Annotated in this window: 59 protein-coding genes (2 of these 59 running past the window's edge); 39 read left to right on the top strand and 20 right to left on the bottom strand. The window is 59.6% G+C overall.

Annotated elements, in window-relative coordinates:
* Positions 1–483 carry the 5' end (the start) of an acyl-CoA dehydrogenase family protein gene (locus tag HF931_RS03370; protein ID WP_420537728.1) on the bottom strand. The gene continues 1,218 nt to the left of window position 1, outside the view, so the window shows 483 of its 1,701 coding nt (coding positions 1–483); it begins with the start codon at positions 481–483; its stop codon lies off the left edge, out of view.
* A gap of 214 nt (positions 484–697) precedes the next feature.
* On the opposite strand from HF931_RS03370, the gene HF931_RS03365 reads away from it, so the two are divergent.
* Positions 698–1,537: a hypothetical protein gene (locus HF931_RS03365; protein WP_273241867.1), complete on the top strand. Its 840-nt coding sequence runs from the start codon at positions 698–700 to the stop codon at positions 1,535–1,537.
* Here the strand turns inward: HF931_RS03365 and HF931_RS03360 are convergent.
* Both HF931_RS03360 and HF931_RS03355 read right to left on the bottom strand, forming a co-directional pair.
* Positions 1,534–2,343: an SDR family NAD(P)-dependent oxidoreductase gene (locus HF931_RS03360; RefSeq protein ID WP_273241866.1), complete on the bottom strand. Its 810-nt coding sequence runs from the start codon at positions 2,341–2,343 to the stop codon at positions 1,534–1,536. The genes HF931_RS03365 and HF931_RS03360 overlap by 4 nt on opposite strands.
* A 67-nt stretch (positions 2,344–2,410) precedes the next feature.
* Positions 2,411–3,358 (bottom strand): glutathione S-transferase family protein, encoded by a 948-nt coding sequence (locus HF931_RS03355; protein ID WP_273241865.1) that lies wholly within the window; start codon positions 3,356–3,358, stop codon positions 2,411–2,413.
* 128 nt (positions 3,359–3,486) lie between these two features.
* Here HF931_RS03355 and HF931_RS03350 point away from each other — a divergent pair, with 128 nt between their 5' ends.
* From HF931_RS03350 to HF931_RS03340, 3 genes are read left to right on the top strand one after another with little or no spacing between them, the layout of a single operon-like run.
* Positions 3,487–4,371, top strand: a complete 885-nt coding sequence (locus HF931_RS03350; protein ID WP_035549036.1) for a methylated-DNA--[protein]-cysteine S-methyltransferase — start codon at positions 3,487–3,489, stop codon at positions 4,369–4,371.
* 53 nt (positions 4,372–4,424) lie between these two features.
* Positions 4,425–4,883, top strand: a complete 459-nt coding sequence (locus tag HF931_RS03345; RefSeq protein ID WP_035548818.1) for a hypothetical protein — start codon at positions 4,425–4,427, stop codon at positions 4,881–4,883.
* A 2-nt stretch (positions 4,884–4,885) separates the two neighbouring features.
* A complete protein-coding gene (locus HF931_RS03340) occupies positions 4,886–5,353 on the top strand; it encodes a lactoylglutathione lyase (RefSeq protein ID WP_420537727.1) in 468 nt (155 codons plus the stop codon).
* A gap of 73 nt (positions 5,354–5,426) precedes the next feature.
* Here HF931_RS03340 and HF931_RS03335 read toward each other — a convergent pair whose 3' ends face one another.
* On the bottom strand, positions 5,427–7,151 hold the full coding sequence (locus tag HF931_RS03335; RefSeq protein WP_273241862.1) for an alanine/glycine:cation symporter family protein: 1,725 nt from the start codon (positions 7,149–7,151) through the stop codon (positions 5,427–5,429).
* Between the two features lie 156 nt (positions 7,152–7,307).
* Here HF931_RS03335 and miaB point away from each other — a divergent pair, with 156 nt between their 5' ends.
* From miaB to HF931_RS03235, 20 genes are all read left to right on the top strand, one after another.
* Positions 7,308–8,684: a tRNA (N6-isopentenyl adenosine(37)-C2)-methylthiotransferase MiaB gene (gene miaB / locus HF931_RS03330; protein WP_273241861.1), complete on the top strand. Its 1,377-nt coding sequence runs from the start codon at positions 7,308–7,310 to the stop codon at positions 8,682–8,684.
* 2 nt (positions 8,685–8,686) lie between these two features.
* Positions 8,687–9,664: a PhoH family protein gene (locus tag HF931_RS03325; RefSeq protein ID WP_272981682.1), complete on the top strand. Its 978-nt coding sequence runs from the start codon at positions 8,687–8,689 to the stop codon at positions 9,662–9,664.
* A gap of 11 nt (positions 9,665–9,675) precedes the next feature.
* On the top strand, positions 9,676–10,125 hold the full coding sequence (gene ybeY, locus HF931_RS03320) for an rRNA maturation RNase YbeY (protein WP_273241860.1): 450 nt from the start codon (positions 9,676–9,678) through the stop codon (positions 10,123–10,125).
* 13 nt (positions 10,126–10,138) lie between these two features.
* Positions 10,139–11,002 carry a transporter associated domain-containing protein gene (locus tag HF931_RS03315; RefSeq protein ID WP_272981681.1) on the top strand — a complete coding sequence of 288 codons (864 nt, stop codon included), beginning with the start codon at positions 10,139–10,141 and terminating at the stop codon, positions 11,000–11,002.
* 3 nt (positions 11,003–11,005) lie between these two features.
* Entirely contained in the window at positions 11,006–12,649 is a 1,644-nt protein-coding gene (gene lnt, locus HF931_RS03310; RefSeq protein WP_272981680.1) for an apolipoprotein N-acyltransferase, read from the top strand.
* Positions 12,650–12,688: 39 nt separating this feature from the next.
* Positions 12,689–13,114: a helix-turn-helix domain-containing protein gene (locus HF931_RS03305; RefSeq protein WP_273241859.1), complete on the top strand. Its 426-nt coding sequence runs from the start codon at positions 12,689–12,691 to the stop codon at positions 13,112–13,114.
* Between the two features lie 33 nt (positions 13,115–13,147).
* On the top strand, positions 13,148–13,846 hold the full coding sequence (gene trmB / locus HF931_RS03300) for a tRNA (guanosine(46)-N7)-methyltransferase TrmB (protein WP_273241858.1): 699 nt from the start codon (positions 13,148–13,150) through the stop codon (positions 13,844–13,846).
* 188 nt (positions 13,847–14,034) lie between these two features.
* Complete coding sequence (locus tag HF931_RS03295; RefSeq protein ID WP_035548793.1) at positions 14,035–14,244, top strand: cold-shock protein; 210 nt, start codon at positions 14,035–14,037, stop codon at positions 14,242–14,244.
* Between the two features lie 186 nt (positions 14,245–14,430).
* Positions 14,431–15,030, top strand: a complete 600-nt coding sequence (gene rimP / locus HF931_RS03290) for a ribosome maturation factor RimP (RefSeq protein ID WP_035548791.1) — start codon at positions 14,431–14,433, stop codon at positions 15,028–15,030.
* Positions 15,027–16,793, top strand: a complete 1,767-nt coding sequence (gene nusA, locus HF931_RS03285) for a transcription termination factor NusA (protein ID WP_035548788.1) — start codon at positions 15,027–15,029, stop codon at positions 16,791–16,793. The genes rimP and nusA overlap by 4 nt, the downstream gene beginning before the upstream one ends.
* Positions 16,768–17,442, top strand: coding sequence for an RNA-binding protein (locus HF931_RS03280; RefSeq protein ID WP_273010853.1), 675 nt, complete (start codon positions 16,768–16,770; stop codon positions 17,440–17,442). The genes nusA and HF931_RS03280 overlap by 26 nt, the downstream gene beginning before the upstream one ends.
* Positions 17,443–17,502: 60 nt before the next feature.
* Complete coding sequence (infB, locus tag HF931_RS03275) at positions 17,503–20,058, top strand: translation initiation factor IF-2 (RefSeq protein WP_035548782.1); 2,556 nt, start codon at positions 17,503–17,505, stop codon at positions 20,056–20,058.
* Positions 20,059–20,075: 17 nt separating this feature from the next.
* Positions 20,076–20,597: a YcxB family protein gene (locus HF931_RS03270; RefSeq protein WP_273010865.1), complete on the top strand. Its 522-nt coding sequence runs from the start codon at positions 20,076–20,078 to the stop codon at positions 20,595–20,597.
* Positions 20,597–21,001 carry a 30S ribosome-binding factor RbfA gene (gene rbfA / locus HF931_RS03265; RefSeq protein WP_035548778.1) on the top strand — a complete coding sequence of 135 codons (405 nt, stop codon included), beginning with the start codon at positions 20,597–20,599 and terminating at the stop codon, positions 20,999–21,001. Before HF931_RS03270 ends, rbfA begins: the two co-directional genes overlap by 1 nt.
* A gap of 90 nt (positions 21,002–21,091) precedes the next feature.
* Entirely contained in the window at positions 21,092–21,739 is a 648-nt protein-coding gene (locus HF931_RS03260) for a DUF308 domain-containing protein (protein WP_273241856.1), read from the top strand.
* Positions 21,740–21,872: 133 nt separating this feature from the next.
* Complete coding sequence (gene truB / locus HF931_RS03255; protein ID WP_273241855.1) at positions 21,873–22,814, top strand: tRNA pseudouridine(55) synthase TruB; 942 nt, start codon at positions 21,873–21,875, stop codon at positions 22,812–22,814.
* Between the two features lie 223 nt (positions 22,815–23,037).
* Positions 23,038–23,175: a hypothetical protein gene (locus HF931_RS03250; protein WP_155841693.1), complete on the top strand. Its 138-nt coding sequence runs from the start codon at positions 23,038–23,040 to the stop codon at positions 23,173–23,175.
* 82 nt (positions 23,176–23,257) lie between these two features.
* Positions 23,258–24,256, top strand: a complete 999-nt coding sequence (locus HF931_RS03245) for an aKG-HExxH-type peptide beta-hydroxylase (protein ID WP_273241854.1) — start codon at positions 23,258–23,260, stop codon at positions 24,254–24,256.
* A gap of 1 nt (position 24,257) precedes the next feature.
* Positions 24,258–25,736 (top strand): oligosaccharide flippase family protein, encoded by a 1,479-nt coding sequence (locus tag HF931_RS03240; protein WP_273241853.1) that lies wholly within the window; start codon positions 24,258–24,260, stop codon positions 25,734–25,736.
* 22 nt (positions 25,737–25,758) lie between these two features.
* Positions 25,759–26,721, top strand: coding sequence for an ATP-grasp domain-containing protein (locus HF931_RS03235; protein ID WP_273241852.1), 963 nt, complete (start codon positions 25,759–25,761; stop codon positions 26,719–26,721).
* On the opposite strand, the gene HF931_RS03230 is transcribed toward HF931_RS03235, so the two are convergent.
* Together HF931_RS03230 and HF931_RS03225 are read right to left on the bottom strand one after the other, a co-directional pair.
* The gene (locus HF931_RS03230) at positions 26,722–27,912 is read right to left on the bottom strand and encodes a BaiN/RdsA family NAD(P)/FAD-dependent oxidoreductase (protein WP_273241851.1); all 1,191 of its coding nucleotides are present in this window, start codon (positions 27,910–27,912) and stop codon (positions 26,722–26,724) included.
* A gap of 803 nt (positions 27,913–28,715) precedes the next feature.
* Positions 28,716–29,210 carry a GNAT family N-acetyltransferase gene (locus HF931_RS03225; protein ID WP_273241850.1) on the bottom strand — a complete coding sequence of 165 codons (495 nt, stop codon included), beginning with the start codon at positions 29,208–29,210 and terminating at the stop codon, positions 28,716–28,718.
* A gap of 164 nt (positions 29,211–29,374) precedes the next feature.
* Between HF931_RS03225 and HF931_RS03220 the strand changes: the two genes are divergently transcribed.
* On the top strand, positions 29,375–29,740 hold the full coding sequence (locus HF931_RS03220; protein WP_273241849.1) for a GIY-YIG nuclease family protein: 366 nt from the start codon (positions 29,375–29,377) through the stop codon (positions 29,738–29,740).
* A 207-nt stretch (positions 29,741–29,947) separates the two neighbouring features.
* Here the strand turns inward: HF931_RS03220 and HF931_RS03215 are convergent, their stop codons facing one another.
* Positions 29,948–31,183, bottom strand: coding sequence for an argininosuccinate synthase (locus tag HF931_RS03215; protein WP_035549325.1), 1,236 nt, complete (start codon positions 31,181–31,183; stop codon positions 29,948–29,950).
* Between the two features lie 188 nt (positions 31,184–31,371).
* Between HF931_RS03215 and HF931_RS03210 the strand changes: the two genes are divergently transcribed.
* Positions 31,372–33,201 carry a coiled-coil domain-containing protein gene (locus HF931_RS03210; protein WP_273241848.1) on the top strand — a complete coding sequence of 610 codons (1,830 nt, stop codon included), beginning with the start codon at positions 31,372–31,374 and terminating at the stop codon, positions 33,199–33,201.
* Here HF931_RS03210 and HF931_RS03205 read toward each other — a convergent pair.
* Positions 33,198–33,623 carry a DUF4112 domain-containing protein gene (locus tag HF931_RS03205; protein ID WP_273241847.1) on the bottom strand — a complete coding sequence of 142 codons (426 nt, stop codon included), beginning with the start codon at positions 33,621–33,623 and terminating at the stop codon, positions 33,198–33,200. The two genes, HF931_RS03210 and HF931_RS03205, sit on opposite strands and share 4 nt — an antisense overlap.
* 74 nt (positions 33,624–33,697) lie before the next feature.
* Between HF931_RS03205 and HF931_RS03200 the strand changes: the two genes are divergently transcribed.
* On the top strand, positions 33,698–34,054 hold the full coding sequence (locus HF931_RS03200; protein ID WP_273241846.1) for a DUF952 domain-containing protein: 357 nt from the start codon (positions 33,698–33,700) through the stop codon (positions 34,052–34,054).
* A complete protein-coding gene (locus HF931_RS03195; protein ID WP_273241845.1) occupies positions 34,041–35,093 on the top strand; it encodes a quinone-dependent dihydroorotate dehydrogenase in 1,053 nt (350 codons plus the stop codon). The genes HF931_RS03200 and HF931_RS03195 overlap by 14 nt, the downstream gene beginning before the upstream one ends.
* Here HF931_RS03195 and HF931_RS03190 read toward each other — a convergent pair.
* The 4 genes from HF931_RS03190 to HF931_RS03175 form a co-directional block, all read right to left on the bottom strand.
* Positions 35,056–36,360 carry an MATE family efflux transporter gene (locus HF931_RS03190; RefSeq protein WP_273241844.1) on the bottom strand — a complete coding sequence of 435 codons (1,305 nt, stop codon included), beginning with the start codon at positions 36,358–36,360 and terminating at the stop codon, positions 35,056–35,058. The two genes, HF931_RS03195 and HF931_RS03190, sit on opposite strands and share 38 nt — an antisense overlap.
* A 38-nt stretch (positions 36,361–36,398) precedes the next feature.
* On the bottom strand, positions 36,399–37,133 hold the full coding sequence (locus HF931_RS03185; protein WP_273241843.1) for a phosphatase PAP2 family protein: 735 nt from the start codon (positions 37,131–37,133) through the stop codon (positions 36,399–36,401).
* Positions 37,134–37,170: 37 nt separating this feature from the next.
* Complete coding sequence (locus tag HF931_RS03180; protein WP_273241841.1) at positions 37,171–37,812, bottom strand: DUF937 domain-containing protein; 642 nt, start codon at positions 37,810–37,812, stop codon at positions 37,171–37,173.
* Positions 37,813–37,914: 102 nt separating this feature from the next.
* On the bottom strand, positions 37,915–39,228 hold the full coding sequence (locus tag HF931_RS03175) for a dicarboxylate/amino acid:cation symporter (protein ID WP_273241840.1): 1,314 nt from the start codon (positions 39,226–39,228) through the stop codon (positions 37,915–37,917).
* A 121-nt stretch (positions 39,229–39,349) separates the two neighbouring features.
* Between HF931_RS03175 and hrpB the strand changes: the two genes are divergently transcribed.
* Together hrpB and HF931_RS03165 are read left to right on the top strand one after the other, a co-directional pair.
* Entirely contained in the window at positions 39,350–41,791 is a 2,442-nt protein-coding gene (gene hrpB / locus HF931_RS03170) for an ATP-dependent helicase HrpB (protein ID WP_273241839.1), read from the top strand.
* 56 nt (positions 41,792–41,847) lie between these two features.
* Positions 41,848–42,318, top strand: coding sequence for an OmpA family protein (locus HF931_RS03165; protein WP_273241838.1), 471 nt, complete (start codon positions 41,848–41,850; stop codon positions 42,316–42,318).
* A gap of 5 nt (positions 42,319–42,323) precedes the next feature.
* Here HF931_RS03165 and HF931_RS03160 read toward each other — a convergent pair whose 3' ends face one another.
* The gene (locus HF931_RS03160) at positions 42,324–42,752 is read right to left on the bottom strand and encodes a hypothetical protein (RefSeq protein ID WP_035549387.1); all 429 of its coding nucleotides are present in this window, start codon (positions 42,750–42,752) and stop codon (positions 42,324–42,326) included.
* A gap of 49 nt (positions 42,753–42,801) precedes the next feature.
* Entirely contained in the window at positions 42,802–43,461 is a 660-nt protein-coding gene (locus tag HF931_RS03155) for a pseudouridine synthase (RefSeq protein ID WP_273241837.1), read from the bottom strand.
* Positions 43,462–43,554: 93 nt separating this feature from the next.
* Here HF931_RS03155 and HF931_RS03150 point away from each other — a divergent pair, with 93 nt between their 5' ends.
* The gene (locus tag HF931_RS03150; RefSeq protein ID WP_164473910.1) at positions 43,555–43,695 is read left to right on the top strand and encodes a hypothetical protein; all 141 of its coding nucleotides are present in this window, start codon (positions 43,555–43,557) and stop codon (positions 43,693–43,695) included.
* Positions 43,696–43,772: 77 nt separating this feature from the next.
* Here the strand turns inward: HF931_RS03150 and HF931_RS03145 are convergent, their stop codons facing one another.
* The 6 genes from HF931_RS03145 to HF931_RS03120 form a co-directional block, all read right to left on the bottom strand.
* The gene (locus HF931_RS03145; protein WP_273241836.1) at positions 43,773–44,258 is read right to left on the bottom strand and encodes a hypothetical protein; all 486 of its coding nucleotides are present in this window, start codon (positions 44,256–44,258) and stop codon (positions 43,773–43,775) included.
* Between the two features lie 62 nt (positions 44,259–44,320).
* Positions 44,321–45,754, bottom strand: coding sequence for a sensor histidine kinase (locus tag HF931_RS03140; RefSeq protein WP_273241834.1), 1,434 nt, complete (start codon positions 45,752–45,754; stop codon positions 44,321–44,323).
* 15 nt (positions 45,755–45,769) lie between these two features.
* Complete coding sequence (locus tag HF931_RS03135; RefSeq protein ID WP_273241833.1) at positions 45,770–47,302, bottom strand: dihydrolipoyl dehydrogenase family protein; 1,533 nt, start codon at positions 47,300–47,302, stop codon at positions 45,770–45,772.
* Positions 47,302–48,045: a TVP38/TMEM64 family protein gene (locus HF931_RS03130; RefSeq protein ID WP_273241832.1), complete on the bottom strand. Its 744-nt coding sequence runs from the start codon at positions 48,043–48,045 to the stop codon at positions 47,302–47,304. The genes HF931_RS03135 and HF931_RS03130 overlap by 1 nt, the downstream gene beginning before the upstream one ends.
* Positions 48,042–48,821, bottom strand: coding sequence for a DUF547 domain-containing protein (locus HF931_RS03125; protein WP_273241831.1), 780 nt, complete (start codon positions 48,819–48,821; stop codon positions 48,042–48,044). Before HF931_RS03125 ends, HF931_RS03130 begins: the two co-directional genes overlap by 4 nt.
* A 109-nt stretch (positions 48,822–48,930) precedes the next feature.
* The gene (locus HF931_RS03120) at positions 48,931–50,118 is read right to left on the bottom strand and encodes a serine hydrolase domain-containing protein (RefSeq protein WP_273241830.1); all 1,188 of its coding nucleotides are present in this window, start codon (positions 50,116–50,118) and stop codon (positions 48,931–48,933) included.
* A gap of 188 nt (positions 50,119–50,306) precedes the next feature.
* Between HF931_RS03120 and rpmH the strand changes: the two genes are divergently transcribed.
* The 8 genes in view from rpmH to HF931_RS03080 are tightly spaced (at most 54 nt apart) and all read left to right on the top strand, a layout consistent with a single transcriptional unit that may run on beyond the window.
* A complete protein-coding gene (gene rpmH, locus HF931_RS03115) occupies positions 50,307–50,441 on the top strand; it encodes a 50S ribosomal protein L34 (RefSeq protein ID WP_035549294.1) in 135 nt (44 codons plus the stop codon).
* A gap of 42 nt (positions 50,442–50,483) precedes the next feature.
* Complete coding sequence (gene rnpA, locus HF931_RS03110; RefSeq protein ID WP_273241829.1) at positions 50,484–50,852, top strand: ribonuclease P protein component; 369 nt, start codon at positions 50,484–50,486, stop codon at positions 50,850–50,852.
* A 53-nt stretch (positions 50,853–50,905) separates the two neighbouring features.
* A complete protein-coding gene (gene yidC / locus HF931_RS03105; protein ID WP_273014193.1) occupies positions 50,906–52,732 on the top strand; it encodes a membrane protein insertase YidC in 1,827 nt (608 codons plus the stop codon).
* Between the two features lie 4 nt (positions 52,733–52,736).
* On the top strand, positions 52,737–53,378 hold the full coding sequence (gene yihA, locus HF931_RS03100; RefSeq protein ID WP_273241827.1) for a ribosome biogenesis GTP-binding protein YihA/YsxC: 642 nt from the start codon (positions 52,737–52,739) through the stop codon (positions 53,376–53,378).
* Positions 53,379–53,432: 54 nt separating this feature from the next.
* Positions 53,433–53,894, top strand: coding sequence for a GNAT family N-acetyltransferase (locus tag HF931_RS03095; RefSeq protein ID WP_273014195.1), 462 nt, complete (start codon positions 53,433–53,435; stop codon positions 53,892–53,894).
* A 45-nt stretch (positions 53,895–53,939) separates the two neighbouring features.
* A complete protein-coding gene (argB, locus tag HF931_RS03090) occupies positions 53,940–54,836 on the top strand; it encodes an acetylglutamate kinase (protein ID WP_035549285.1) in 897 nt (298 codons plus the stop codon).
* Between the two features lie 40 nt (positions 54,837–54,876).
* A complete protein-coding gene (locus HF931_RS03085; RefSeq protein ID WP_273241826.1) occupies positions 54,877–55,845 on the top strand; it encodes a DUF1036 domain-containing protein in 969 nt (322 codons plus the stop codon).
* Positions 55,842–55,846 carry the 5' end (the start) of a pyrimidine 5'-nucleotidase gene (locus HF931_RS03080; RefSeq protein WP_051602511.1) on the top strand. The gene runs 769 nt beyond the window's last position, so only the first 5 of its 774 coding nucleotides appear in the window; it begins with the start codon at positions 55,842–55,844; its stop codon lies off the right edge, out of view. The genes HF931_RS03085 and HF931_RS03080 overlap by 4 nt, the downstream gene beginning before the upstream one ends.

The raw sequence follows: 55,846 nt of genomic DNA, 5'->3' as shown, positions 1-55,846 counted from the left end.
TTCGGCAGCCGCGGCCATCACGGCAGGTGTTTTGCCTTCGATAATGAGCTTCTGGATGGGGCTTGCGGCAGCCAGTGCGCTCGCTTCGGCAGCAATGCCGAGTTCGTGCGGGCGAATGACTTCGCCTTGGTTCATCGGAATACCGCTTGCGAGTTGCGCGCAATAATCGCTGAATAGGATTTGCGTCAGAAGGGATTCAGTTGTGCCGAACTTTCCTTCCTGATCCAACCGGGCGGCCCATTCCGCCGTCTGCCTCAGGGTTTCGGCATAAGTCACCAGCCAGGAAAGGCCATGTGCAATATGTTGCTCGCGCTCAAGTGCGGCGCGGTCCGGGCGGCCGTCATCATTGGTCAGCGCAGCGCGGCACTTGCCTCTCGCGGCATCGGCATATGCGTCAATGGCTGTGCATGCGTCACTGATCAACGCAACCAGATTTGGGATTACAACAGGTTCAAGGGCCGCAGTCTCAACAGCACCATCCATTCGAACTTCCTCCAGAGATTTCTGTTTTTTCTGATTATAGGGCGCAGTGGGCGGCAAGTCATGGATAAGTTGTGCGCTGCAACAATACGTCTCGCTTTCAGGAAACAACAGAATATGCGTGGCGTCCCGACTGGCGTTGCGGTAATCGGTGTTCAAGGTCGGATTTCCGGAAAGGGGATCACGCACACCGAACCCTGACGGAGCCGCCTTTTAAATGAACCCCTACAATCGCTTCAGCGCAATCTCCAGCCTTCTGGCGTCGAGTGTTGTTCTTGCAGGAATTGTCGCCTTCGGGCCGACGGTTCGCGAGACGATTTTTCAGGTCGCAGGCGAGAGTGCGGTCGCCCGATGGGGTGGTTTGGTTGGCGCCGGATTGGTGTTGCTCATCGTCTGGTCTGTGTTGTCAGGTATTATCCTGCCGGGATTGTTGAAGCTGGGGTGGCCTCGGCGGTGGGTTCTGGGGCGATCTTTTGTCGAAGGAAGCTGGATTCAGGCGGAACGCGGCGGCCCCAATGGGCCGCGCATCGCGATTGTGACGCTGAAGCCCGCGCGTAACGGCATTCTGATTTCCTCATCCACCCTTACGCGCATCGGTGAGGTCGAGAGCGGCCTGCATGCCGAGTATCTGGGGTTCAATTGGCCACGTATCGACTTCAAGTTTCGCGAAACGCTGCCAATTGAGTCAGGCCGGCAGGCAGAGGGATTTGGCGAGGTCCAGTTTGATCTGACGGGGGGTGCGCCGACACGCTATTCCGGCTGTCTTCAGTTCGCCGGTGCTGAAAAGCGCATCAAGACGGAAGGCATTAAGCTGACGAGTTGGAAAGAGCGCCGGAAACTGCGATCGCTTGAGGGCCGCGCGGAAGTGCTCGGGAAATACTGGTCGGCCTTTTTCGAGGGCCCGATTGTGTCCTCAGGCCGCGAAGAACACGCTGAGGTCAAACGCGGCAAACGGCCTGAAAAGGTACGCGAGCGAACCGCAAAGGACTGGCGAAAGACGGATACGACACCGACCGCCAATCGTATTCGCGAAGAGTTTACGGCGACCGGCGACTAATCCTGGCGACGAATTGTGCGGCTTTGGCGACGCATGATGGCGCGGCCGAGAGGTTCAGGCATCAGCCGCGTCAGAGTCGCGAGGCCTTTGTTCACCACACCCGGAACGACAACCGGTTGTCCCCGGTTCACCGCGTCGATGCCTGCTTTTACAACAGGTCCAGCCTCCATCCACATCCGTTTGCTCATGCTTTTCATCTGTTCGCGTGTGCCATTTACGTCGTGGAATTCGCTATAGGTGAACCCGGGGCATAACGCGGTGCAATGTATGTCAGCCCCGTCAAGCGCCTCGCACTCCGCATTCAGGCTTTCAGAGAACTTTATGAGCCCGGCCTTCACGCTGGCGTAGAGGGTATGGCCGTTGCTACCCGGCGCATAGCCTGCCAGCGAGGCGACATTGATGATGCGTCCATATCCGCGATCAGACATGCCAGGCAGAACCTTGTGCGCGAGTTCGATCGGGGCCGTATAGAGCACGCGTAGGAACTCTGCCTGCGACTTCCAGTTCGTGTTGAAGAAAGTACCGGGCAGACCATAGCCCGCATTGTTCACCAACGCGTCCACGTGTCGGTCCTGCTCCGAGAGCGTGGACAGAATCTTGTCGGCCGAATTCGCCCGGGCGAGATCCTGTACGATGCAGATAGCGTGAACGCCGTACTTGCTTTCGATCTCGGTAGCCAGTTCCTCAAGACGATCTTTGCGGCGGGCAGTCAAAGCGACGTCCCAGCCGAGTGCTGCATATTGTCTGGCGAATTCGGCGCCGATGCCCGCTGAAGCGCCCGTGATAAGACAAAGCCGCCTGTCCATGATCCATCTCCGTTGCGAAACGCTGCCGTATCGAGACTAGCGGGCAGGGCCTTTCTGGCAAGGCGGCCTAGGCTCGGCGCACCAGGAATCCGGCGCGAGGAAAATGAACATGAACCGTTTCGGCCTCTGGCGACGTACGCTGCAGGATGATGCGTTGAGAGTCTGCATGCACGAGTTCACCTTCCACCCAGACCTGACCGTAATCGTCCGGGGCAACAGCTACATTCTCTCCGGGGGCAAACTCTTGTGGTTCATTGCGCGTCGTCGCGGCGACCAGGCGAGGTGCTGAATTCAGCCCGATTTCCAACGCGTCTTTGGACGTAATCGTTTCCGGAGTTTGTCCTTCGAATTCCTGCAGTCGCTCAAACCACGCTTTTGTCAGATCGGCAGTTTCGAAGCATTTGGCGACAAAATCCGGCACATTCTGATGCATGAACCAGACATTCATATAGGCGTGGATGTCGACCAGGCCGGGCTTCATTCCGACAAGGTAGATACCGGCCCCGGCGCCTTGCCCGCCCTGCAGACGTTCTTCCAGCAGCATCAGGCGCGCACGCCATTGATCGCGCATCATCGGCGCGACGGCCTTCATCGCATCGACGTCAAAGGGTCTCCCGGAAAGAGTTTCGCGATCTTTCCTGAAGGCTTCCGGGACCTTGTCACCCATTTCCCCGAAGATAACGGCGACAGAGCTTTGGAACCATCGACCATCGGTCCAGCCCGCGACCATCTGGGCCAGCCCCTCATGGCCGGGCAGCTTCAGCGCAGGCATTGGATAGCGTGCCTCCAACTCCCGCAAGATTATCGCTGTGTCGCAAAAGACATCCGCGCCAATCTGCATTACAGGCGTACGTCGATAGCCGCCGGTCAGAGGCATTAGGTCGGGCCGTGGCATGATGACCGGAATCTCTACCCGACTGTATGCCAAATTCTTGAGGCGCAATGCGAGCCGGATTTTTTCTGCATAAGGTGAGGTTGGATACTCATGCAGGATAATACTGCGCGCATCAGCCATTTTATGTCTCCCAGGACTTTTTACGGATTATACTTGCCGGGCTTTTGTTGGGCTGGGAAGTCTCAATTGGTGAGATGTGCCGCAAGAAACGGGTGGCACTTGAGTTTGTAGCGCGGCATTCATGTTTCATGATGACTGTTTCCCACTCCCTTGATGAGCGCGCTGTCGCTTATGAGCGCATGGCAGATGCTCTGTCCTATTTGGGCGACACTTGGCAGGAATGGCCAGACTTGGCGACGGCTGCGAAGTCCGTTGGCTTGTCACCCAGTCATTTCCAGCGCGAGTTCACTCGATGGGCGGGGATAAGCCCGAAGCAATACCAATCCGCTCTGGCACATGCAGCGGCCGGTGACCTGCTTCGAGAGGGGGCAAGTGTACTGGATGCGACTCTGGAAACAGGCCTGTCCGGGCCGGGACGACTGCACGATCTCTTCATCGCGCACGAAGGGCTTTCCCCTGGAGAAGCGAAGGCAGGCGGCAAGGGAGCGGACCTTGTACTCGGACGCGCGCCAACACCTTTTGGAGAAGGGGCCTGGCTCATCTCCCCACGAGGATTGGTGGCGCTTGGCTTTATCGATGAAAACCCACCTGAGAGGACCGGATTCGAGCATCAGGGGCGCACGGAAGAAAATGCGTTTGCAGATTTGGCTGGGCGATATCCGGGGGCGAGTATCCGGCGCGATGATGCGGAGGCCGAACAGATGGCACGCCGTGTATTCGAGGCAGGCGAGCCGTTGCCCGTGGCACTCTATGGCACGCCGTTCCGGCGGCAGATCTGGCGGGCATTGCTGGATATTCCGATGGGCACCGTCTCGACCTATGGGGCGCTTGCCAAGGCGAGTGGCAACCCCAAGGCAGCACGTGCTGTCGGGGCGGCGGTTGGTGCAAATCCCATAAGCTGGTTTATTCCCTGTCACCGTGCCCTTGCAGCGGACGGTCGGCTTCATAATTATCATTGGGGTGTGGCACGCAAGCGTGCCATGTTGACCCTCGAACGTGCCTGCGCGGCCTGATACAGGCGCCGGGCAGACGGCATTCCGCCGCAGATCCCGGACCGAAAACGCTCATGCTCGCATTCCTGATTATTCTTGCCGCGCTTGTTGCCTGGGGCGGTCATCTGGCTTGGCGTTGGAAACAGGCGCGCGATTTCGCCCCGGAAGTTTTAGCGGTGCGCAAGGCATCGGGCGAGATTCCGGAGGATGTGACCGAGGTAGAGTTCACAGATCTCTATCTGCGTAGCGAAGGGCCGAGGGCCGCAACCTATTTCTTCGCGTGTGCGGTCATCGTATTCGGACTTCTTGGGCCATTTGTCGCCGGCTTCAACCAGCTATGGCTGACATTCTGGCGGCTGAGTGGGCAGTCCCCAGTCTTTGAGACCGGAACGCTTATTCACACATTTTCCGTGTTTCTTGCCTTCATGCTCGTGACGATCGGCCTGTTGGCGATCGCGATGCGGCGCTACTATGCGCTGATGCCACCCACATTCAAACAAGTCATTCGGGACCTTAACGGAGGCCAGTCATGAGCATTCAATATCTGCATACAATGGTGCGCGTCAGCGACATTGATGCATCTCTCAAATTCTTCTGCGAGGGTCTGGGGCTGAAAGAAGTCAGTCGGATGGACAGCGAAGCCGGGCGGTTCACTCTGGTGTTTCTGGCGACACCTGAAGATGTTGCTCGCATGGGCGGGATGCCAGAAGGGGTAAACCCGACCCAGACCGACATCCCGATGGTGGAGCTGACCTATAATTGGGACCCGGAAGAATATTCTGGTGGCCGGAATTTTGGCCACCTCGCTTACCTTGTCGACGATATCTATGGCGCGGTCGAGCGCCTGCAGGAACTCGGTGTGACGATCAACCGTCCGCCGCGTGACGGCCGCATGGCCTTCATCCGATCGCCGGACGGGATATCGGTTGAACTGCTTCAGAAGGGCGAGCCGCTTGGCCCGAAAGAACCTTGGGCCAGCGCAGAGAATATTGGCGTCTGGTAGACGGCACAAAGTGGAATAGAAAAGCCCCGCCCGGTGTGAACCATGCGGGGCTTTTTTTGGGCGTATGTCGCGTCTAGTCCTGTTCGGGGTGGCGCGACTCTTCGCGATAGTCGTGCACCGGATGGCCCTTGTCGGGATCTCCGTTCGACTTGTGCATGGCAGCTACGACGCCCGAAAGCGCCAGGATGGCGATCAGGTTCGGGAAAGCCATCGAGGCGTTCGCGATGTCGCCGAGTAGCCAGAGCCAATCCGCTGCGGCCACCGTGCCAAGGAACACGACAACAACCCAGATGTAGCGGAATGGATGTGTCGCCCATTCGCCAATGAGATAGGTCACGGCCTGCTCGCCGTAGTAAGACCAGCCAATGATGGTGGTGAAGGCGAAGAAGAACAGTGCAACCGGCACAATCCAGGGCCCGATGACCGGAATGGCGGCAGCGTAGGCGCGCGTCGTGACAGCCGCCGAATTCGCGTCCGTTTCCCAGGCATGGTCCACATCCATCAGGATCTCAGGATTGCCGGACGCGTCGAGCGCTTCCTGAGAGACGTCAACCTCGCCCGACGCCTGACAGGCCAAGAGGTAGGATTGGGCAGTTGGTCCCACAGCCGCGATCTTCGCTTCGCGCCCGTCTTCATACGCGGACGGGAACAGGTCCGATACGCCATATTTCGCGCCGTCGGTTGCGTCCGGGTTTATCGGCATTTCGATGCCCGCATCAAAACACGCATTCGCAGCCATCAGGGCGGGGCTCTTCTTGAAGTCGCCTTGTACTGTCAGGATGACCAACGCGGTCATGGTGCAGATGATGATCGTATCGATGAACACGCCGATCATGGCGATTTCGCCCTGCATGACGGGATTCTTGGTCTGAGCTGCTGCGTGCGCGATCGGGGCGGAGCCTTGACCGGCTTCGTTGGAGAACAAGCCGCGGGCAATACCGTAGCGCACCGCTTGCATGACGCCGTACCCTGCTGCGCCCCCGGCGGCTTCTTTCCAGCCAAAGGCCGTGCCGATGATCTGCATGAAGGCACCAGGCACCTTGTCTGCATTCACGACAAGGACAAGGAAGGCGATCAGAACATAGAGGCCAGCCATGACAGGCACGACTTTGCCAGCAAAGGAGCCAATCGACTTGATGCCGCCAATAATGACCGCAAACACCAGAACAGAAAGCAGGATTCCGACGCTCCAGTTCGGAATGCTGACGCCGAGATGTGAGCCTGTTTCCAGTGCGGCTTCGGTGATGGAATTGGCCTGAATCATTGACCCGGTCGCCATTGCGGAGAACAGGGTTCCGAGACAGAAAATGACCGCGAGCCAGCCCCAGCCTTTGCCCAGACCGTTCTTGATGTAGTACATCGGGCCGCCATTGATGCGGCCATACTCGTCCGTTTCGCGATATTTGATCGCGAGAGAGCTTTCGGAGAAGGCGAGTGCCATGCCGAACAGGGCAACAACCCACATCCAGAAGATTGCGCCGGGTCCACCCAGAGTGATAGCCGTGGCCACACCTGCTAGGTTTCCGGTGCCGACCTGACCCGACAGGGCGGTCGAAAGCGCCTGCCACGGTGTGATGGCGCCATCTTCGCCCTGAGCCTTGCGGCCTTGCCAGACTTCGACCAACGCAGGCACGAAACGGCGCACGGGACGCGCGCCCAAACGGACCATCATGAACAGGCCCGTGCCTAGAAGGACCACGGCGAGTGGGCCAATCTGGCCCGGAATGATGACGTCGTCTCCCCAGGTCCCCCCCCAGATAAATCCAGAGATGTTCTCGATGAGTTTGATGATATTCATGGGCCTCCCCGGCTCCTTTGATTGCTTGGCCGCACACTAGCCAGCTTTCGGGCCGTGTGAAGCTTTTGTCGCAGGGATGGCACAGGATTGCCGTGGCTGCAGGCGAGGCGCACAAGGTTCTGGCAGCGGCAGTCATTTTCAGGCATAAGCCCGCCCATGAATACTCCAGAGGTGAAACAGAACACCAAGGGTCTCTTTATCAAGACCTATGGGTGCCAGATGAATGTCTATGACTCCGAGCGCATGCGGGACGTATTGCGTCCGCTCGGCTATGCGCCGGTGGATACGCCCGAGGCGGCTGATCTTGTCGTGTTGAACACGTGCCATATCCGCGAGAAGGCAACTGAGAAGGTCTATTCAGAGCTCGGCCAACTCAAGCGGATGAAGCAGAACACCGGCAGCAACATGACAATCGCTGTGGCTGGGTGTGTGGCACAGGCCGAAGGTGAGGAAATCATGCGTCGCCAACCGCTTGTCGATCTGGTTCTGGGCCCACAAGCCTATCACAAATTGCCTGAGATGATCGCCCGGGCCAGCCGCGCTGTTGGGGATCGTCTCGAAACGGATTTCGAGACTCTGGAAAAATTCGACGCTTTGCCGAAGACGCGTGAAGCCGATGGGCCGACGGCCTTCCTGTCAGTGCAGGAGGGTTGCGACAAGTTCTGCACTTTCTGCGTTGTGCCATATACGCGCGGCGCTGAGCTTTCGCGCCCGGTCGACGATATCGTGATGGAAGCGCGGAATTTGGCGGCGCAAGGTGTTCGCGAGATTTCGTTGCTCGGTCAGAACGTCAATGCGTTTCATGGCGCAGCTCCTCAGGTAGAGGGCGGGGAAGACTGGACCTTGGGACAGCTTTGCCGGCACCTTGCCAAGATCGGCGGCATTGAACGTATTCGTTATACAACCAGCCATCCGCGTGACATGGATGATGACCTGATCGCGGCGCATGGTGACACGCCACAAATGCAGCCTTTCCTGCACTTGCCGGTGCAGTCCGGCTCGGATCGGATTTTGAAAGCCATGAACCGTGGCCACACGGCAGACGAGTATCGCGAAATTATTCGCAAGGTGCGCGAAGCTCAGCCAGATGTTGCGCTGGCGTCTGACTTCATCGTCGGATTTCCAGGCGAGAGCGACGAAGATTTTGAAGCAACGATGCAATTGGTGCGTGATGTGAACTACGCGATTGCATATTCCTTCAAATACTCTCCCCGCCCCGGCACCCCGGCGGCGGAAATGTTTGGACACGTACCAGAAGACGTCAAAGACGCCCGCCTGCAGGCGCTTCAGAAATTGCTGCGTGAGCAGCAGACCGCATTCAACAAGTCCAAGATCGGACAGACCGTGCCAGTTCTGGTAACTGGACGGGGACGCTTGGAAGGCCAAGCGCATGGTCGCTCGCCCTGGATGCAGGCGGTGCATTTCGATGGGCCAGCTGAACTGACGGGGAAGATTGTGGATGTGAAAGTTAACGGCGCGACGATGAGTTCGCTGTCTGGTGAATTGATCCGGGCAAGAGAGGTTGCCCTTTGAGCGTGAAACGTCGTCCATCTGCCTCGCCCGAGGCGCCGGTCAGCCGTATCTATGAGGTCAGCAACGCAGAAACCCTGCGTGATTTGTGCGGGCCGCATCATCGTCATCTCCAATTGCTGGAGACGCGGTTGGATGAATATGGGCTGAAAGCGGAAAGTCAGGGTGGCGGTATTCTCCTGGTCGGGAAAGCCGAAGGCGTATCCATCGCTGAGGCAGTTCTGGCTGAGCTGGAGCGGCGCCTGCGAAAAGGTGCCGACATCTCGGACATGGATGTGGATGGCGCTTTGGAAGCCGCGAGAACACCGCAACAGACCTTCGGTACATTCCGCTCCCTGAAGAAGCCGATAACACCGCAGACGCGTGGACAATCACGCTATATCGATTTGTTGGCAAATCCTGACAATGCAATGATCTTTGGTGTCGGGCCGGCGGGTACTGGCAAGACATTCCTGGCAGTTGCTGCCGGTGTTTCAGAGCTTCTGTCCGGGGCTCGTCAGCGCTTGATCGTGACACGACCCGCAGTGGAAGCGGGGGAAAAGCTGGGCTTCCTGCCGGGGACACTTGAAGAGAAAGTCGATCCCTACATGCTGCCGATCTGGGACTCGCTTCGCGAGTTGATGGGGCAGGAACAGATGGAGCGCCGCATGGCGCGCGGGGAGATTGAAGTCGCGCCGCTCGCCTTCATGCGTGGACGCACACTGAAGAATGCATTTGTCATTGTGGACGAAGCTCAGAATACGACCATTCCGCAGATGAAGATGGTGCTGACGCGCCTGGGTCGGGACAGCCGCATGGTGATCACCGGAGATCCGGGGCAAGTGGATCTGCCAGGCAGTCAGCCATCTGGCATGCGCCACGCACTTGAGATCCTGTCGGATGTCGAGGGTGTGAATGTGCACAAGCTGACGGCAGCGGATGTCGTGCGTCACGGCCTCGTCAGCCGCATCATTGATGCATATGCGGCGCATGGCGAGGGTTGAGCGCAGGGCGCATGGTCGAACTTGATCTGATAGTCGAAGAGGACGCGTGGTCAGAGATTCCCGATCTGGAATCTGTCTGCCAGACTGCCTTCGATGCTGCCGTGAAGGTGGAGCCGGCCGAGGGTATCGTTGCGCTTCTGCTGGCTGACAATGATGTGCTTCACGGCTTGAATCGCCAGTTCCGAAGCAAGGACAAGCCGACGGATGTGCTGTCCTTTCCAGCGGATCCCATGGACCGACCCATGCTGGGGGATATTGCCGTCGCTCTGGGTGTTGCGAAAGAAGACGCTACTGCGCAGAACAAGACACTTGCCGATCACCTGACGCATCTTCTCATTCATGGCTATCTGCATTTGCTGGGCCATGATCATCAAACCGATCACGAAGCCGAGAAGATGGAGGGTCTGGAAATAAAGGCGCTTGCATCGCTGGGCATAGATAATCCATATTCGACCGACTGAATCATCTGAGGCTATGAGCGACCCCGACCCTTCTAATGCGCCGCCAAGCGGCCGATTGCGTAGCTTTTTCGGTTTCGGCCGGAAAACTGATCCTGTGGAGGCGGTGTCTCCCGAGGCAAATGGTGAGATGCCCCAGCACAATCCGAACGAGATGCGCTTGCGGCTCGCAGAGTTCCAAGACCTGCGCGTGGATGACGTCATGGTGCCGCGTGCTGAAATCAAGGCTGTTGAAGTCGGGATGGAGTTTCCGGAGCTGCTGAAATACTTCGCGGAAGTGACGCATTCCCGCCTGCCGGTGTTTCGAGAATCTCTTGATGATCCGATTGGCTTTGTGCACATCAAGGATGTGGTCAGCGAACTGGCCAAGGGGGAGGAGCCAGCCAAGCGTCCGCTGGAGCGGCTGCACCGCGACGTGTTGTATGTACCGCCCTCCATGAAATTGACTGATTTGCTTGTGAAAATGCAGTCCACCCGTATTCACCTCGCGCTTGTCGTAGACGAGTATGGCGGAACGGATGGTCTCGTCAGTCTGGAAGATCTGGTTGAAGAAATCGTCGGTGACATCGAAGACGAACACGACGATGAAGAGGCTATGTTCGTTCGCCGCAGCCAGAGAATCTGGGAAGCGGACGCCCGGACGGAAATCGACGATTTTGCAGAGGAAACGGGCATTGATCTCGCCATTGAGGACAACGACACGGATTTCGACACGCTCGGCGGTGTCGCCTTCGCGCTGGCCGGGAAAGTGCCGGTGCGCGGAGAAGTGCTCAAGCACCCGGCCGGTGTCGAAATCGAGATCATGGATGCAGACGCCCGGCGCATTCGCCGTGTGCGGCTGCGAACGCCCGAACAGCCCGCGCCTGCTGCGCAGGAGTAAATCATGAGCCACGCTGTGCGTAGCCATGGGTTCACGGCGCTTGGACCCTTGCATGAAGCCTTTGCGCGCCTGACAGGCTGGCCGGCCGTGATCACCAGCCTGCTTTTGGGTGCCTTTTCGGCTGTTGCGTTTGCGCCGTTTCATTTCAGCGCCGTGTTGGTGATTTCATTCACGGGTCTGATCTGGATGCTGGATGGCGCGCGCGGTCATCGCCGGTGGGGAAGGGCTGTGTTCCTGCGCACCTGGGCTTTCGGAACGGGTTTCTTCCTCATCAGCATGCACTGGACGGCCGCTCCCTTCCTGGTGGAGCCTGAAAAGCACGCCATTTTCCTATGGATGCCGTTGATCCTGCTGCCCGGTGGCATGGCGATCATCTGGGGAGTATTCGGCGCCATGGCGGGGGCCTTCTGGTCGTCGTCGCCCTCTCGCATTTTTGTGTTCGCGCTTTTCTTCGCTTTGGCAGAATTTGTGCGAGGACACCTGTTTGGAGGGTTTCCCTGGAACCTGCCGGGTACGACTTGGGTGCCGGGTGGGGCCCTGTCTCAGAGCGCGTCGATAGGCGGCGTGTATTGGCTGACCTTGCTGACCGTGTTTGTTATGTCTGCGCCCGCCGCTCTGGTGGATACGCGCGAGTCTCGTCAATTGGCTGTCCGCATTGCACCATCCTTTGCGGCGGTGATCCTTGTTGCGCTTGGATGGTCCTGGGGCGCACAGCGCATAGCGCAGCCAGCGGAGCTATCAGAGCAATCAGTTGTGTTGATGGATTCCGGCGTGCCACAGGATGAGAAATGGGAGATTGGCCCCGACCCGATCCTCATCGAATATTTGCGCATGTTGGCAAATCAGGAAGGTGAGCCGGGCGATATTATCCTCTGGCCAGAGGGCGCGCTGCCAACAACACTCCTGCAGGATGCGAATGCGCTGGACGCGGTGGGAGCCTATCTTGGCAGTCGCGACTTGATCGCCGGGACGACGCGATACGAGATAACCGGCAAGGACACGCGCGACTATTACAACAGCCTGACCGTCATGGATGAGAACGCGATCCGGTCTGGCCCTATCGCGCTTTACGACAAACATCGTCTGGTACCTTTCGGTGAGTTGCCGGCAACGCGGATCATTCCTTTCGGTGAGGCCTTGTCCGGCATTTTGCCTGGCGCAATCCAGCGCATGGCGAGCGATGGCTTCCGACCAGGTCCGGGGCCGGCCGTTATTTTCGCGGAGGACATTCCCCCATTTGTGGCGATGATCTGCTATGAGGGGCTCTACCCCTCCATCCCACGCAGCGCGAATATTGGCGCGCGGGCCGATTGGCTGGTCCTGATTTCGAATGATGCCTGGTTCGGCGGTGGGATGGGCCCCGCACAGCACTATGCGCAGAACCGATACCGCGCGATCGAGACGGGGTTGCCGCTTGCACGCGTTGCCAGTCGCGGCGCGTCGGGCATTGTGGACGGTCGAGGACGCGAGGTGTTGCGCGCAGCGCCTGTGGCGGATGCGCCAAGCGGTTGGGATACCAGCTTCGGCCGTGGAAAGCTGCCCCTCCCCGAGAGGGTAACCCTGTTTCAAACCCGAATCGGTCTTATGCTCTTCTGGCTCAGCCTGTTCTTATTTGCGGGTCTGGCCTTCGTTACGTGGCGAAGATAGACAGAGCACACGGAGAATACCCAGACAGGAAGGGGGAATATGGCCGATAACAAGCTTCCTAGCGGCATTGATCGGGTCGTAGGCCAGCGCATCCGGTGGCGACGCAAGGAGCTGAAGCTGACCCAGGAGAAACTTGGGGATCTGCTTGGCCTGACCTTTCAGCAAGTCCAGAAGTACGAAAAAGGCGTCAATCGAGTCTCGGCCGGCCGCCTGTTCGAGATGTCGAGTGCCATGGGCGTGCCCATAACCTATTTCTTTGACGGCGCGGAGACGTTCTTCGCAAAGGGCGATTCCAGTGTGGCCGAAGACAGCGAAGGTGTTCACGCGCCTGTCATGACGTCTGAAGTTCTCGACCTGATTGCCGCATTCCAGAAGATTGAAGATCATTCTCTCCGGAAATCGCTGTTGGCGACAGTGCAGGCCGCTGCGACAGCCTTTGAAGGCAAGCAGCAGGACGAGGATTGATCCCGCCCCGGTGCTGGGGCATCTGACAGCGCCATGACCCAAGAAAACGCCGCCAACAAGTCTCGCCCATTGCGCACATTCGGCCGCACCGGGGGCCGTGGCCTGTCGGCCCGCCAGCAATCATTGATCGATACACGCCTACCCGAACTGGCCGTCCCAACGGCTGCAGACGGGACACTGTCTGGCAGAGACCTGTTCGGTGATGATCGTGATGTCTGGTTGGAGATCGGCTTCGGCGGTGGAGAGCATCTGGTGGGTCAGGCAGGGCGAAATCCAGATATTGGGTACATTGGCTGCGAGCCATTCATTGAAGGCATGGCGAAGGCTCTTACAGGAATTGAAGCAGACCAGCTGCAGAATGTGCGATTGGTCATGGACGATGTGCGGCCCGTGATGGCGTCTTTGCAGGATCAGTCCATTGCGCGGGCCTTTATTCTGTTTCCGGATCCGTGGCCAAAGAAACGCCAGCAGAAGCGTCGATTGATCCAGCCGGAGTTTCTCGAGAGTCTCCATCGCATCTGCCGTCCGGGCGCGCGTGTCCGGTTTGCGACGGATGTGAAATCCTATGCAGATGAGGCGCTGTTGCGGTTCCTCCGGCATGGCGGTTTCGAGTGGCACGCGAACACGGCGGATGACTGGCGCTGCCCTCCTGGTGACCATCTGACGACACGGTACGAAAGCAAGCAATTGGGTGATTGTGCACCGGTCTGGTTCGACTTCGTGCGCAGCTGACACAAGACATTCACTTGACCGATTGTCGCACCCATGCGCTTAATAGCGGCATCGAATTCGGTCGGTCTGAAATATCAAGACCCCGTCAGACCGGCGGCCATGACTTTCCTTCCCTCCCGTTTCGATAGGCGGATCTGGTTCAAATCCCGAACCGGGACGCTTCTACTTAACGTAAAGGACTACAAGTAATGGCAACTGGCAAAGTGAAATGGTTCAATGACCAGAAAGGCTTTGGCTTCATCAAACCTGATGAGGGCGGCTCTGACGTTTTTGTGCACATTTCGGCCGTTGAACGCTCCGGCCTTCGCACACTGGCAGAAGACCAGGCTATCTCTTACGAACTCTACAAGGACGAACGCCGCGGCAAGACCTCGGCTGTGGATCTGAAGATTCTCTAAGACGCGTATCCGTACAGGATTCGGGACGGCGGCTTTGGTAACGAAGTCGCCGTCTTTCGTTCTACAGCAAGCGACGCTCGACATCTGCCGCGCGCAGGGGTATATGTCTCTCAAGTCGAAACATATCGGCGGCGGTTCCGGAAACGGGGCCGCCGCTTTTCTTTATCGGAATAGTCCGCACCTCAGATGATTGCTCTGACCGAACAGGAACGTCAAATTCTTTCGCTCGTCACACCGGTGGCCGAGCAGATTGGCATGGAAATCGTTCGCCTGCGCATTCAGGGTGGGCGGCGTCCGCACCTCCAGATCATGGCTGAGAGGGCAGGGGGCGCCCCGACGAATGTCGAAGATTGCGCCAGCCTTTCGCGGGCCATCGCGCCGATGCTGGATGAGGCAGACCCCATCAAGGAGGCGTACACGCTGGAAGTCTCCACGCCGGGCATTGACCGTCCACTGACCCGGGAAGGTGATTTTGGCCGCTGGGTGGGCCATGCTGCCAAAGTGGAACTCGTGCGACCGATCGATGGCCGTCGCCGCTTCTCCGGAATGATCACCGGAGAGGATGAAGACGGCGCGCATTTGGAGCTGGATGACGAAACAGAGCTGGTGGCTCACGTTCACGAGATGAGCAAGGCCAGCCTGATCCTGACGGACGAACTGATTGAGGCGGCTCGCGCAGACGGCACATTGCCGCCACAGCCGGATGAAGATGACCTCGGCGATCTTGAGATCGACGAGACAGACGAAGACACCGATACAAACGAAGAGACGGGAGACGTCAAATGAGCACCATCGGCGTTTCAGCCAACAGGCTGGAAATCCTGCAGATCGCGAAAGCGGTCGCCGAAGAGAAGGCAATCGATCAGACGATTGTCATCGAGGCCATGCAGGAAGCGATCGAAAAGGCCGCAAAAGCGAAATACGGCCAAGAGCACGACATCCGTGCGAAGATCGACGCAACGACCGGCGAGCAGACGCTATGGCGTGTTCAGACCGTTGTCGCTGACGACGCGTTCGAGGATGAGGCCAAGGAGCTGCGTCTGTCCGAAGCGAAGAAGCTGGACGAAACGCTGGAAGCTGGCGACGAGCTGAAAGAAGAGCTGCCGCCCTTCGATTTTGGCCGTGTCGCAGCGCAGACCGCCAAACAGGTCATCATGCAGAAGGTGCGCGATGCCGAGCGCGAGCGCCAGTACAACGAATACAAGGATCGCGTCGGCGAAGTTATCTCCGGTGTTGTAAAGCGTGTGGAATACGGTCACGTCATTGTCGATCTGGGGCGCGCCGAAGGCATCATCCGTCGCAATGACGGCATCCCGCGCGAGAATTTCCAAACCAATGACCGCGTTCGTGCCTATCTTTACAAGGTGAGCCGCGAGACCAAGGGTCCGCAAATCTTCCTGTCCCGCGCCGCACCGGATTTCATGGTGCGCCTGTTCGCGCAGGAAGTGCCGGAAGTTTATGAAGGTGTCATCGAGATCAAGGCATGTTCCCGCGATCCGGGCAGCCGTGCGAAGATCGGTGTGATCTCCAATGATTCCTCGATTGATCCCGTCGGCGCCTGTGTCGGTATGCGCGGTGCGCGTGTTCAGGCTGTGGTCGGCGAACTGTCGGGCGAGAAGATCGACATCATTCCGTGGAATTATGACGATGCGACCTTCATTGTGAATGCACTGCAGCCGGCCGAAGTGTCGAAAGTCGTGCTGGATGAGGAAGAGCGCCGCGTCGAAGTTGTTGTGGCGGACGACCAGTTCCCTCTGGCGATTGGCCGCCGTGGTCAGAATGTGCGTCTCGCGTCCCAGCTTACGGGGTGGCAGATCGACCTGGTGACAGAGACCGCCGACTCCGAGCGCTACCAGCGCGAATTCCAGGAGCGGACGGACCTCTTCATGAAGGCGCTGGATGCCGACGAGACGCTGGCTCAGCTGCTGGCTTCGGAAGGCTTTGAGACGGTCGAAGAGATCGCTTATGTGGCGCCGGAAGACTTCATCACGATTGAAGGTTTTGACGAGGACGTGGCCGAAGAACTTCAGGAACGTGCTCGCGAATTCCTTGAGCGACTGGCTGCCGAAAACGATGCCAAGCGCCGTGAACTGGGTGTTGAAGACGCTGTCATGGAGTTGGAAGGCATGTCGCCATCTTTCGCCGTGCGTCTTGGTGAAGAAGGCGTGCAGACGCTGGACGATGTGGCTGGTCTCGTGCCGGATGACATCACGGGTTGGCGCGAGCCGGGCCCGGATGGAAAGCCGGTCTGGGTCGAAGGCGTTCTGAAGAAGGGCGAAATGCGCAAGGATGACGCGCAAATGTTCATCATGCGCGCGCGTGTCGCCGCAGGCTGGATCGAGCCGGACGCCCTTGAGCAGATGCTGGCTGAACAAGCGAAGGAAGAAGAGCCTGAGCTGACCGAAGAGGAACGCGCGCTGCTGGCGCTCGGCGAACTTGGCAGCAACCCGTCTCCGGACGCGGTGGATGAGGCCCTCGAAGAGCTCGAGTTTGATCTCGATGCCCTGGCAGCGGAGGGCGGCGATGACGAGGCCGCACCGCAAGAGTGAAGCGCGGGTAACCGACACTGAAGGCCGTGTTGCGGACGGGGCAGGCCCCGTCCGGCAATGCACTGTGTCCAGAGACCATCTCTCACAGGAGGAGATGGTTCGCTTCGTGCTGTCACCTGATCAGGTTGTGACGCCGGATATTCTTGGCAAGCTGCCGGGCCGGGGTGTCTGGCTGCGGGCCGACAGGGATACGCTTGAGATTGCCATGCGCAAGGGCGCTTTCGCCCGTGGATTCAAGCAACAAGCCACGGTTCCGACGGATTTGCCGGAATTGGTGGAGAATTTGTTGCTTCAGCGGGTGATCAGCCTGATGGGGATGGCGAAGAAAGCGGGAGATATCGTTCTCGGCTTCGATCAGGTGCGAGAAGCCCTGCAGAAGAAGCGGCCCGGTTTGCTGCTGGAAGCCACTGATGGTGCAGAAGATGGCCGTTCAAAGGTGTATTTTCTCGCCAAAGCATTATATAGCAACGTGAAAATTGCCGGTGCGCTCAGTTCCGAAGAATTGGGCATGGCGTTTGGACGTGAGCGTGTGATACACGGTCTCGTCCGCAAGGGTCCGTTTGCGAAGACGATAGAGCTGGCCTATCAGCGGCTGGCCGGATTTCGAGCAAGACCCGAACTGGACTGGTTCCCGGATCAGGATCGGTAGCGGAAAACAAAGCCGAAGTGCATTGGCGCACATCGGCAAGAAACGTGGTATGAAGAACGTATGAGCGATACGAAAGACACTGGTGGTAATACGGGCGGACGCAAGCCGCTCACCGTTTCTCGGAAATCTTCCGGTACGGTGAAGCAGAGCTTCAGTCATGGCCGCTCCAAGCAGGTGGTTGTTGAAACCAAGAAACGTCGGTCAGTTGGGCCGAGCGGTTCGTCTGCTGCGCCAGCAGGGGATACCTCGAAAGCGAAACCGTCTGCGGACTCGATGGAAGCGCGCCTGATCGCAACAGCCAAGAAACTTGGCATTACGGTCAACGAGCTGAAAGCTCGTCAGAAAGCGCTCTATGAGCGCAAGCAGGAAGAAGCCGCGCGCGCCAAGGAAGAAGAGAACCAGAAAGCAGCGCAAGATCGCCTGCGCTCCGAACAGGAGAAAAAGCTTCAGGAAGCCAAGGAACGCGAAGAGGCCGAAGCCCGTCGCAAGGCCGAAGAAGAAGCCCGTAAGGTTGAGGAAGCTGCTGCCAAGGAACGTGCCGAACGGTCACAGAAGACTCGCACCAAGGCTGATGCGTCGCCAGCGGCTGCACAACCGGTTGAAGAGGCGCCAAGCCGTGCCAAACGTGGCAAGTCTGGCCGCGACGATCGGGATCGCTCCGGTCGGGATTCTCAGGGCCGTGGCTCACGCGGCGGTGGTGGCGGTGAGCGTCGCCGCGGCAAGCTGACCATCTCTTCCGCTTTGGGCGATGATGCGGATCGTCAGCGTTCGCTGGCATCGGTTCGCCGCGCGCGGGAACGCGAGCGTGAGCGCCGCACCGGCGGTAACGACCAGCGTGAGAAAGTCTCGATTGAGGTCACTCTGCCAGAGACCATTACATTGCAGGATCTTGCCCAGCGGATGAATGAGCGCGTCGCTGACGTCGTGAAGTTCATGATCCAGCAGGGCGAGATGCTCCGTGGAAACGACATCATCGACGCTGACACGGCAGAACTGATCGCCGAGGAATTTGGCCACACGGTGAAGCGCGTCTCCGAATCCGACGTTGAAATCGGCCTGGAAGGCGCTGAGGATGATCCAAAGGATCTGAAGCCACGCGCGCCGATCGTGACGATCATGGGCCACGTTGACCACGGCAAGACCTCGCTTCTGGATGCCCTTCGCAAGACGGACGTTGTGTCCGGCGAGGCTGGCGGCATTACCCAGCACATCGGTGCGTACCAGGTGAAACTGAAATCTGGCGAACGGATTACGTTCCTTGATACGCCTGGCCACGCGGCCTTTACCGCCATGCGCGCACGCGGCGCCACGGCGACAGATATTGCTATCCTTGTGGTCGCGGCAGATGACTCCGTGATGCCGCAGACGATCGAGTCCATCAATCACGCCAAGGCGGCGGGTGTTCCGATCATCGTTGCGGTGAACAAATCCGACCTGCCGGATGCCAACCCGGACAAGGTGCTGACCGATCTTCTGCAACATGATGTTCAGGTCGAAAGCATGGGCGGCGAAACCCAGTCCGTGAAGGTGTCTGCGCTGACGGGTGAAGGTCTGGACGCGCTGACGGATGCTATTTCTCTGCAAGCCGAACTTCTCGAATTGAAAGCCAATCCAAGCCGTCCGGCAGACGGATCCGTGATTGAAAGCCAACTCGACAAGGGCCGTGGTCCGGTTGCCACCGTGCTGGTTAAACGCGGCACGCTCAAGCGCGGCGACATCGTCGTAGCTGGCGCTCAGTGGGGCAAGGTCCGCGCTCTGGTCGACGAGCGCGGTCAACAACTCAAGGAGGCTGGTCCAGCCCTTCCGGTCGAGGTGCTCGGTCTGGATGGCGCGCCGGAGCCTGGTGATGAGTTTGTTGTTGTCGACAGTGAAGCGCGTGCTCGGGAAGTTACCGAGTACCGCGTGCGCCAGAAGCGCCAGGTTGCTGGTAAGGCCGGCGCGGCAGCGCGCGCGTCGCTCGATCAATTGCTCAGCAAGCTGAAGGATGGCTCGGTTGAGACTTCCGAGCTGCCAGTTGTCGTCAAGGGTGATGTTCAAGGCTCAGTCGAGGCGATCAGCCAGTCTCTGGACAAGCTTTCAACTGAAGAAGTGCGTGCACGAGTCATTCATGGCGCGGTTGGCGGTATTTCGGAAAGCGACGTTCTTCTCGCCCAGTCGTCTGAAGCGCCAATCTTTGCCTTCAACGTGCGTGCCAACAAGCAAGCACGAGATCTGGCGGAGAAAGAAGGCGTTGAGATCCGCTACTATTCCGTGATCTACGATCTGATTGACGACGTGAAGGCAACCCTGTCGGGCATGCTCGCACCGGAGAAACGCGAAACCTTCATCGGTTACGCCGAAATCCTCGAAGTGTTCAACATCACGAAGGTCGGCAAGGTCGCTGGCTGTCGTATCAGCGAAGGCAAGGTTCTTCGTGGTTGCGGTGTACGCCTGCTGCGCGACGACGTTGTGATCCATGAAGGCAATCTGAAGACGCTGAAGCGCTTCAAGGACGAAGTGAACGAGGTGAACGCCGGAATGGAATGCGGCATGGCGTTTGAGCGCTATGATGATATTCGCCCTGGCGACAAGATCGAGTGCTTCCAGGTTGAAGAGATCGCCAGGTCGCTCGACTAGGACGGCGGTGAAGGCCCGTGTCTGACAAGATCTCCGGCTTTCTGGACGAAAAAGACCAGAAGCGCCTGATCCGTCTTTCCAGACGCGGGACGGTCGGTCCGACTGCCATTTATTATGCGGGCGTTACGGCGCCAATCATTTCTGCCAGCATGTCGGTGATGGTGCGCAATGCGATAGAGATGGTGGGCCTGAGCGCCTATTGGCAATGGTTCTTGTCCGCGCTCGTGGCGGCCCTTGCCGGGATATCATGGTATCTGATCTTCATTCGATGGTCGTATCGGTCGCCAAGGGACGTTGTGGGCGATGGCAGAGCGGAGATGGACGTCCAGCTGCTGGAGGAGCGCATGCAAGTGCGTCGCGGTGGCGTAGAAATTCGGATCGACTGGGCAAACGTAGTGTCGGTCAAAACCCGCCGAGGATATACGACCGTTGAAGTGCAGGGGGCAGAGCCCTTGCTGATCCCGGACGCGTGGTTCGATAAAGATAGAGTGGCGCGCAAACAGTTTGTTGAGCGTCTGAAACAGAAAGCAGGTGTCTGATGGCACGTAAAACAAATGCTCCTGGACTTCCCAGTCAACGCCAATTGCGTGCAGGCGAACTGATCCGGCATGCCGTGTCGGATATCCTTGCGCGGGAAGACTTGCGTGATCCGGATCTTGTCGGCGTCATCGTGACGGTCGGGGAGGTGCGATGTTCTCCTGATTTGCGCCATGCCAATATTTTCGTTTCCCCACTGGGCGACGATAGCGAAGCCGGGCGCGGCAAACTGGCCGAAGCTCTAAATCGCGCAGCGGGTTTCTTGCGCGGGCGCCTCGGCCGCGAGATTGACATGAAGTTCACGCCTCAACTGCATTTCATCGCAGACAAATCCTACGATGAGGCCACCGCAATCGACCGCTTGCTGGCAGATCCTCGCGTAAGGCGAGATCTCGATCCGGAATGACAGTCGAATCTACGCCTCTGGACAGGTTGTAAGTTGACTCACTCAGTACGTGCTGCGAGCGTTTTCTGAGCTTAATCAAGGGCAAGCGTGATGGACCGTCAGACCTTGGACATGGAAGGCGCGCGGCGTGGTGAAATCACGTCAGCGTCTCTGCAGCTCGGCGATGATACGATTGCTATTCAGCGCATCGCGACGATGTCTGTGGAATCTATGGAATTTGCGCCTTGGGATACGGAAACGAACCGGCGCACGAAGAGCCTCTACGCATCGTTCTTTGTGATCAGCCTGTTCTTTGGTCTGCTCGCGCTTGCATGGGGAGGTTTGTTTCCCGGTAGCGGCTCCAGCCTAATCGCGCTGATCGTCGGATGCGTGCTGACCCTGCTTGCGGTGATCCTTGGTGTTCGCGCTGCAATGTTCGCGCGCCGGATGAAGAAGCGGCAGCCCTACTATCGGCTCGTGATTGGCGCATCCGACGGGCGACAGATTCCCCTGGTGGATGACAATCGCGCTGTACTGCTGCGCATTCGCGACATTGTGCGACACAAGATGGATTCCGGTGACCGGGAGGTTCAAGGCGATTTCGATCTGGACCTGGATCTCGTGAACATCAGCAAGCCAAACGAGACGCGCGAGCCTACCTCCGAGGTGCCGTCGTCAGAAGAGACGGAAGGCTCGTCAAAGGCTGAAGCTGAAGTTCTGTTTGACGAGCCATCAGGTGATCTGCGCAGCGTAACCTGATCCGCGACATTTCGGGCTGACCCTCTCGCCTTGACGGGTTTGACCCCGCTTCGTATGGCCCCGCCTTAATCTCAATCTCTCTCCGCCGTCCGCGTTCGAACCGCCGGGCCGCGCAATCTGAAAGTCTCGTATCTTGGCCCGTCAAAGAAAACGCAAAGGCGACCCGGTCACCGGGTGGCTGAACCTTTTCAAACCAGTCGACATCACCTCCACCCAAGCGGTGGCCATCCTCAAGAAAAAGTACAACGCCCAAAAAGTCGGACACGGCGGGACGCTCGATCCACTGGCTGATGGCATTCTGCCGATAGCATTCGGGGAAGCGACCAAAACCGTGCAGTGGGCAATGGACGCCCGGAAAGAATATGTCTTCACCATTCGCTGGGGCGTATCAACCGAGAGCCAGGATGCCGAAGGAGACGTCACGGGAACGTCTGACGCTCGTCCCACACGGCAGCAAGTCGAAGAGTTGCTGAAAGGCTATATCGGTACAATCGAACAGGTTCCGCCGCGGTTTTCAGCGATCAAGGTAGATGGCCAACGCGCCTATGACCTCGCGCGGGAAGGCGAGGAGTTTGAATTGACCTCACGCGAAGTGGATGTCTTTACAGCTGATGTCATTGGTATGCCTGACGCAGACCATACCGTTATTCACGTCACGTCTGGCAAAGGCTTTTACGTACGTGCCATGGCACGGGATCTCGCGTTTGATCTTGAATGCGAAGGTCATATCAGCCAGCTGCGCCGTACGCGGGTCGGACAGTTCGGTGCAGCAACAGCGATACCCTTGTCGCGCATCGAGGAAACAGAAGATCCTGAGACATTGATGGGCTTTCTGCAGCCAATCCATGCTGTGCTTGAAGGTGTGCCAAGTGTGGACATCACGCGCGAAGAAGCCGGTCATATTAGACATGGCCGCTCCATTGTTTTGCTCCCGCATCTCATCGAGGCTTGGCAGGCACAGAAATCAGAAGACCCCGAAGATCGGTCTGCAATCGCGGTGTGCGAGGGCAAGGCGGTTGCATTGGGGGAAATTCGGGCCGGTCAATTCGAGCCAGGCCGGGTTTTCATGTCCTGATTTGGGCCTGCGGAATTAATCCAAGCCTAGAGTGTATTCGACTTTTCCGGACGCCAGGCTCGGCAATCTCCCTGCCGACGCTTGATTTTCCTCGCCCAATCGTGCGTTGGGCGAAGTCGCGCGAATGGAAATTCGCGAATTAGTAGAATCAGATCGGAAACTTGCATGGAATCTGCAAGATGGTTGGCACCGCCAATGGTGGTGGGACTCTAGGGAGTAGAAAATGAACCTTAAGACTGAAATGCTGCTTGGCTTCAGCAATCGTCGTGACGAGAAAAACGACACGATGGTCGGCTGCAAGGGCGGCGGTCGTCGCAATAAAAAGCGCGGCGGTAAGAAGTTCTTCTTCAAGTTCTGGTAGTTTTCCGGAACGAACATTGGTGCACTGCCTGTTCGCAGGCGGTGCACACCTCACTCTGATCCGCAGGACGGGAGATGCAAGCATGGCGCAGTTCCGGTTTATTCCACACAAGGCAGATGCGATCAGAACCAATCAGGCCATGCATGAGGGCTTGTTCGAAAGCCTTGAACATATTGCGGATGTTCTGAAATCCGAGGATCCAGAACTATCCCGGCACCTGAAAAATTGGACACAATCAGCCAAGTCAGGAATGCGAGTTCCCGCGGCGGTGTTTGGCGCATATTACGATGCAGTTGAGGCATTGCAGGCAACGGATATAGACACAGCGTCTGAACTTGTGAAGCGTATTGCCTCATCGGAATGCCTACCTGAAAAAACTCGGATTACGGTGCTTGGTCGCGATCATTCAGAGACCGACACACGCCGGATTGAGCGCTTCATGGGCGCACCTGAAACAGGCGCAGCGGGCGTAACCCAGCCAGATCGCGTTCTGGCGAGCCAGTTCGAAACAAAGCTATCCGCGGCAATCGACTGGATCCAGATTCACGTTCCTGAGCTTCATGATGAAATGAACGCCTTGCTTGGCGAACTTATCCTCGTTGGCCCCGCAGAAGGCGCGCTCGAATTCGAGGGAGGGACGTGCTTTCGCCTGTGGGGCGCGGTTGCACTCAACGCAGAGCGTAAGGCGTCTGTTGCTGATTTGATCGTCACATTGGCGCATGAAGAGGGCCATGCCGCTCTGTTCGGCGCCTGCACGCGTGAGATGCTCGTCGAGAATCCGGACTCGGAGCTATATTGGTCGCCAATCAGAAAGACCGAGCGACCTCTGGAGGGAATCTTCCATGCGTCGTTTGTCTCGGCAAGAATGGTCTGGGTGATCGGGAAAATGCTTGAGACGGGCGACTTTGGCTGGCTGGAACGCCGTCGGTTGAAGAAAATTCTCAAGGAAGCTCACGCGATTCAGCAAGACTCGGCAGAGATTGTGCAGCGAGAGGGCCGTTTGACAGAAACGGGCCGGGCTGTCCTTGAAGCCATGACGGGGTTCATGGATGGGTTGGGCCGGGCGTTGAAGCCCGTCTGACATGAGCACGTCTCAAATCATTCGACGCGCCATTCGAAATCTCGTCTGGATGTTCGCGCACTCTTGGGCCTCGGCCGTATTTGGCCTTGTAACGTTCGCTGTCATGGCGCGAATACTGGGCCCGGAGCCCTACGGCATCATGGCCTTGGCCGCGTTGGTCTTCGGAGTTGCGGGTGTATTCGTCGGGGCCCCCCTTACCGAAAGCATTCAGCAGAGAGACGAGATAACGAACGTACACCTTGATACGACATTCTGGTTGAATTCAGGGCTTACCTTGCTTTTCGCAGTCGTGATCGCCCTGCTCGCAGAGCCAATCTCCGCGCTGATAGGTGCGCCAGCGGTGGCGGAGGTTTTGCCCGCGCTTAGCGTGATCATGCTTTTCAGTAGCCTCGAAGGCGTGCCGGGCGCGCTATTGCAGCGAGAACTCGAGAACGACAAACTGGTCTGGATCGAGACTGCATCTGAACTTCTGACAACGGGCTTGGCTCTCGTTCTGGCCCTTCTCGGCTTTGGTGTTTGGTCGCTGGTGATTTCCATGGCAGCGGGCACGCTCATTTCGGTCGCAGGGTGTTTCTATGCGTCGAAATGGCGGCCGGGATTTTCGGTTAGCGCGACTGCTTTCCGGGAGCTGTTCGCGTTCAATCGCGATACGGTGGGAACCTATTTCCTGGGCTATGTGGACGATGCCATCCCGCGTTTCCTGTTGAGCCTCGTTGGGGGAGAGCGGGCCGTAGGCCTGCTGTCTATCGCGGGTACAATCTCCGGAAGCCTGACAGGCCTCCTGATGGGGCCATTCAACGAAATCGCGATGAATGTGGTTGCGCGTCTGCAGTCCAGTCGGAAGACAGTTCACGAATTGCTCGACCGCGTATTCGCAATGACGACCGCAGTGATTTATCCGGCGACATTGGGACTGGCTATTGTGTCGCCACTCTTGATCCCGCTCGTTATCGGGGACGAGTGGATAGCGGCGGTGGTGCCGTTGCAGATTTTCCTGGTGCTTGGAATTCGGGATGCAACAGGCACGTTCAACATCGCCATTCTCAGAGGGGTGGGAGACAGCCGGTCTCCCCTGATCATCCTGTCGCTCGGAATCCTGTTTCTCTTCATTCTGGCGCCTTTGCTCTTGCCGTACGGAGTTGCAGGGATCGCGACTTTGATCGCTTTGCGTACATTCCTGACATGGCCGGTGTCGGCATGGTTGGTTCAGAAGGCGGCTGGGTATTCTGCAATTCGCCAGATTGTAATTGGATGGCGCGCGCTTATCGCTTCTCTTGGAATGGTCGCGATCGTGTTGCTGGTAAATTTCTATATGCCAACCCAGTGGTCTGAAATTGCACGCGCAGCGGTAATGATCATTTCAGGCATACTTTCTTATACTGGCCTCATGTTCGTGGTTGGAGCCGGGCAGGTTCGTGAAATCCGCGATGGGATAGGCTGGTTCCGCGATCATCATGACGGCGCAGTCGAGCCCGTCTAGGGGGACTGCAAGAGGGACGCGTATGATCTGTTTTGTGACGTCGGGTTGGCATAAATATGCGGTCAGGGAGCTTCGCGACGTTCCGGGAATGCCGAAGGTCGACTTGCTCTCGTACAATCAGATGTTCCGGTCCAAATCCCTGCGCAGAGCAACTTATGTGTTCACGGATTTCGACCGGCTCGATTTCTGGCAAAGGGAGCTTGCAGCCAAAGCATTCCGGTGCCTGTCAGACGCGGGTGTTCGGGTTCTGAACGATCCGGCTACGGCCTTGACGCGGCTTCCCTTATTGAAGGTCTTGAACCGTACGGGCTTGAACAGTTTTGCCGTCTGGGATGCCGAAACCGACCCTCTGCCTGACCGATACCCGGTCTTCCTGCGCACGCGCTCTGCACATCGCGGAACGCAGACCGAACTGCTCGGAAATGCAGAGCAGGCCAGTATGGCGCTGGAGCGTCTGGTTGCGTCAGGCCTTTGCAAGTCAGACCTGATGTTTGTTGAGTATTGCGCGGAACCGATCAAGGACGGCTTGTTTCGCAAGCTGGCGGCCTATTGTGTGGATGGACAAATTGTCACCGGCATGTCGGTGCATGACGAGAGCTGGCATGCAAAGTTTGGCAAGGAAGGGGCGGCGGATGCCGAATTGTATCAGGACGAATACGAAGCCGTTCGAGATAACTGCTATTGTGACGCGCTCAAGAAACATTTTGATGCGGCGGGAATTTCATACGGGCGGGCGGATTTCACGCTTGTTAGAGGCCGGGTGGAGGTTTACGAGATCAACACCAATCCGAACAATTCCCGGATTCTGGACCATCCGTATTCCATACGTGTTGAAACAGATGCCCTGTTCCATCAGCGCCTTGCTGAGGCGATGCAGGCAATAGATACGCCTATTGGCGGCAAGCCCGTTCCGCTGGACCATCCGGACCTTGTTTCTCAACGCAAGCGGGACTGGCTGCTGCCGCGTCCGCGCTGGACCCCCTGATCAGGCAAGGGCGGCGGCGTGGGCGCTCGCCCAGGCCCATTGGAAATTGTATCCCCCAAGCCAGCCAGTGACATCGACACATTCGCCAATGAAGTAGAGCCCCGGCACGTGCCGGCTTTCCATTGTTTTCTGGTCGAGGCCATCGGTTGAGATGCCGCCCACGGTGACTTCGGCGGTGCGATATCCTTCGGTGCCCATCGGGGTGACGCGCCAATCCTTCAGGAACGCTGCGAACTTGTCGATGGCGGCGTGGGAAAGGTCCGCCAGCCGGGCATCTTGCGCGATGGGACCGACCTCTGCGAGAAGTGCCGCGAGCCGAGCAGGGACGTGCGCTTCCAGCGCTTTCACAAAACTCTGTTTCGGGCTGTCCTGCTTTGCGGCGCGCAGGGCGGCGTTCATGTCTTCCGAGGTCTGAAGGCAGAGGGAGAGGGGGTCTCCACTTGTCCAGTAAGAGGAGGTTTGCAGGGCGGCCGGGCCGGAGAGGCCGCGATGGGTGAACAGCAAGTCTTCCTCGAACCGTGCGCCGGGCACGGAGGCGATGACAGGCGCGGCAACGCCAGAAATCGCGGCGAATTTCTCGCCCAGCTCACCCGAAAACGTGAACGGCACAAGGCCGGGGCGCGTTTCGACAATGTCATGGCCGAACTGGCGGGCAATGTCATAGGCGAGGCCAGTCGCGCCCATTTTCGGAATGGAGAGCCCACCCGTGGCAATGACCAGACGCTGCCCGCTCACCCCGCCAGAGCTGGTTTCCACGAGGAAATGGCCGTCCTGGTGGGTGACGCCGGAAATCTCCGTAGACAGGCGAATTTCGGCGCTGCCCTTTTCGCATTCGTCCAGCAACATCTGGATGATCGCGCCGGATTTCTGGTCACAGAATAGCTGCCCTTTGTGTTTCTCCGTATAGGTCAGGCCGTGGGCGGCCATGAGAGAGATGAAATCCCAGGGCGTGTAGCGCGCAAGCGCCGATTTCGCAAAATGCAGATTCTGCCCCAGAAACCGGTCTGCCCGGGTTTCCAGATTGGTGAAATTACACCGGCCTCCGCCCGAAATCCGCACCTTGTCAGCGGGGCGTTTCGCGTGGTCCAGCACCAACACGCGCCGCCCGCGCTGGCCGGCAAGGCCCGCATGGAACAGGCCGGCCGCCCCCGCGCCAAGCACGATCGTATCAAACTGGTTTGCGTCGCTCATCTGCGCGCTTTAGCGCGTTCCGCCGGTTGCGACCATGCCTGATGGCGTGCGCACGTCTTGTCCTTTCGCTTCCAGCACAAACATCCGGACTGGCGCACGCCATCCGGGTATCCCATGTTCCCGGCCCCTGATGGAACCGACAGCGCGGCGGGCGCCGTGGCGCTCCGCCTGATGGTTTGTAGTGGCTACGGAATGGAGCGTTACCGCCCGCCGCGCCGGACAGGGTCTTCAGCGGACACCTCGAAAGGGCCCAAGGTCCCGGGTCTTCGTTACCGGCGCCGCGCGAACACTGCCTCCGTGCTTTTCACACGAAAGGCGCATCCGGGGAGGCCTGACTCCCGTGCGTCCGGACGAGGCGGATTCCCAACTTGCCTTCGCAAGCTCACCCTGGCCTGACCTGCCTAGGGCGTTGCGGGACCGTACACCTCCCGCAAAGCCCATCCTGTCCCTGACCCCACAACCAGAACGGCACCTGATCCGGCTCCCGTGAGGGCAGGAGGGAAGTATGGGGCGGGAGGCTATCAGACGGATTGGGGGAGGTGCACAGGCCGCCTTCCCGGCGCATGCGGCGCATGCCGGGGTCTCCCGCCGTTAGGGCGCGGAGCCAGCCGCAGGAGACTCCGGCGCCCTGCGCCCCACGCTTGGGCCTGCTACGGGGCGAACGCAGTGCGTTCGCTTTATCCCTCCGCAGCGCCGGAGATACGGAGAGAGGAGAGTTTGTCATCCCGGAAAGCGCCTCGCGCTTATCCGGGACCCATATATTTGCTCACGCAATTTCCGGGATCACGGGAAGGGGCGGGCGTCTATACCGGCCTTGCATAATAGGCGACGGCGTAGTCCGGCCTGTAGCGCTTCTCGCCGACACGCGCGAAGCCCATGCGGGCGTGGAATTTGTGCGATCCCGGATTGTCCGGGTCTGTGTTCACTTCCGCGCCGAGCCATTGGCGGCCCTTGGCGATCTCGAAGGCGGCTTCATACAGGCGCTGGCCGAGGCCCTGTCCGCGCGCGGCCCCTGATATTGCGATGCGGTCGACATAGAGCAAATCGCAGGCTTGCTCCACCTGCCACGCTTCGAACCAGCGCAGATTTGCGCTGTCATAGGCCAGCGTGCCGGGCTCGATCAAAGTAATGAAGCCGAGCGGCGCGCCGCCCTCATCTGTCGCAACAAGACAGGTGGACAGATCAATCCAGCGCTTCAGGCCCTCAGCCGAGTCCTCATGCCCCACACCGGGGGTCGAGGCCTGGTTGATGGCGTAGAGAGCCGGGAGGTCTGATTGGGTGTAGGGACGGATGGGCATATTCGGGGATGTGGCGCATAGGCCGGGGATTGGCAACAGATTGTGCCACAAGCACCGATCTCATCCTGAGCGAAGTCGAAGGATGGCGTGGCTAGGAACCGCAACCTCCGCAAGCCCACGCCCAATCCTTCGACTTCGCTCAGGATGAGCGCTAAGGTAGAGCCATGCAATTCTGGGTCTATCTTCTGCAATGTGCTGATGGGAAATACTATGTCGGCTCCCATCGCGGTGACGATGTAGAGGCGCGCGTGTGGGAACACAATGAGGGTGTTAATCCCAAAGCATTCACGTTCTCGCGTCGTCCGGTGAAACTGCTCTGGTGCGGGGCGTTTGCCGATCCCGCAGAGATGGTCAGTTTCGAGCGGCAGATGAAAGGCTGGACGCGCGCCAAGAAGGAAGCCTTTGTGCGGGGAGATTGGGAGGGGCTGAAGGCGTTGTCGAAATCGCGGACTGCTCCGCCTGTTCGGGAAAGGGGCCGGTTCTACAAACTGACGCATCCGGGCGGGCCGAAGGACGGAAACTCATCCTGAGCCAATCGCTAAACTCAATCCGCCCCCTGACCAGACTCATCCTGAGCGAAGTCGAAGGATGATTTGGCTTGGAGCTGCATCTTCCTCAAGCCCGCGCTCGTGCTTCGACTTCGCTCAGCATGAGCGCTTTTGGAGAGTGTGACGCCGGATGCTGGCAAAAAATCGTCGCGAGAGCGTGTGCAGAGAACGTATCGCAAAGATGGCCGACTAATTCTTCCCGAACTTCCGGTCCCGTCCGGCCAGCAGGCGCAGGCGCAGTGCGTTCAGCTTGATGAAGCCTTCGGCGTCTTTCTGGTCATAGGCGCCGTGGTCGTCTTCGAAGGTGACGATGTCTTCCCGGTACAGAGAATAGGGGCTGGAGCGGCCGGTGAGGTAGGCCTGGCCCTTGTAGAGTTTCAGCGTCACTTCGCCGGTCACCCAGCGCTGGGAATGGTCGATGGCGGCCTGCAGCATTTCGCGCTCCGGGCTCCACCAGAAGCCATTATAGATCAGCTCCGCATAGCGCGGCATCAGCTCGTCTTTCAAATGGGCGGCGCCCTTGTCGAGCGTGGCCTGTTCGATGCCGCGATGCGCCGTCAGCAGGATGGTGCCGCCGGGCGTTTCATAGATGCCGCGGGACTTCATGCCGACAAAGCGGTTTTCGAGGAGGTCGAGCCGGCCAATGCCGTGCTTCTTGCCATAGGCGTTCAGCGCGGTGAGCAGCGTGGCTGGGGACATTTCCTCGCCATTGATCGCAATGGCGTCGCCGCGCTCAAAGCCGATGGTGATGGTCTCGGGCTCGTCCGGGGCGTCTTCCGGGCTGATCGTCCGCATGTGGACAAATTCCGGCGCAGGCTCTGCCGGGTCTTCCAGAACCTTGCCTTCGGAGGAGGAGTGCAGCAGGTTCGCGTCGACGGAGAAGGGGGCCTCGCCGCGCTTGTCCTTGGTGATCTCGATGCCGTGCTGCTCAGCGAAGGCGAGCAAATCCGTGCGGGATTTGAAACTCCAGTCCCGCCACGGAGCGATGACCTTGATGTCGGGGTTCAGGCCGTAATAGCCAAGCTCGAAGCGGACCTGGTCATTGCCCTTGCCGGTTGCGCCATGACAGACAGCGTCGGCGCCGACCATGTCGGCAATCTCGATCTGGCGCTTGGAGATCAGCGGACGGGCAATGGAGGTGCCGAGCAGGTAGACGCCCTCATAGACGGCGTTGGCGCGGAACATGGGGAAGACGAAGTCGCGGACGAATTCCTCGCGCACGTCTTCGATGAAAATGTTCTCCGGCTTCACCCCGGCGGCGAGCGCCTTGGCGCGGGCGGGCTCAAGCTCTTCGCCCTGTCCGAGGTCTGCGGTGAAGGTGACGACTTCTGCGCCGAATTCCGTCTGCAGCCATTTCAGGATGATCGACGTGTCCAGTCCGCCGGAATAGGCGAGTACGACTTTTTTCGGAGCGGAAACGGACATGTCTTTGTACCTTCTATGGGGGCGCAGGGGTTGCGGGGATGCAATAGGAGTGAATGCCCGCGCTGACAAGCGGGGCAGTGGACCAGAATCCAACAAGAGTCTTCGCGGAAGGGATAGTTTGCACGTGGTTAACGCGATATACTGGCCGCGTTAAGGATAAGGTAGGCAGCTGGGGGTTAGATAGGGTCATGCTTGATATGCACCTGACAGATAGGCGCGAGCCTGTTGCGATCCTTCCCGAAAGCCTCCGCCGTGCCGTTCTGGACACGGTTCATGACCGCGCCGACGCCTCGCGCCCGGCCGTGAATGAAGTATCGTTCCGCGACCGGCTGGAAGCGCGCCGGCCGGTGCGGCCCCAGTCAACGCTGGCCATTGCCTCTGGTGTGCACCATCCGAATGTTGCGCGGGATGTGGCGCGTCGCCGGGCACAGCCTGTGCGGGCTTCGCGGCCAAAGCGCCCGATCGGGGCAGGGGTGGAGCCGCTGGCAGAGCGCACGCCGCTGATGGCGCGGGCCATGTCTTCCATGAGTGGGGCCCTGCCGGCGATCACCCTGTCCAATGGGCTGACGCTGGGCGGCGGTGACGGTGATGATGCCTCTGGCATGAGCGCGCGTTTGTCCAAGCTTTCACAACTCGCCTTTGCGGGCCTTGCCGTGCTCGGCTTTGCCAGCTTGTCCTTCATGGCGGCGGACAATGCGCTGACCGATACGAGCGGCAGCGATGGCGACGAAGAGGGCGACGCAGCAGAAATGCGCGCGGCGCTCGAGGCAGCGACCAGTCAGCGGATTACCTCCAGCCAGGCATCTGCGCTGGCGATGGCAACGGCGTCCGAACCGGCAGGCATGGCGACCAAGCCGTGGTTTGATTACAAGGCGATCGCGTTCGACATTGCCGCGCGCAACGAAAAGCATGTCGAGGCCCAGCGCGCTGCAGACGCCGCCGCTTCTGCGGAGGCAGAGCGCCGCGCCGCTGCCGCGATTGCCGAGGTCGAGGCTCAGCAACTGGCGGAAGAGCAACGCCTCGCCCGCTTGGCGGAAGCGACACGCCTGGCCGATGCAGAGGCCCAAAAGCGTCGTCTGGCTGAGGAAGAGGCTGCCCGTGTCGCGCGGATGGAAGCGATCCGTCAGGCCGAGCTGGAAGCGGAACGCGAGGCCGCAGCCCGCGCCGAGGCAACCCGTCTGGCCGAGCTGGAAGCCCGCCGACTGGCCCAGGCTGAGCGGGAAGCCATGCGCCTTGCCAATCTGGAGGCCGACCGTATGGCCGAAGCACGCCGGATTGCGGCGGCTGAAGTACAGGCTCTGCGTGGCGAAGTGCAGTATGTTTCGATGGCGAGCGCGGTGAGCCTGTCTGCCGAGCCATTGACGCCGCCCTTGCCAACCGTGAAGCCGCTCGTCCGGAAAGCGCCAGCCAAGGCCGCTGCACCCGTGTCGAACTGGGCCGCCTATACAGGCCCGATGCCCACGACCGCGTCCCTGAAGCCCTCAAAGCCACTCGTTCTCGTGGCGCAGACCCCGGTTCAGCGCACTGCGCCAGCGGCGCTGAAGCCGAACGCGGCCCATGTGCGCACCTTCAAGAAGCCGGTTCCGGTCCAGCAGGCGTCGCAAAATGTCGAGGCATTCATGGCGGAGCGCATCCAGCGCACCAGTGACGCGCCCTTTGCCGATCATCTGCTGGCAACCTTGCAAGCAGATTTCCTGTCGATCGTGAATACGGCGCAGGATGGCGAGACCCGCGAGCTGGCCTTGCCGAATGGCGGCGTGGTTCAGATCATGGTCGAGCAGACGACGATGCGCGAAGCGAGCCGCCCTGTCTTGAAGACCGTGAACTATTCGGTGAGCGAGTATAGCGCCGTACAGCGTACGGTGTCGGCTCAAGTCGAGCGCAGCGTGATGCTTACCTGCCGGGATATTTCCTATGTCATTCCGGGCAAGGAGCGTGGCCGGTTTGCCGCCTGCGAATCCGGCAAGGGCGAATGGTTGATCTCGCGCGCCAGCGACAAGGCCGATTCCAGCATCTAGGCGTTTGCCCTGGCCATTTTCTTCTGATGGCGCCGCGCGCGTTTGACGAGGTGTTTCTCGACCACGCGGAAATTCTTGCGGTGGGACCGAAAGAAGAAGTCGAAGACATCCCCCGCCAGAGGGACCGACCCAAGCAGCGTGTCAAAGACCAGATTCCAGACGATGTGAATATGCGCCGTGATGGGCAGTTTGTGGCGCGCCGCTGTGCCGAGGGCGTAAAGGCCCGCGACACCGGTGACCGCATCGCCCGCCACAGGCACAAGGCCGAGCACGGAGTCGAGCCCGAACGGAACGCCGGCAATCCTGAAGCGCGTGTCCATCAGGTCTGAAAACCGGTCAAACCCGGCAATCGCCTCTGCCACGGTCTGGCCATCAGGCAGGTAGAGGGTTTCGGCTTCTTCCTGAGTAATGTGGGTTGGCATGATGTGTGTCCCCAATTCCTTTCCAACAGTGACCCGATATTGCGCCCGGCGTCAAAGCCTGCTGAATGGCGCGTATGGATGACGCATATGTCTACAAGCTTCTGACCGACGACCAGTGGCGTGCCGCTGAGGCCAGCGGTGTGACCGATGTGCCGCTCGACCGGGAGGATGGCTATGTCCATCTTTCCACGGTGAAACAAGTAGGCGAGACGGCGGCAAAATATTTTTCCGGTCTTCAGAATGTGCGGCTTGTCCGCTTTCCAGTTGACCGGCTGCCACCGCTCAAATGGGAAACGAGCCGGGGCGGACAATTGTTCCCGCACCTGTATACGCGCCTGCAAATTGCGAAGGCCGATGCGGTCTGGCGCCTGGCCTGTGGGACAGATGGAGCGCCAGTGATGCCAGAGGAATTGAATCATGAGCCTGACTGATCTTGGCGTTGCCGCCATCAAGATGCTGCCCCCTGAAGCGGCGCATACTGCTACGATCCGCCTGCTGAAGGCGCGTCTGGGCGTGCCGATCAACCCGCCAGCGGCGCACGCAACGCTGGCAGTTACGCTGCCAAAATCCGGCCTCTCTCTGAACAGTCCGGTTGGGCTGGCCGCAGGCTTTGACAAGAATTGCGATGTGCCAACGGCGATGGCGAAGTATGGTTTTGGTTTTGTGGAGTGCGGAACAGTGACGCCGCGTCCTCAGCCGGGCAATCCGAAGCCGCGGCTGTTCCGCCTGACGGAAGACAGGGCCGTGATCAACCGGATGGGCTTCAACAATGAAGGGCTCGACAATTTCGTGTCGAACTTGCAGGCCTATACAGGGTCTGTGCCCCTCGGCGCGAATGTCGGGGCAAACAAGGATAGCGAAGATCGTGTTGCGGATTATGTGAGGGGCGTCGAAGCGGTTGCGCCCCATGCGGACTATATCACGATCAATATTTCGTCGCCGAACACGCCCGGCCTGCGCGGGCTTCAGGACAAGGCGTCGCTTGAGGCACTGCTGACAGCGTGCGGCGCGGCGGAGCGCAATGGCAAGCCGGTGTTTCTAAAGGTTGCGCCGGATCTGGATGCTGAGGCGATTGCGGATATTTGCGGTGTGGTGCGTGGCCCTGGCGCATGGTTGTCAGGCCTGATTGTGTCCAACACGACGCTGGCGCGGCCTGACAGCTTGCAATGCGCTGACAAGGACCAGGCTGGCGGCCTGTCGGGCGCGCCGTTGATGGATCCGTCTACAGATGTGTTGGCGGCATTTGCGCGCGAATTGAATGGCGCGTTTGACCTGATCGGGGCGGGGGGGATCGCCAGCGGCGCTGATGCTTACCGCAAGATCCGCGCGGGCGCGCACGCGGTACAGTTTTATTCCGCGATGGTTTATGAAGGGCCGGGCCTTGCTGAGCAGATCAACAAGGATCTTGTTCACCTGCTGCAGGCCGATGGGTTCAAGTCTCTGGCTGAGGCGGTCGGGAAAGACCTTTGAACAGGCCGGGCACATAGATGCCCAGTGCCGCAGCGCGGAACACATACATCAGCAGGAACGCGCCCCAGACGCCGGTATTGCCATAGGCCGGGCGCAGCAACAGGTCTGCAAACAGATAGAACGCCGCAGAGATGACGCCCGCATTGCGCAGGGCGCGGCCTTGCGTCGTGCCAAGGAATAATCCGTCGAGCTGCCAGGCGGCAATGCCGAGAAATGGTACGGCCGCGCACCAGGGAAGGTAGGCCAGTGCGGCGGCCTGCGCCTCCGGATCGCGGATGAAGGTTTGCAATACCCAGCCGCCGCCGAAGAAGTAGAGCAGGGAGATCGCCGCGCCCGCGATGAGGGCGAATTCGGTCGTCAGCCGCATGGCGCGGGTGAGCCGTTTGCCATCCCGTGCGCCATAGGCTTCGCCGGCTTCCTTTTCCGCGACAAAGGCAAACCCGTCGAGCACGAAGGCCGCAACGGTGATGAATTGCAACAGGACTTCATTGCCAGCAGTAACTGCGGTAGAAATCAGCGTGCCGGACCGGACGAACCAGGCAAAGCAGAAGACGAGGGCCAGTGTGCGGATCATGATGTCGCGATTGGCCGCGAACAGTGCGGCGAGTTTCGCCCGGTCGATCAGGCGAGCATGGCCGCGAAAGGCGGGCGCGACCAGAATGAGACCGAAGCCGAGCGATATCCATTCGGCGATAGCGGTGCCTGCGCCGATGCCTGCCGGGCCGCTGTCCAGTCCGGCCACGAACCATGCATCCAGCCCGGCATTCACGCCATTGAGGACAATCTGGAAGGCGAGCATCTGTCCGGTCTTGCCCGTGCCGAGCATCCAGCCGGTAACGGCAAGGCCCATGAGGTAGGCGGGCGCCCCCCAGATGCGCGCATCAAAGTAGCCTTTGGCAAGCGTCTCGACCGTTTCCGTGCCTTCGAAGGCCGCGAATGTGCCGATCTTCAGCAGGGGAGAAAGCAACACCAAGGCCAGGCCAATGGCGCCGCCCAGCATCAGGGCGCGCAGCAGGATCGCGCGCGATTCTGCCGTATCGCCCTGACCATTGGCTTGCGCCGTGAGGCCGGTCGTGGACATCCGCAAGAAGCCGAAGCCCCAATAGATGAAACTATAGGCCACCGCCGCGATCGCGACGGCTGCGAGATCTGCCTTGTCTCCGAACCGGCCCATGATGGCGGTGTCGACCACGCCCGTCGTGGCGGTCGCGGCCTGCGCCAGGATGATTGGCACGGCGAGAGAGAAGACTTTTCCGCGGGTCAGCATTCCGGCTCGCTTAGCCTGAATGCCGGTCCGGGGCGAGCCTACTCACTGTGAAGGGCTGTGTAGAGATCGCGTGCTTCGGGAAGGGCAACCAACAGGTAGAGCGGGAAGGCCGCGGTGATCAGGATGAGGACAAACGGCACGAACTTCGCCGCATCGGGCAGGCGGGCCTCCTCATGCCGGATAGAGATGATCGTCAGCATCAGCCCCGCAAGGCCAAGGCCGGCCAGCGTGTCGCTTGGCCAATGTGCGCCAAGATAGACGCGGGACAGGGCGATCATGATGGCGAGGAGTGCAAACGCCGCGGCGATCAGCCGACCAGGTAGCTTGCGGAAGACAGCCAGGGAGAGCAAGGCCAGCGCGCCATAGATGAGGGCGGAGTTCGTCGCGTGCCCGCTGGGAAAGCTGAAGGATTCGACACCGCCATAAAGGTCCACGGTCGGGCGGGGACGGGCGATCGTGACTTTCAGCACTTTCACGATGAGGGGCATCAGCGAGAATGCGACGCCGAACAGGATCGCCTCGCGCCAGGCCTTCGCGATGAGGAGTGCGCCAATCGTGACGATACTGACAAAGATGAGGAAGCGGCTGTCGCCGAGCGCCGTGACGGCCAGCATCAGCAGGTTCAGAGACTCGCTGCGCAGGGCGGGAATGGCATCCGTTATGGCGCGATCAAATGCGTCGAGAGGCCAGAGACCGGCCTCGCCCAAGGCGAGACCGGCAAACAGGATCAGGCTGAGACCGGCGCACAGCCATTGTGTTCGGGATACATGCATGGGGGTTCAATGCCCCATGCCATGCCCGGTTCCAAGCCTATTGGCGTTTCATCACCATCTGGAAAATGTCGTCCATTGCGTTGCCGTCGCCATCAGCGTCGAGCAAGCCACCAAGCATGCCCATCGCGCCGGACTGGGATGGGGCTTTGGAGCCGCCGCCAAGAAGCCCACCGAGCATGCCGCCAAGTCCGGATTGGCCAGGCTGTGGCTGCTGCCCACTGAGCATTCCCGCCAAGGCGCCGCCGAGGTCTGACTGTTTGGTCTGTTTCGACAGGGAGGCCATCGCCATCGACGCCACCATTGGCAGGATGGATTTCAGGACCTGTTCGCTGAGTCCGGTTTTCTGGGCGGCCTGGGCCGCGACGGCGCGGCTTGTATCCTTGGAACCGAGCAAATGGCCGAGAATGGCATTCCCGTCCGCGATAGAGTCTGCCGTGCCGAGCGTTTCCGGCTGGTCGAGATACTGCTCGTGCTGTCCATTTTGCAGCGCGCCGAGCAAGGATTGCAGGCCGCCGGGTTGTTGCACATTTCGCTGAAGACCGCCGGCAATCGCTGGCAGCAGTGCCTTGATCGCCGCTTGCGCCATGTCTGGCTGCAGCCCTGTTTGCTGACCCACTTGCTGCACGGCAGCGCCATTATTGGTTTGCGTCAGCATGTCGAAAAGATTGATTCCAGCCATTCCCACCTCCGTTTGGCTTAACATGGGTTAGGGGTAACAATCGTTTGTTGAACCGAATATGACTATCTGCCCAGAAATGGCAGTTCGCCAAAGTGGCCGGGATCAAACCGGGTCGCGCGCGCGGAAGATCTCTTCGTCCAGCTCGCCTTCCCATTTCGCCACCGCAGTGGCGACCGTCAGGTCTCCGGTCACATTGGTCACCGTGCGCATCATGTCCAGGATGCGGTCGAACGGGAAGAGAACGGCAATGACGACGACAATCTGTTCCGGCGTTGCGCCAATAACGCTGAGCGTCGTTGCGGCGAGGAACAGGCTGACAGACGGGATACCTGCCGTGCCGATGGAAACCAGCGTCGCCATCAGAATGATGGTCAGATACATGCCGGCCGTCATGGGTGTGCCCATGGCCTGTGCGGCGAACAAGGCAATCACACCCTGATACAGCGCTGTACCGTCCATATTGATGGTCGCGCCCAGCGGCAGGACTGACGAGGCAACCGGCTTGCCGATGCCGAGGTTTTCCCGCGCGCAGGAGATCGTCATGGGCAGTGTGGCATTGGAGGATGAGGTCGAGAAGGCCACGGCCTGTGCGTCCACTGCGCCGCGGAAGAAAGGGATAAGTGGCAGGCGCAAGCCGCCCCGAATGACCAGGCCATATGTGATCAGAATGTGCAGGATACAGGCGAGATAATGCGTCAGGGTCAGCTTGCCGAGGAAGACGAGAATGTCCAGGCCGCGCTCGCCGAGTACCCATGCCATCAGGGCGAAAACCCCAAATGGCGCGGTTTCCATGACGATCAGCGTCAGCTTCATTACGGCTTCAGCGGCACTATTGATGACATTGGCGAGTGGCTTGCCGGCCTCGCCCGTCATCAGGATGCCGATTCCCAGCATGATTGCGAAAAAGATGATTTGCAGCACGTCGCCATTCGTCAGCGCAGCGACCGGATTGGTCGGGATGATGGAGAGCAGTGTGTTCATCAATTGCTCGCCGACGCTGCCCGGCTGCGGGTTGGCATCAAGGCGTGCCTTGGCTTCTGCGATATCGGAGGCCGAGGCGATGGACAGATCAAAACCTGCGCCGGGCTGGATCAGCGTCCCCATGAGGAGGCCGAAACTCACCGCAACGATCGTGGTCCCCATATACATGAGCAGGGCGCGTCCGCCGAGGCTGCCCAGCTTCTTCGGATCCCCCATGGCAAGCACGCCGGACAGGAGCGTCGTGAAGATCAGCGGAACGACCAGCATCTTGATCAGATTGATGAACGCGTCACCGATTGGCTTGGCCCAGGCGGTGACATTGGCGCTGGCGGCTTCGGGGCCGAGGCCATAGCGAAGGCCGAGACCAACTGCGGCGCCGAGCACGAGCCCCGCGATCACGCGTTTCCAGAGATCAATGCCAAACCACCATTTCATGAGCGCTGCCTCCTGCCCCGATTAGCGCCAGACGGTAGGCCGCACCGCTGACGAAAGCAATTGCGGCCCGGCGCATTCCTGCAGCTTGCCAGCCAGATGGCGAAGCGCCTATCAGGCTGGGGTGAGTGCGACGCGTCCATCCCTTCCGATTGATGATGTGCTGGCCGAGATCTGTTCCGGCCTTGGCGCAGATTCGCGGCTTGTGCTTGCAGCGCCGCCCGGAGCGGGCAAGACGACGCGGGTGCCTCTGGCGCTGGCGGGATTGTTGGGCGACGCGGCGGTGATCGAGGGCAAGATCATCATGCTGGAGCCACGGCGCATCGCCGCGCGAATGGCCGCGCAACAGATGGCAAAGTCTCTGGGGGAGAAACTCGGTCAGTCGGTCGGCCTGACAACGCGTGTGGACCGCAAGGTGTCAGATGCGACGCGGGTGGAAGTCATCACCGATGGCCTGTTTACACGGCGTATTCTGTCAGATCCAGAACTGACCGGAATCGGCGCAGTCATCTTTGACGAGTTCCATGAGCGCAGGCTGAATTCGGATTTGGGACTGACGTTGGCGATGGAAGCGCAGGGTGCACTTCGGGATGATCTCAAGCTGCTGATCATGTCCGCCACGCTCGATACAGAAAAAGTATCCAGCATCTTGGGTGCTCCGGTGGTTGAGAGCCAGGGGCGGCAATATCCGGTCGAGACGCGCTATCTGGGCCGGTCGCAGGACCGGGTTGAGGATCGGATGGCGTCAGTCGTTCGCAAGGCGTTGCGCGAGGAAGAGGGGTCTATCCTCGCTTTCCTGCCGGGCGCGCGGGAAATCCAGCGTACGGCGGAGCAGTTGGAGCGTGTGCCGGACAACGTACGGGTTGCGCCGCTTTTCGGAGCGCTCAGCCCTGCCGAACAGGACGCGGCTGTTTCCCCGGCACCGGACGGGATGCGGAAAGTGGTACTCGCGACCGATATCGCCGAAAGCGCGCTGACCATAGAAGGCGTTCGGATCGTGATAGATTCCGGGCTGTCGCGCGCCGCTGAAGATGCCGCTGGGGGGCTTGGCACGCGCCTGTCGACCGTGAAGGCATCCCGCGCGTCAGTTGATCAACGGCGAGGCCGGGCGGGGCGATTGTCGCCGGGTGTATGTTACCGCCTGTGGGACGAGGCGGCGACACGGGGCCTGATGCCTGCGCCGGTGCCGGAGATCTTGAAGAGTGATCTGTCTGGCCTCGTGCTGGCGCTGGCGGAATGGGGCGAGCGGGACGCAACGCGCCTGACCTGGATGGACGCGCCGCCAGCTGGGCGGTTGAAGGCTGCGCAAGCCTTGCTGACGACGTTGGGCGCAATTGATCAGGATGGCGCGCTGACAGCGCTGGGTTCGGAAATGGCGCGGCTGCCCTTGCCGCCTCGGCTTGGGGCACTGGTGGCCGGTGCGCCCACGCCACAGGAACGCGCCTTGGCGGCGGAGATCGCGGCGCTCGCCGGGGAGCGGGGCATGGGTGGCAACTCACCCGATCTGCGCGACCGGTTGGCCGGATTCCGCAGGGATGGCTCGGCAAGGGCGCGCAGCCTGAAGGCGCAGGCGAAGGCTTGGGGGAAGGGGGCTGCGCCCGACGGGAATCTGGCGAGTTTGCTGGCACGCGCCTGGCCGGACCAGATCGCCCGCAAACGCCCCGGAAGCACAAGCGGTTATCTGATGGCCTCTGGCCGCGCGGCCATGTTGCCGGAGACCGAAGCGCTGGCGAAACAGGACTGGCTGGTGATCGCTGATCTCGGCGGCGCTGCGAAAGAGGCGCGCATCTCATTGGCGGCCCCGATATCTGAGGCAGACGCGTTGGAAATTGGTGGCGTTGTGTCTGAAGACCGGGCGAGCTTTGACCCGAAAACCGGAAAGTTCAAGGCCAGGAGGGTGAAGGCGCTGGGTGCGATTGTCCTGTCGGAAAGTCCGCTTCCAAAGCCGAGCGCTGCTGTGGCCGCGCGGGCCATGCTGGATGCGATCCGCGAAGGGGGCTTTGCCGCAATTGGTGCGGACGATGTGGTGCGCGAGACGCTGGCGCGCATCACAATGCTGGAAAGCGCAGACTGTATTGCGCCGGTGGCCCTTGATGCGGAGGCCTTAATCGCCAGTGCCGGAGATTGGCTGCTGCCACTGTTGAACCGCAAGGGCGCGCAGGTGCCGGCTGGGCATGAGGTACGCGAGGCATTGATCGCATCGCTCGACTGGCCGGTTCAGGAGGCGCTGCGCAAGGATGCGCCGCTCAGCCTGTCATTGCCGTCCGGCCAGACGGCGCAGGTCGACTATCTGGATGATCGTGCGCCGCTGGTCTCGGCGCGGGCGCAGGCCTTCTTTGGACTGAGTTTGCATCCGAAACTGGCCGCCGAACGGGTGCCCGTGACCGTGGAAATGCTCTCGCCAGGTATGAAACCTGTGGCCACCACACAGGACCTCGGACGGTTCTGGGGGGCGGGGTATCTGGACATGGCGAAGGACATGCGCGGGCGGTATCCGAAGCATGACTGGCCGGCCGATCCGGCCAATGCCAAGGCCCATGAAGGGCGCACGAAGAAAAGATTGTGAGGAACCGGGCTGCGAAAGTGACGTTTCTATTGGCGTAGTCACCAACGGAGACAAAGATGAAAATCGCCAGCCTGACCTTTATGTCCGCCGCTATGACGGCCCTGGCGGCTCATGCAGACTTGCCAGCGCCACCGCAGGAGCCGGTCACTTACGACCCGGCCCCGGCCGCCTGTGCGACAGAGGAATTCACGATCTACTTCGAGCGCGGTGTCACCCAGCTTGGAGATCAGGCTGAAGCGGTTCTCGATGCAGTTGCGGCGGATTCCGCCCAGTGTGAGTATTTCCGGATCGAAGTCGCCGGTCATGCCGATGCAACCGGCCCGGAGGACCTGAACGAGAAGGTTTCAGAGGACCGCGCCGAATCCGTCACAGCCGCGCTTGAGGCGCGCGATATCTCAGCGGAGCAGATCGCCATCATGCCGAAAGGCCAGGCGCGTGCTTATGCAGCGAACGGATTGATCGAGCCGTTGAACCGGAAGGCGACCGTGCGCCTGGTGCCAGTGGCCTCGCAATCACGCGACTCCTGATTGGATCAATGCGGGCGGCTCGATGGCGGGTCGCCCCATTCCATGCCCATATTCTTTTTCATCCAGTCGCCAAACGTTGCAGGCTTTTCCAGATTCTTCGGATCAAGAGAGCCAAACGCAACCAGCGGTCCGTCACGCCCTTCGAGGCGAACGCCCTTTACGCGCTGGGTGCCGTCGGTCCAGTCGGCATGGGTGGAGGTGTCGAGCAGCAACATGACTTGTTCCCCACCGCGCCCTTCCACATCCCGTCCGAATACGAGCCCGTAGACTTTTTCGCGCCCGAACAGGCCGTGGCTGGAGGCTTGGCGTTTTCCATCAAGCAGAACTTCATCCCACAACAGATTGCGGCGCCATTGGAGGACATGCATCTTGTCGTCCTTGACGATCTTGATGTCGACATGGTGCAGCGACAGACGAACAATTTCAGCGTGCATCGTGGAATCTCCCATTATCGAAAAACGATAATTCCTTGCAGGCGGTCCGTCAAGGCAGATTGAAAGGACAGGAAGATTGAAACCGCATGGGGGATCCAGACTGCGGATGGGTGAAGGCTAATTCCGCCGCGTGCAGATGCAGCCGTGTGGCAATCTTTTCGGCTTCATCGTGGGCGTACAGCTCATCGCCCAGGATTGGGTGACCGAGTTCGGCCATGTGAACGCGAAGCTGGTGGGAGCGCCCGGTGAGTGGGGTCAGGCTCATGCGGCTGGCGACCGCACTGGATTGGGAGATCACGTACCGGGTCTGGCTGGGCTTGCCGATTTCTCGGTCGACTTTCTGCCGGGGTCGGTTTGGCCAGTCAGTGATCAGGGGGAGATCAACGAGGCCATGCTGGGAATCGGGCCGGCCCCAGACATCTGCGATGTAGGTTTTCTCCACGCGGCCAGCCTCAAACTGGCGCGACAATTCCCTCTGCGCATCTTTTGACCGCGCGAACAGCAATAGACCGCTCGTAGACATGTCCAGGCGGTGGACGGTGAGCGCATCTGGCCAAGCTTTCTGGATGCGGGTTATGGCGCAGTCGGCTTTTTCCGGCCCACGCCCCGGCACAGACAGAAGCCCTGACGGTTTGTCGATGACGATCAGCCAGTCGTCTGTGTGAACAATTTCGGGATCATCCGGGGGAGGGACGTATTTATGAACCAAACCAATCCTGTTCTTTCGGAACCAGTCCCACCCAAGCACGTTTGCAGGAGGACGCCTTCTCTCTGGGGGCTGACTGATAAAGGAGTTACGGAAATGAAAAAGCCACTTATTGCAATTTTGTTCGGTCTTGGCGCATTCGGGCTGGCCGCGTGCGACACGAATGATGGTCCGGTTGAGGAATTCGGCGAAGAAGTTGATGAAGCCGCTGACGAAGTGGAAGATGAAGCGAACTAATCTTCCTGTCATGTATAAGCAGAAGCCAGCCTCTCGAGGCTGGCTTTTCTTTTGTTCGACTATACGACCTGATTGACTTAGCTGGCTTGTGCGTCAGGTGTGCCTTCTAGTTCCGCCTTTTGCCGATCGGACACTCTGGCGCTTGCAAAACTCTGGGCGGTCAAGTCGATCACGTCGACGATTTCGCGCGTATCCGGATTAAACAAGGCAATACGGTGGCCAAACCGCACAGTCTGTAGGTGGGATGCCTTAAGGGGGGCTTCCAGTATGATGGGAAATTCTGCGCTCGTCGCCGGGATTTCCACTGGAAGCACACGCCCCGGAACAATGGTATCTTCCAGCGGTGATCTGCTGAGGCATATGCCACGCCGCTTTATACCGATTTCACAGTCGCGACCCTGAAGCGTGAAGTCCCGATCGTAGATCGAAAAGTCCGCTTCCTGAAAATGGTCGACCGGCTGAACATCGGGTCGGGGCAGCGTAGGCTGGAGCATGACAGCCAATCCGGCTGCGGCTGCAGCGCTCGTGGAAAATAGTGCAGAAACAATGGTTTCAGGGGTCATGGGGTCCATCCGTTTGTATGATGAACCAATGCATTCCGCGCGGCTTGGTTCCGCGCTTTGTGTCAGTCCTGTGGCGGAAGTGTGAGGTGGAATACGGATCCCTCCGGCCCTGTTTCAGCAAGGGTCAGGTCGCCGCCCATGGACTGGGCAAGCTCGCGCGCAATGACGAGGCCAAGGCCTGTTCCGCTCTGACGGGTCGTCGCGGCGAAGGGGGTAAACAAATTTGCCGCGGCTTTTTCCGGCAGGCCCGGACCTGTATCTGTAAAGACGATTGTGCCTGATTCCAGGCTTACAAAAATCCGCGATGGATCAGACCCGGCCGCAGACATGGCTTCGGCGGCGTTGCGGATCAAATTCGCGGCGATGCGGTGTAAATGGTCAGGGTCCGCCAGGACATGTTCCAGCATGTGTACATTGTTGATGAACTCAACAGACGGCCATGCTGCCAGCGCTTCATCGGCAGCTTCGTCGAGCGCCTGCTTGAGATCAATCTGTTCAGGTTCGGCGGGCTGAGGCATGGCCTTGCCATAATCCAACGTATCGGTGGCGAGTGTGATGGCGCGGGTCAGGGCGCGCTCAAGCCTTGGGGCAGCCTTTTGTACACGGACATCCTCAGACCGGGCGAGAGAATCGGAAACGAGCTGGGCCGATGCCAGCGAGTTGCGCAAATCATGGTTGATCTTCGCAACCGCCGTGCCGAGTTCTGCCAGATGAGAGCGCTGACGGAAACTGTCGGCCACCGCGCTTTCCATGTCGGCCAACGCGTTCTGGGCGCGGCCGATTTCGTCGCGGCGTTTGGTATGCGGCAGGCGCCGTGTCCACGATCCGGGATCCATTCGGAATTGCTCAACGCTCAATGTGACGCGCTGCATCGGGCGAACGACGAGCAGGTGCAGCAGGACGTAGATGATGGTCGCCGCAGCAAACGCGATGAGCAGTGACAGGCCTGCGATACGGCTGGCGTAAGATTGCAGCTCAGCTTTCATCGGCGCCTGCGGCAGCAGGACTTCGATGATACGATCCTCTTCTGTGCCCTTGGCTGTAACGACAAGAATGCGGTCATCTGGCGCGAAAAATGCGCCGAACATGTTGGCCACCCGGTCCATTGGTCCGGCCTCGCGCATGTCGAGTGCGTGAAATTCACCATTGAGCGGCATTTGTGGGGGAAGCAGCTGGAACCGCATCTCATCGTCCATGTCCAGCTCGGCCACACCCCAAACTTCGGCATGATCCAGCAGCCGAGCCGACAATTCTTCTGAGACTGAACGCCTCGGTGAGGCTTCAAGGGCGAGGGATGCTATCCGGGCCGCTTCGATCCGTTCGGTCAGCCAGTCATTGCGCTGGCCCGTTGCGCTCGGCACGAAGATGAAGGCTTCCACCACCAGTATGGCGAGAATTGTGAGGCCGAACAGACGAAATGAGAGACTGTCGAACCAGCGCGCCCCGGCGCGGGTTCTGGTGGCGTCCGGAAAGGTCAGGTCAGCAGCGTCTTTCACACTGCCTGACCTAGCCTACGGAATACGCTGGAGCAAGCTGACGAGCAGCCTTGCGCTCTTGCCGAACACCACGTCGGCATAGTGCGCGTTGGCGGCGCGCTTTACGCCCTCGGCGCGGGTCGGGTAGGGCGAGATGAAATTCGTCAGATCCTTTACACCAAGCCCGTTCGACATGGCGACCGAGACGAGTTGGATAAGGTCGCCGGCATCCTTGCCGACAATGGACGCACCAAGCAGTTTGCCCTTGCGTACAATCAGCTTCACTTCGCCTTCGGTGTTTGCCTCCGCTATGGCGCGGTCGCTTTCCTCGAATTTGAAGCTCGGCGCCGAGATGTCGTCGCCATGCTTCTCGCGGGCTTCGGCTTCCGTCATGCCGAGTTGAGCAACTTCCGGGGACGTGTAGGTGACGGCTGGTACGGGCAGGCTGTCTGCCTTGGTGCCCTGTTTGAAGAAGGCGCGGCGCGTAAAGACGGAGGCGTGCCAACCGGCGATATGGGTGAATTGCTCACGCCCTGCGGCATCGCCCAGTGCCCAGACGCGCTTGTTCGATTTAGAGCGCAGATTATCGCCTACAATGATGCCCTTGCGGTCATGATCTACATTGCCGGCTTCGAGATCCATGCCGTCGAATACGGTCTGGCGACCTACCGCAACAAGCAGATGGGAGCCTTCAAGCGTCCAGGCTTCACCGCCTTTCGGCTCGGTCAGGACACGGATCGCCTCCCCGTCCTGTTCAATCTTGGTGGCTTTGTAGCCTTCCAGGATCGTGACACCTTCGTCGCGTAGCGCTTCGATGGCGATTTCGGCATGATCGCGGTCCGCCCGGCCCAGCGCCTTGCCCATTTCAACGACCGTGACTTTTGCGCCAAGGCGCGTGAATGCCTGCGCCATTTCCATGCCGATGGGGCCGCCGCCCAGAATGATCAGATGCTTAGGCATTTCAGGAATGCTGAAGATCGTTTCATTCGTCAGATAGGGGACGGTTGCCAGCCCCTCGATAGGCGGAATGAAGGCGCGTGAGCCTGTGGCGATGATGATACGGCGAGCCTTGACCCGGGTGGTTGGGGAAATGATCGTGTCCGGACCGGCGAATTTGGCGTGTTCACGGATGACCGTACAGCCGAGGCCTTCAAATCGTTCCTGGCTGTCTACCGGGGCAATCGTCGCGGTGGAGGCGTTGACGTGTTGTTTGACCTTGTCCCAGTGGATCCGGGGAGGCGTCGTCTCGATGCCGAACTTGCCGGCATCGCGAATCTCTGCGGCGGCCTTTGCCGCGCTGAGCAGCGCTTTCGACGGCACGCAGCCTGTGTTGAGGCAATCTCCGCCCATTTCGCCTTTTTCGTAGAGCACGACAGACAGGCCCAGCTGAGCGGCGCCTGCGGCGGCGGATAGTCCGGCAGAGCCAGCGCCGATCACGACAAGGTCGGCGGTCATCTCTCTCATTGGCGCGGTGCCGGCCGCGTGTGGGGCAGGGGAAGTGGCGATCTTGTCTGGGTCGGCGGAGCCGCCAAGCGGGGCGCGGGCATTCTGGTCAGCGAGATCTGTCATCAGGCGGCCTCTTCAATCTGGTTGGCTTTCTTTGGAAAGAATTTCTTCCATGCCACCGGCAACAGGGAAACGACCCCAAGCGCGATGGCGGCGGGCAGCAGGTTCTGGAAGACCGATGCGAGATCGGGATCTTCCCCCTTCGCAAATGTCGAGCCCAGGCCCGCACCTACCCATGTATACGCAACAACGCCCGGAACGATCCCAAGCGCGGTGGTAATGGCATAGTCGCGATATTTCGCACCGAGGATGGCTGGCAGGATGTTGGCGACGGGAAACGGCATCGCGGGGATGAAGCGCATGGCAAACATGTATGCCATCGGACTGTTCTGGAACTCGATGCGGACGTTCTCCGCATAGCCGCTCGCAATCTTGCGCATGAACCCGCCAAGAGACGTTTTCGCGGCGAGGAAAAGCAGGCTTGCGCCAAGCGTTGCGCCAATGACCGTGGCCAGAGTGCCGCCCGCAAGACCGAACAGGAAGCCACCTGTGATCGTGATCCACAATGCGCCTGGAAGCATGAAGACCGTGCTGGCGGTGTAGATTCCGATATAGGCGGCGATTGCGAGGATCAGATTGTCCTCGACAAAAGCGCGAAGCGCAGCCTGTTGCTGGCGCAGGGTCTCAAGCGACAGATAGTCGAACAGGCCGAATGCCCAGGCTGCGACGAGGCCGCCGGCAATCAGGTAGAGCGGCCAAAGGCGGAGCCAGATCGGCTTTGATTTTGTGTCAGCTGCGTCAGTCATTGGGCGGGGTCCGTCCGGGTGTCATTGAGCGACCAGTCATACTCATAGCCGCGAATTTTGGGATTAGTGCGAATTTTTTCTGCAAGGGCGGGTTCGGCGTATTCAAGCAGGTGATTGATAACGCCACCTTTCGATCCGCCGAAATCAGCCTGAAACCATTTGTAAATCGAAGACACCGTCAGGCCACGGGAAGACACGCTGACGCCGCGTGGATGATTGACATAGGCCCGCGCGGCCGCATCCAGATCTTCATCAAGTGTGTCTGCTATCCACGCACGAATTGGCAGGTTCGGGCAGCCATAGGACGCGCAATTGATGGCATAATGTACCCGAGGGTCCTTGAAGCGTGGACGCAGAATGTCGTGCTCAATCGCGTCGAGGGAGACGTCATCGCCGCCCACCGAAACGGAAACCTTTTTCCAGGGGCCGCCAAAAACATAACCATCCCGGATCGAGTCCAGCGGATAGCGTTCAAGAATGTGCCGGACCGTGACGGCGTTGTAGAGGTTGGCCCAGGCCGCGAATTCTGCGTCACCAGTGGTGGAAAGGTCTCGGGTTTCGAAACCGGCGATATAGGCATCCAGCGCGGCGCGATCCGCTTCGTTGCCTGCCAGAGTCTCATAGTCCACGCGATTCACGCCATCTGCGCTCTCTGTCACATAGGTCTCAAGCAATCGCGTCCAGTCCTCGTCTGACTGAGCCAGGGCTGGCTGCATGAGAAGTGCCGCAAGGGCGATGCTGGCAAGAATTCGGGGCAGGGATAGAAATTTGGGCATGACGCATCTGGTATGTGGCTGGACTATGGAGACCACCACATAGGCCAAGGGCTCCCGGAAATCCCGTCACGTCTGCGTGCGCTGCGCTGACAGGCGCGTGAGCCTGGCGTCAGTGGCTGCCCGCTGTAACCTCACCGTCAAGCTCCATCCAGTCGCGGAAAGGCAGGTTGTAAGCCATGTCCATGACTTCGAATCCGATCCCGTTTGGCTTGCGGGAGCTGGAGTTCCAGAGAATGACCACGCCCGTGTCGCGTTCCGGGTCGAACAGGATGTAGGAGCGATAGCCCTCCACCGCGCCGCGATGGCCAACAACGCGGTAGCCGGGCGCTCCATATTTGTAGACCCGCCAGCCCAGCGCATAACGTGCGTCTCGTACCGTCCCGCTATAGCGCCGGGACATGCTGGATTGTTCTCGACTGGTATAGATGCGGGGCGCCTGAAGCATGTCCAGGGCGGAGTCGCTGAGCACTTCCGGCAAAAGGCCCATATGCGCGCGGGCGTAGAGCGCGAGGTCACGGATCGAGCCATTCACGCCGCCCGCCGCAGGGACGCGATAGTAATCGTCATTCACGATCTTCTTGTCGGGAGGGCCCAGATCGCGGCTGCGTTTCGAATGCGGTTTAGCCCAAGAGGGGGCGCTTTCCAGTCCGGCGCGGCCAATACTTGCCGTGACCATGCCGATTGGTTTGAAGACGGATGCCTCCACGGCGTCTGCATAGCGCGATTGGGTCACGTCTTCGATGACTTCGGCAATGCTGTCATAGGCGACATTCTGATATGTGTGGCAGTCTCCAACCGGACAGATGGATTTCAGGGACCGGAGACTGGTGCGAATGTCGGCGGCCTCCCAGCCATCCTCAAGGCGCGTGTCATAGGCGTTTGGCAGAATGCCCAGCCGGTGAGACAGCACGTCTTCAAGCGTTGCCTTCGCCTCTCCGCCATTCGGCAGGCGCAGGGTGGTCGCGAATTTGGAGACAGGGTCAGTAATGTTCAGGCGAGCCTGGCTTGCCAAGATGGCGACTTCGGTGGCGGCCACGCCTTTGGAGAGGGACGCCCAGCGGAACACGGTTTCGTCCGTCACGGGGGGGCCGCCCGCTTCGGTGACGCCATACCCCTTGGAGAATGCGATCTCGCCTCGATCAATCACGGCAACGGACAGGCCAACAATATCCTGATCGTCTGCCAGCCTGGAGAGGCGTGCATCAAGGCGCTCATAATCAATCGATTGAGCTGTTGCCGGGGCCGAGAAGGCCAGAATCGCGCTCAGGCTGGCAAGAACGATATGTGGAAACCGCATGATACCTCTGAAATATCTGCACCCCGCCACCTTTGGGAGAGTTCCCAAGACTCAAGGCTGATGTAAAGTGCCCCAGACCGGTTGAAGCGGATTTAATGCGAAACTGGCTGAGGCTGCGGCTTGACTTCAGGGCTGTGCTGCCTGTATTGGCCCCTCTTTCCGAGATACTTAGCTTCTAGAGCAGACCCATGAAACGCACATTCCAGCCCAGCAATCTTCGCCGCAAACGCACTCACGGCTTCCGCGAGCGTATGTCGACCAAGAATGGCCGCAAGGTGCTGGCACGTCGCCGCGCCAAGGGCCGCAAGTCGCTGACCGCCTAAGACGGCCGGCCAGGGACCGCTTGATTGCAGGCGGCAGAGGCCATGACCCGCGAGACACACGAGTCTGAATTTGAGGTCGTACGCATGCGCGTGCGGCCTCAATTCGTTTATGTGCGTCACGGCAAGACCGAGCGGCGCAAATCCCTTCTGGTGCAGGCCAGACGGCGCAAGGGCGCGGACGGTAGTGCGCATATGGGCGAAGGCTTTACCGCGACCAAGAAGATCGGAAATGCCGTCATTCGTAACCGCTGCAAACGGCGCCTGCGCGAAGCGGCGCGTGTTCTCTTGCCGCAGCATGGCAAACCGGGCTGGGATTATGTCTTCATTGCCCGTAAAGACACCGCTGACATTGCGTGGCCGCGTTTGCTTGACGATATGGAAAGCGCGCTGATAAGCCTCGCCGCTGATTAACCCAGATGCCGCCGCTTCCGGCGTGCTGACCAGACTTGCCGGGATCCCGCCAGATGGAAAAAGAAGACCAGCGCAATTTCCTGATCGCCATGGTCGCAATGATTGCGTTTGTGTTTGCGTATCAGGCCTTCATCATGAAGCCTGCGCAGGAAGAGTTCGAAGCCAATCAGGCCGTCCGCGAAGCCGAACAGCAAACCGGTCCGGTCGTGTCTTCCGACGCCCCGGCCATTGCCGAGATCAAACCGGTTCAGGAAGCTCTGGAAGATGACGTCCGCGTGCCATTTGATGCCGCGTCTGTGGATGGGTCGATTCGGCTGGCTGGCTCACGCATCGACGATCTCAGCCTCAAGAAGCACTATTTGACCGTCGAGAAGGAACAGGAAGTTCGCCTGTTTCGCCCGGAGAATTCCGAATTCGGCTATTTCGCAACCTGGTACTGGGCCGACGGCTCGAAACTGGTGGCTGGCCGCAACTCGAACTGGACGCAGGTGGGAGAAGGGCAGCTGACGCCCGGCAATCCGCTCACCCTGCGCCTCGAGTCTGAAGGCCTGGTCATCGATCGCGAAATCTCTGTTGATGAAGACTATTTGTTCACCTTCACTGACACGGTGACGAACAATTCCGGAGAGCCCCGCGAAGTGCGCGCCATCGGCTCGATTGAGCGTCATGGCGACTACAAGCAATTCCTCGAAACCACAGATCCTGGCTCATCCTCCAAAGGCGGGCTCGCGCATATGGGCCTTATGGGTGTGGTGGATAACGAGCTGCGCCTGAAAAAGTACAAGCCATTGTTCCAGTTGAAGGACATCAAGGGTGAAACCAGCGAGGGCACGTTCCCGTCCAGCCAGGGCGGTTGGTGGGGCCTGTCAGACATGTACTGGCTGGGCGCCTTGGTGCCGCAACAGGACGCGTTCTTTGCCGGCCTGGTAGACAAGCGGAAACTGTCACGTGGCGGGCCGCTCGAAGTGCGCACAGAGTCTGCGCCGATCACACTGGCGGCGGGTGAAAGCCAGACCGTATCCAACAGCCTGTATGCTGGCGCCAAGCGGTTTGACGTACTGCAGCACTACCAGAATGATCTGGGCATTCCGCGCATGGTCGATGCCATCGACTGGGGCTGGGCCTTCTTCCTGACCAAGCCCTTCTTCTACGCGCTGGAATGGCTGTCCGGCATCGTGGGCTCGTTTGGCTGGGCGATCCTGGCCTTCACGGTTTTGGTGAAGTTGCCGCTCGTGCCGCTCTACAATCAGAGCTACAAATCGATGGCAAAGATGAAGAAGCTGCAGGAGCCGATGCAGGAGATCCGGGAACGCTTCAAGGCCGACCCGCAACGCCAGCAGCAAGAGATCATGAAGCTTTACAAGCAGGAGGGCGCGAACCCGGTGGGGGGCTGTCTGCCGATCCTGTTCACGATCCCGATCTTCTACGCGCTCTACAAGACACTTTATGTCACCATCGAAATGCGCCACGCATCCTTCGGATTCCTGCGTGACCTGTCTGCGCCGGATCCGACGGCCATCGGCAATTTGTTTGGCCTGATCCCGTTCTGGTCGGCAGCGGACATCAAATCCATCCCGATCCTCGGCATTATCATTGGCATCGGTATTCTGCCGATCCTGTATGGTGTGACCATGGCAGCGATCCAGACGCTGAGCCCGCCGCCACCGGACCCTACCCAGCGCCGTATCATTCAGGCCATGCCGCTGGTCTTCATGTTCGTATTCGGCGGTTTTGCGGCAGGTCTCGTCATGTACTGGGTGTGGTCGAACCTGCTGTCCTTTGCACAGCAATATTTCATCATGCGCCGGAACGGCGTCGAGACCGAGATCGGCAAGTTCGTGAAACGGCTGTTCGGCGGCAAGGCAAAAGCGACGGATTAAGCCGATGGATATGGATGGTGGCTTCAGTGAAGAGGCGCTCGAAGCTGGCCGTGTCCTGTTTGCCGGCCCTGTCGAGTTCGTCAAAGGCGTGGTGGACCTGAAAGGTCTTCCGCCTGCAGACCGTGCGGAAGTCTGCTTTGCGGGCCGGTCGAATGTCGGTAAGTCATCGCTTATCAACGCGCTGACCAACCGGGCGAAACTGGCGCGGTCGTCCGCAGAGCCCGGACGCACGCGAGAGCTGAACTATTTCGATCTTGGCGAAGGCCGCATGTACCTCGTCGACCTGCCGGGCTTTGGTTATGCCAAGGTCAGCCGAACCCAGGCCGAAGGCTGGATGAGGCTGACGCGGTCCTATCTGCGTGGGCGGCCCTCGTTGCGACGTGTCTTCCTGCTGGTCGATTCCCGCCGCGGCCTGATGGATACGGACGAAGAGGTCATGAACATGCTCGACAAGTCGGCTGTGACCTATCAGATAGTGCTGACGAAAGTCGACAAGATCAAGAAGTCTGAAGTGGATGCGCTGGTCGACAAGATTTCCACCAAGCTCAAGAAGCGCGGCGCGGCCCATCCTGTCGTACGCCAGACCTCGTCTGAAAAGGGGTGGGGGATTCCTGAACTGAGAGCCGAAATAACCGGGCTGGAATAAGGGGTCGTCTCTGGGTAAAGAGTTGCCGTGATCTGCAACTGGAGGTTCTCCCGCATGGCCATTCAAATTTGCGAAGATGATGTCTCCAGCGACGAGATGTTGGCGCTTCTCCAGGCGCACGCCGATCTGATGCTTTCTCAATCGCCGCCCGGGAGTTGCCATTTCCTGCCCGCTGAAGGCTTGCGCGTGCCGGAAGTGACAGTCTGGTCGATGTGGGAGGATGAGACGCTTGTCGGCTGCGGCGCGCTGAAAGCGCTGCCGGATGGGGCAGGCGAAGTGAAGTCCATGCACACTCGTTCTGACATGCGGGGGAAGGGGTATGGGCGCCAGATGCTGGAGTTCATTCTCAGCGAAGCGGCGCGGCGCAATTACTCAGCGCTCTATCTGGAAACCGGCTCGATGGACGGCTTCATTCCTGCTCGCAAACTCTATGAAGTTTATGGCTTTGACTATTGCCCCCCTTTTGGCGGCTACACGCTGGATCCGAACAGCGTTTACATGCATCGGGCGCTCTAGGATTCGCATTTGTCCTGTCGGCAAACCCGCGCTAAAGGGGCGCCCATGACAGACCAGATTTCAGACGCGCAATTCACCGCCCGCACGCTTTCCGAAGCGCTGCCCTATATCCAGCGTTACGCCGGCAAGACAATTGTCGTTAAGTATGGCGGCCACGCAATGGTGGACGAGCGCCTGTCGGCGATCTTTGCGCGGGATGTGGTCTTGCTGAAGACGCTCGGCATCAATGTTGTCATCGTGCATGGCGGCGGCCCGCAGATCGGCAAGCTGCTTGATCGTCTCGGCATCGTGTCGGAGTTCAAGGGTGGTTTGCGCGTGACCGACGAAGCGACGATGGAAGTCGTCGAGATGGTCCTGTCCGGTCCGATCAATAAATCCATCGTGCGGGCCATCAATCAGGCTGGCGGCAAGGCGGTTGGCCTGTCGGGCTCGGATGGCAACCTGATCCAGGCGGAGAAGGCCCAAAAGACCGAACGCGATCCGGACAGTCACATTGAGCAGGTCCTTGATCTCGGTTTCGTGGGTGAGCCAAGTGCAGTGGACACAAGCGTGCTGGATGCCTTGCTCAAGTCCAACTCACAACTCATTCCCGTGGTCGCGCCAGTCGGCGTGGGTAAAGACGGGCACCGCTATAATGTAAATGCCGACACGTCCGCGGGTGCGCTTGCGGCGGCCCTTGGGGCGAGCCGCCTGTTCCTGCTGACGGACGTGGCTGGTGTTCTGGACAAGAACAAGAACTTGATGCGCGAGATTGCGGTGGACGCGATTCCGGACCTCATCGCGGATGGCACAGCTGCAGGTGGCATGATTCCGAAGCTTGAAACGGCGGCCCAATCCGTAAAACATGGAGTTGGGGCGGCAGTAATCCTCGATGGGCGTGCACCACACGCCCTGCTCATGGAGCTATTTACCGAACATGGTGCAGGTACGCTCATTTCTTAAATGTCTTGGCCTCGTCGCAGCGGCGGCGGGGGTCCCTGTGATGGCGCAGGCCCAGAATGCCTCCGGCGATGGCTGGAGGCTCTGCAATGAAACCAGCTACATCATCGAAACTGCTGTTGGCCGCCCTGTTGGCGGGTCAATTACGGTTGATGGCTGGACGAAGTTGCAGCCTGGATCCTGTCAGATTGCCGTCAAGGCGCCACTCGATCCGAAATTTCACTATGTTTACGGACGTACCTCCACAGCTCATCGCGGCGGTTTGCGCGAATGGGGCGGCGGCCGAGATCTGTGCGTAGACCCAACGGGCAGCTTCTCGCTGGAAAGCCCGCCGAACTGCACGGCGATGGGGCTGGAAGAGCGCGGGTTTCGGTCTGTGGAGATCAAGAGCCGCTCACGCTGGACCACGACGTTTACAGAGATCGAGAATTATTCGCCAGATATGGCACAGGCCGCAGGCATCCAGCGCCTGCTTGAAGAGGCCGGGGTTCTGTCCGGCGCTATTGATGGCCGTATCGGCTACAAAACGCGCACGGCCATCGCGAAATTCCTGGAAGAGAACAATCTTCCCGAATCCACATCTGATGCCGATCTGATCGACTTTCTGGAGCAGGTGGCGAAGGAGAATGGCCGGAATGTCGGATTTACCTTGTGCAATCGCACAGACAAACGGATCTGGAGCGCTATTGGCCGTCGCGGCACGGAAGGTTGGGAGAGCCGTGGGTGGTGGATGCTTGAGGCCGGCGGTTGCGCGCGCGTAATCGACAAGGCGCTGCGCGGAACTGAGCATTACGTCTATGGCGAGATGGAAGACGGCACGAAGATCCGCACGCTTTCGAAGGCGTCTGATGCGTTTTGCGTTGGCCGGGCGAAATTTGCCATTGTCGGCCGAGATGACTGCGAAGCCTCTGCTTATCGGACAGCGCTTTTCCAAGCGGCGAATGAGCCGGTCGATCAACGTCTCGTATTCGAATTCTTTGAGCGGGACTTCGCCAAGGCGGGCGATCAATGAC

It is taken from the genome of Hyphomonas atlantica corrig., assembly GCF_017795365.1.
Taxonomy (GTDB): Bacteria; Pseudomonadota; Alphaproteobacteria; order Caulobacterales; family Hyphomonadaceae; genus Hyphomonas; species Hyphomonas atlantica.
The sequence above is the reverse complement of the archived record's forward strand: the minus strand, read 5'-3'. Positions and strand labels throughout refer to the sequence as shown.

Excerpts from the sequence above, each read along its gene's own strand:
- HF931_RS03360 (WP_273241866.1), bottom strand. The coding sequence starts at position 2,343 with ATGGACAGGCGGCTTTGTCTTATCACGGGCGCTTCAGCGGGCATCGGC.
- ybeY (WP_273241860.1), top strand. The coding sequence starts at position 9,676 with ATGGTCGAACTTGATCTGATAGTCGAAGAGGACGCGTGGTCAGAGATT.
- HF931_RS03230 (WP_273241851.1), bottom strand. The coding sequence starts at position 27,912 with ATGAGCGACGCAAACCAGTTTGATACGATCGTGCTTGGCGCGGGGGCG.
- HF931_RS03130 (WP_273241832.1), bottom strand. The coding sequence starts at position 48,045 with ATGACTGACGCAGCTGACACAAAATCAAAGCCGATCTGGCTCCGCCTT.
- rpmH (WP_035549294.1), top strand. The coding sequence starts at position 50,307 with ATGAAACGCACATTCCAGCCCAGCAATCTTCGCCGCAAACGCACTCAC.
- HF931_RS03345 (WP_035548818.1), top strand. The coding sequence starts at position 4,425 with ATGCTCGCATTCCTGATTATTCTTGCCGCGCTTGTTGCCTGGGGCGGT.
- HF931_RS03240 (WP_273241853.1), top strand. The coding sequence starts at position 24,258 with ATGAGCACGTCTCAAATCATTCGACGCGCCATTCGAAATCTCGTCTGG.
- HF931_RS03095 (WP_273014195.1), top strand. The coding sequence starts at position 53,433 with ATGGCCATTCAAATTTGCGAAGATGATGTCTCCAGCGACGAGATGTTG.
- HF931_RS03245 (WP_273241854.1), top strand. The coding sequence starts at position 23,258 with ATGGCGCAGTTCCGGTTTATTCCACACAAGGCAGATGCGATCAGAACC.
- HF931_RS03150 (WP_164473910.1), top strand. The coding sequence starts at position 43,555 with ATGAAAAAGCCACTTATTGCAATTTTGTTCGGTCTTGGCGCATTCGGG.
- HF931_RS03220 (WP_273241849.1), top strand. The coding sequence starts at position 29,375 with ATGCAATTCTGGGTCTATCTTCTGCAATGTGCTGATGGGAAATACTAT.
- HF931_RS03280 (WP_273010853.1), top strand. The coding sequence starts at position 16,768 with ATGACGAGGCCGCACCGCAAGAGTGAAGCGCGGGTAACCGACACTGAA.
- HF931_RS03215 (WP_035549325.1), bottom strand. The coding sequence starts at position 31,183 with ATGTCCGTTTCCGCTCCGAAAAAAGTCGTACTCGCCTATTCCGGCGGA.
- HF931_RS03120 (WP_273241830.1), bottom strand. The coding sequence starts at position 50,118 with ATGCGGTTTCCACATATCGTTCTTGCCAGCCTGAGCGCGATTCTGGCC.
- HF931_RS03175 (WP_273241840.1), bottom strand. The coding sequence starts at position 39,228 with ATGAAATGGTGGTTTGGCATTGATCTCTGGAAACGCGTGATCGCGGGG.
- rimP (WP_035548791.1), top strand. The coding sequence starts at position 14,431 with ATGATTGCTCTGACCGAACAGGAACGTCAAATTCTTTCGCTCGTCACA.
- HF931_RS03160 (WP_035549387.1), bottom strand. The coding sequence starts at position 42,752 with ATGCACGCTGAAATTGTTCGTCTGTCGCTGCACCATGTCGACATCAAG.
- HF931_RS03355 (WP_273241865.1), bottom strand. The coding sequence starts at position 3,358 with ATGGCTGATGCGCGCAGTATTATCCTGCATGAGTATCCAACCTCACCT.
- HF931_RS03205 (WP_273241847.1), bottom strand. The coding sequence starts at position 33,623 with ATGCCAACCCACATTACTCAGGAAGAAGCCGAAACCCTCTACCTGCCT.
- HF931_RS03210 (WP_273241848.1), top strand. The coding sequence starts at position 31,372 with ATGCTTGATATGCACCTGACAGATAGGCGCGAGCCTGTTGCGATCCTT.
- HF931_RS03145 (WP_273241836.1), bottom strand. The coding sequence starts at position 44,258 with ATGACCCCTGAAACCATTGTTTCTGCACTATTTTCCACGAGCGCTGCA.
- rbfA (WP_035548778.1), top strand. The coding sequence starts at position 20,597 with ATGGCACGTAAAACAAATGCTCCTGGACTTCCCAGTCAACGCCAATTG.
- HF931_RS03365 (WP_273241867.1), top strand. The coding sequence starts at position 698 with ATGAACCCCTACAATCGCTTCAGCGCAATCTCCAGCCTTCTGGCGTCG.
- HF931_RS03125 (WP_273241831.1), bottom strand. The coding sequence starts at position 48,821 with ATGCCCAAATTTCTATCCCTGCCCCGAATTCTTGCCAGCATCGCCCTT.
- lnt (WP_272981680.1), top strand. The coding sequence starts at position 11,006 with ATGAGCCACGCTGTGCGTAGCCATGGGTTCACGGCGCTTGGACCCTTG.
- HF931_RS03085 (WP_273241826.1), top strand. The coding sequence starts at position 54,877 with ATGGCGCAGGCCCAGAATGCCTCCGGCGATGGCTGGAGGCTCTGCAAT.
- nusA (WP_035548788.1), top strand. The coding sequence starts at position 15,027 with ATGAGCACCATCGGCGTTTCAGCCAACAGGCTGGAAATCCTGCAGATC.
- rnpA (WP_273241829.1), top strand. The coding sequence starts at position 50,484 with ATGACCCGCGAGACACACGAGTCTGAATTTGAGGTCGTACGCATGCGC.
- trmB (WP_273241858.1), top strand. The coding sequence starts at position 13,148 with ATGACCCAAGAAAACGCCGCCAACAAGTCTCGCCCATTGCGCACATTC.
- HF931_RS03200 (WP_273241846.1), top strand. The coding sequence starts at position 33,698 with ATGGATGACGCATATGTCTACAAGCTTCTGACCGACGACCAGTGGCGT.
- HF931_RS03250 (WP_155841693.1), top strand. The coding sequence starts at position 23,038 with ATGAACCTTAAGACTGAAATGCTGCTTGGCTTCAGCAATCGTCGTGAC.
- miaB (WP_273241861.1), top strand. The coding sequence starts at position 7,308 with ATGAATACTCCAGAGGTGAAACAGAACACCAAGGGTCTCTTTATCAAG.
- HF931_RS03235 (WP_273241852.1), top strand. The coding sequence starts at position 25,759 with ATGATCTGTTTTGTGACGTCGGGTTGGCATAAATATGCGGTCAGGGAG.
- argB (WP_035549285.1), top strand. The coding sequence starts at position 53,940 with ATGACAGACCAGATTTCAGACGCGCAATTCACCGCCCGCACGCTTTCC.
- yihA (WP_273241827.1), top strand. The coding sequence starts at position 52,737 with ATGGATATGGATGGTGGCTTCAGTGAAGAGGCGCTCGAAGCTGGCCGT.
- HF931_RS03315 (WP_272981681.1), top strand. The coding sequence starts at position 10,139 with ATGAGCGACCCCGACCCTTCTAATGCGCCGCCAAGCGGCCGATTGCGT.
- HF931_RS03350 (WP_035549036.1), top strand. The coding sequence starts at position 3,487 with ATGATGACTGTTTCCCACTCCCTTGATGAGCGCGCTGTCGCTTATGAG.
- HF931_RS03295 (WP_035548793.1), top strand. The coding sequence starts at position 14,035 with ATGGCAACTGGCAAAGTGAAATGGTTCAATGACCAGAAAGGCTTTGGC.
- HF931_RS03180 (WP_273241841.1), bottom strand. The coding sequence starts at position 37,812 with ATGGCTGGAATCAATCTTTTCGACATGCTGACGCAAACCAATAATGGC.
- HF931_RS03195 (WP_273241845.1), top strand. The coding sequence starts at position 34,041 with ATGAGCCTGACTGATCTTGGCGTTGCCGCCATCAAGATGCTGCCCCCT.
- HF931_RS03260 (WP_273241856.1), top strand. The coding sequence starts at position 21,092 with ATGGACCGTCAGACCTTGGACATGGAAGGCGCGCGGCGTGGTGAAATC.
- HF931_RS03305 (WP_273241859.1), top strand. The coding sequence starts at position 12,689 with ATGGCCGATAACAAGCTTCCTAGCGGCATTGATCGGGTCGTAGGCCAG.
- HF931_RS03185 (WP_273241843.1), bottom strand. The coding sequence starts at position 37,133 with ATGCATGTATCCCGAACACAATGGCTGTGCGCCGGTCTCAGCCTGATC.
- infB (WP_035548782.1), top strand. The coding sequence starts at position 17,503 with ATGAGCGATACGAAAGACACTGGTGGTAATACGGGCGGACGCAAGCCG.
- HF931_RS03165 (WP_273241838.1), top strand. The coding sequence starts at position 41,848 with ATGAAAATCGCCAGCCTGACCTTTATGTCCGCCGCTATGACGGCCCTG.
- HF931_RS03135 (WP_273241833.1), bottom strand. The coding sequence starts at position 47,302 with ATGACAGATCTCGCTGACCAGAATGCCCGCGCCCCGCTTGGCGGCTCC.
- HF931_RS03225 (WP_273241850.1), bottom strand. The coding sequence starts at position 29,210 with ATGCCCATCCGTCCCTACACCCAATCAGACCTCCCGGCTCTCTACGCC.
- HF931_RS03335 (WP_273241862.1), bottom strand. The coding sequence starts at position 7,151 with ATGAATATCATCAAACTCATCGAGAACATCTCTGGATTTATCTGGGGG.
- HF931_RS03190 (WP_273241844.1), bottom strand. The coding sequence starts at position 36,360 with ATGCTGACCCGCGGAAAAGTCTTCTCTCTCGCCGTGCCAATCATCCTG.
- yidC (WP_273014193.1), top strand. The coding sequence starts at position 50,906 with ATGGAAAAAGAAGACCAGCGCAATTTCCTGATCGCCATGGTCGCAATG.